The 56,240-nt window shown below is 69.8% G+C and carries 53 protein-coding genes, 2 pseudogenes and 1 riboswitch (2 of these 56 cut by a window edge); of the genes and pseudogenes, 30 read left to right on the forward strand and 25 right to left on the reverse strand.

Annotated elements, in window-relative coordinates:
* The 8 genes from ABZ404_RS06560 to def form a co-directional block, all read left to right on the forward strand.
* On the forward strand, positions 1–424 hold the 3' portion of the coding sequence (locus ABZ404_RS06560; protein WP_358832391.1) for an SOS response-associated peptidase. 398 nt of this gene lie to the left of the window's left edge; the window shows 424 of its 822 coding nt (coding positions 399–822); the start codon falls outside the window, past its left edge; its stop codon occupies positions 422–424.
* Between the two features lie 133 nt (positions 425–557).
* Positions 558–1,193, forward strand: coding sequence for an alpha/beta family hydrolase (locus tag ABZ404_RS06565; protein WP_358832390.1), 636 nt, complete (start codon positions 558–560; stop codon positions 1,191–1,193).
* Positions 1,194–1,267: 74 nt separating this feature from the next.
* Entirely contained in the window at positions 1,268–2,077 is an 810-nt protein-coding gene (locus ABZ404_RS06570) for a sigma-70 family RNA polymerase sigma factor (RefSeq protein ID WP_358832389.1), read from the forward strand.
* Complete coding sequence (gene rsrA, locus ABZ404_RS06575; protein WP_358832388.1) at positions 2,074–2,367, forward strand: mycothiol system anti-sigma-R factor; 294 nt, start codon at positions 2,074–2,076, stop codon at positions 2,365–2,367. The genes ABZ404_RS06570 and rsrA overlap by 4 nt, the downstream gene beginning before the upstream one ends.
* A 263-nt stretch (positions 2,368–2,630) precedes the next feature.
* Entirely contained in the window at positions 2,631–4,013 is a 1,383-nt protein-coding gene (locus ABZ404_RS06580) for an HD-GYP domain-containing protein (RefSeq protein WP_358832387.1), read from the forward strand.
* Entirely contained in the window at positions 4,010–5,317 is a 1,308-nt protein-coding gene (locus tag ABZ404_RS06585; RefSeq protein ID WP_358832414.1) for an HD domain-containing protein, read from the forward strand. The genes ABZ404_RS06580 and ABZ404_RS06585 overlap by 4 nt, the downstream gene beginning before the upstream one ends.
* Positions 5,318–5,430: 113 nt before the next feature.
* Positions 5,431–6,420, forward strand: a complete 990-nt coding sequence (locus ABZ404_RS06590) for a hypothetical protein (protein ID WP_358832386.1) — start codon at positions 5,431–5,433, stop codon at positions 6,418–6,420.
* 59 nt (positions 6,421–6,479) lie between these two features.
* Positions 6,480–7,112 carry a peptide deformylase gene (gene def, locus ABZ404_RS06595; RefSeq protein ID WP_358832385.1) on the forward strand — a complete coding sequence of 211 codons (633 nt, stop codon included), beginning with the start codon at positions 6,480–6,482 and terminating at the stop codon, positions 7,110–7,112.
* Between the two features lie 66 nt (positions 7,113–7,178).
* Here the strand turns inward: def and ABZ404_RS06600 are convergent, their stop codons facing one another.
* The 5 genes from ABZ404_RS06600 to ABZ404_RS06620 form a co-directional block, all read right to left on the reverse strand.
* Positions 7,179–8,192, reverse strand: a complete 1,014-nt coding sequence (locus tag ABZ404_RS06600) for a ribonucleotide-diphosphate reductase subunit beta (RefSeq protein WP_358832384.1) — start codon at positions 8,190–8,192, stop codon at positions 7,179–7,181.
* Positions 8,192–10,570: a ribonucleoside-diphosphate reductase subunit alpha gene (locus tag ABZ404_RS06605; RefSeq protein ID WP_358832383.1), complete on the reverse strand. Its 2,379-nt coding sequence runs from the start codon at positions 10,568–10,570 to the stop codon at positions 8,192–8,194. Before ABZ404_RS06605 ends, ABZ404_RS06600 begins: the two co-directional genes overlap by 1 nt.
* Positions 10,571–10,699: 129 nt before the next feature.
* A riboswitch (cobalamin riboswitch) is annotated at positions 10,700–10,840 on the reverse strand.
* 233 nt (positions 10,841–11,073) lie between these two features.
* Complete coding sequence (gene mctP / locus ABZ404_RS06610) at positions 11,074–12,705, reverse strand: monocarboxylate uptake permease MctP (protein ID WP_358832382.1); 1,632 nt, start codon at positions 12,703–12,705, stop codon at positions 11,074–11,076.
* A complete protein-coding gene (locus ABZ404_RS06615; RefSeq protein ID WP_358832381.1) occupies positions 12,702–12,956 on the reverse strand; it encodes a DUF3311 domain-containing protein in 255 nt (84 codons plus the stop codon). Before ABZ404_RS06615 ends, mctP begins: the two co-directional genes overlap by 4 nt.
* Before the next feature lie 130 nt (positions 12,957–13,086).
* The gene (locus ABZ404_RS06620; protein ID WP_358832380.1) at positions 13,087–13,851 is read right to left on the reverse strand and encodes a GntR family transcriptional regulator; all 765 of its coding nucleotides are present in this window, start codon (positions 13,849–13,851) and stop codon (positions 13,087–13,089) included.
* Positions 13,852–14,134: 283 nt separating this feature from the next.
* Here ABZ404_RS06620 and ABZ404_RS06625 point away from each other — a divergent pair, with 283 nt between their 5' ends.
* From ABZ404_RS06625 to ABZ404_RS06640, 4 genes are all read left to right on the forward strand, one after another.
* A complete protein-coding gene (locus tag ABZ404_RS06625) occupies positions 14,135–15,418 on the forward strand; it encodes an extracellular solute-binding protein (protein WP_358832379.1) in 1,284 nt (427 codons plus the stop codon).
* 81 nt (positions 15,419–15,499) lie between these two features.
* The gene (locus ABZ404_RS06630; protein WP_358832378.1) at positions 15,500–16,495 is read left to right on the forward strand and encodes a sugar ABC transporter permease; all 996 of its coding nucleotides are present in this window, start codon (positions 15,500–15,502) and stop codon (positions 16,493–16,495) included.
* Between the two features lie 4 nt (positions 16,496–16,499).
* Positions 16,500–17,357, forward strand: coding sequence for a carbohydrate ABC transporter permease (locus tag ABZ404_RS06635; RefSeq protein ID WP_358832377.1), 858 nt, complete (start codon positions 16,500–16,502; stop codon positions 17,355–17,357).
* A gap of 9 nt (positions 17,358–17,366) precedes the next feature.
* Positions 17,367–19,058 (forward strand): glycoside hydrolase family 3 protein, encoded by a 1,692-nt coding sequence (locus ABZ404_RS06640; RefSeq protein WP_358832376.1) that lies wholly within the window; start codon positions 17,367–17,369, stop codon positions 19,056–19,058.
* Positions 19,059–19,590: 532 nt separating this feature from the next.
* Here ABZ404_RS06640 and nagB read toward each other — a convergent pair.
* On the reverse strand, positions 19,591–20,376 hold the full coding sequence (gene nagB, locus ABZ404_RS06645) for a glucosamine-6-phosphate deaminase (protein WP_358833050.1): 786 nt from the start codon (positions 20,374–20,376) through the stop codon (positions 19,591–19,593).
* 204 nt (positions 20,377–20,580) lie between these two features.
* Between nagB and ABZ404_RS06650 the strand changes: the two genes are divergently transcribed.
* Together ABZ404_RS06650 and ABZ404_RS06655 are read left to right on the forward strand one after the other, a co-directional pair.
* The gene (locus ABZ404_RS06650; protein WP_358833051.1) at positions 20,581–21,654 is read left to right on the forward strand and encodes an SIS domain-containing protein; all 1,074 of its coding nucleotides are present in this window, start codon (positions 20,581–20,583) and stop codon (positions 21,652–21,654) included.
* Between the two features lie 330 nt (positions 21,655–21,984).
* Complete coding sequence (locus ABZ404_RS06655; RefSeq protein WP_358833079.1) at positions 21,985–23,451, forward strand: PAS domain-containing sensor histidine kinase; 1,467 nt, start codon at positions 21,985–21,987, stop codon at positions 23,449–23,451.
* Positions 23,452–23,604: 153 nt separating this feature from the next.
* Here ABZ404_RS06655 and ABZ404_RS06660 read toward each other — a convergent pair whose 3' ends face one another.
* Positions 23,605–23,862, reverse strand: coding sequence for a WhiB family transcriptional regulator (locus ABZ404_RS06660; RefSeq protein WP_004937597.1), 258 nt, complete (start codon positions 23,860–23,862; stop codon positions 23,605–23,607).
* Positions 23,863–24,178: 316 nt separating this feature from the next.
* Complete coding sequence (locus tag ABZ404_RS06665; protein ID WP_358833052.1) at positions 24,179–25,147, reverse strand: diacylglycerol kinase family protein; 969 nt, start codon at positions 25,145–25,147, stop codon at positions 24,179–24,181.
* A 104-nt stretch (positions 25,148–25,251) separates the two neighbouring features.
* Between ABZ404_RS06665 and ABZ404_RS06670 the strand changes: the two genes are divergently transcribed.
* Complete coding sequence (locus ABZ404_RS06670) at positions 25,252–25,707, forward strand: hypothetical protein (RefSeq protein WP_358833053.1); 456 nt, start codon at positions 25,252–25,254, stop codon at positions 25,705–25,707.
* Positions 25,708–25,915: 208 nt separating this feature from the next.
* Here ABZ404_RS06670 and ABZ404_RS06675 read toward each other — a convergent pair whose 3' ends face one another.
* From ABZ404_RS06675 to ABZ404_RS06685, 3 genes are all read right to left on the reverse strand, one after another.
* The gene (locus ABZ404_RS06675) at positions 25,916–26,863 is read right to left on the reverse strand and encodes an RNA polymerase sigma factor SigF (protein WP_358833054.1); all 948 of its coding nucleotides are present in this window, start codon (positions 26,861–26,863) and stop codon (positions 25,916–25,918) included.
* Positions 26,864–26,877: 14 nt separating this feature from the next.
* Positions 26,878–27,291, reverse strand: a complete 414-nt coding sequence (locus ABZ404_RS06680; RefSeq protein ID WP_067163834.1) for an anti-sigma regulatory factor — start codon at positions 27,289–27,291, stop codon at positions 26,878–26,880.
* A 303-nt stretch (positions 27,292–27,594) separates the two neighbouring features.
* Positions 27,595–27,855 (reverse strand): UBP-type zinc finger domain-containing protein, encoded by a 261-nt coding sequence (locus ABZ404_RS06685; RefSeq protein WP_358833055.1) that lies wholly within the window; start codon positions 27,853–27,855, stop codon positions 27,595–27,597.
* A gap of 40 nt (positions 27,856–27,895) precedes the next feature.
* On the opposite strand from ABZ404_RS06685, the gene ABZ404_RS06690 reads away from it, so the two are divergent.
* Positions 27,896–29,494, forward strand: a complete 1,599-nt coding sequence (locus ABZ404_RS06690) for a Na+/H+ antiporter (RefSeq protein WP_358833056.1) — start codon at positions 27,896–27,898, stop codon at positions 29,492–29,494.
* 15 nt (positions 29,495–29,509) lie between these two features.
* Here the strand turns inward: ABZ404_RS06690 and ABZ404_RS06695 are convergent, their stop codons facing one another.
* Both ABZ404_RS06695 and ABZ404_RS06700 read right to left on the reverse strand, forming a co-directional pair.
* Positions 29,510–30,418, reverse strand: coding sequence for a pyridoxal-phosphate dependent enzyme (locus tag ABZ404_RS06695; protein WP_358833057.1), 909 nt, complete (start codon positions 30,416–30,418; stop codon positions 29,510–29,512).
* 62 nt (positions 30,419–30,480) lie between these two features.
* Complete coding sequence (locus tag ABZ404_RS06700; RefSeq protein WP_358833058.1) at positions 30,481–31,071, reverse strand: N-acetylmuramoyl-L-alanine amidase; 591 nt, start codon at positions 31,069–31,071, stop codon at positions 30,481–30,483.
* A gap of 376 nt (positions 31,072–31,447) precedes the next feature.
* Here ABZ404_RS06700 and ABZ404_RS06705 point away from each other — a divergent pair, with 376 nt between their 5' ends.
* From ABZ404_RS06705 to ABZ404_RS06715, 3 genes are all read left to right on the forward strand, one after another.
* The gene (locus tag ABZ404_RS06705; protein ID WP_358833059.1) at positions 31,448–32,845 is read left to right on the forward strand and encodes a family 2B encapsulin nanocompartment shell protein; all 1,398 of its coding nucleotides are present in this window, start codon (positions 31,448–31,450) and stop codon (positions 32,843–32,845) included.
* A gap of 140 nt (positions 32,846–32,985) precedes the next feature.
* Entirely contained in the window at positions 32,986–34,017 is a 1,032-nt protein-coding gene (locus ABZ404_RS06710) for a family 2 encapsulin nanocompartment cargo protein polyprenyl transferase (protein WP_358833060.1), read from the forward strand.
* 137 nt (positions 34,018–34,154) lie between these two features.
* On the forward strand, positions 34,155–34,790 hold the full coding sequence (locus ABZ404_RS06715; RefSeq protein WP_358833061.1) for a GNAT family N-acetyltransferase: 636 nt from the start codon (positions 34,155–34,157) through the stop codon (positions 34,788–34,790).
* 29 nt (positions 34,791–34,819) lie between these two features.
* On the opposite strand, the gene ABZ404_RS06720 is transcribed toward ABZ404_RS06715, so the two are convergent.
* Positions 34,820–35,392 carry a TetR family transcriptional regulator gene (locus ABZ404_RS06720; RefSeq protein WP_358833062.1) on the reverse strand — a complete coding sequence of 191 codons (573 nt, stop codon included), beginning with the start codon at positions 35,390–35,392 and terminating at the stop codon, positions 34,820–34,822.
* 114 nt (positions 35,393–35,506) lie between these two features.
* Between ABZ404_RS06720 and ABZ404_RS06725 the strand changes: the two genes are divergently transcribed.
* Together ABZ404_RS06725 and ABZ404_RS06730 are read left to right on the forward strand one after the other, a co-directional pair.
* On the forward strand, positions 35,507–36,082 hold the full coding sequence (locus tag ABZ404_RS06725) for a dihydrofolate reductase family protein (RefSeq protein WP_358833063.1): 576 nt from the start codon (positions 35,507–35,509) through the stop codon (positions 36,080–36,082).
* A 58-nt stretch (positions 36,083–36,140) separates the two neighbouring features.
* Entirely contained in the window at positions 36,141–36,584 is a 444-nt protein-coding gene (locus ABZ404_RS06730; RefSeq protein WP_358833064.1) for a DUF6304 family protein, read from the forward strand.
* Between the two features lie 112 nt (positions 36,585–36,696).
* On the opposite strand, the gene ABZ404_RS06735 is transcribed toward ABZ404_RS06730, so the two are convergent.
* Both ABZ404_RS06735 and ABZ404_RS06740 read right to left on the reverse strand, forming a co-directional pair.
* Positions 36,697–37,104 carry a VOC family protein gene (locus ABZ404_RS06735; RefSeq protein WP_358833065.1) on the reverse strand — a complete coding sequence of 136 codons (408 nt, stop codon included), beginning with the start codon at positions 37,102–37,104 and terminating at the stop codon, positions 36,697–36,699.
* Between the two features lie 387 nt (positions 37,105–37,491).
* Positions 37,492–38,367 carry a nucleoside triphosphate pyrophosphohydrolase family protein gene (locus ABZ404_RS06740; protein ID WP_358833066.1) on the reverse strand — a complete coding sequence of 292 codons (876 nt, stop codon included), beginning with the start codon at positions 38,365–38,367 and terminating at the stop codon, positions 37,492–37,494.
* A 142-nt stretch (positions 38,368–38,509) separates the two neighbouring features.
* Here ABZ404_RS06740 and ABZ404_RS06745 point away from each other — a divergent pair, with 142 nt between their 5' ends.
* From ABZ404_RS06745 to ABZ404_RS06760, 4 genes are all read left to right on the forward strand, one after another.
* Positions 38,510–38,752 (forward strand): acyl carrier protein, encoded by a 243-nt coding sequence (locus ABZ404_RS06745; RefSeq protein WP_358833067.1) that lies wholly within the window; start codon positions 38,510–38,512, stop codon positions 38,750–38,752.
* Entirely contained in the window at positions 38,749–39,138 is a 390-nt protein-coding gene (locus tag ABZ404_RS06750) for a helix-turn-helix transcriptional regulator (protein ID WP_186285320.1), read from the forward strand. Before ABZ404_RS06745 ends, ABZ404_RS06750 begins: the two co-directional genes overlap by 4 nt.
* Positions 39,135–40,043, forward strand: coding sequence for an ImmA/IrrE family metallo-endopeptidase (locus ABZ404_RS06755; RefSeq protein WP_358833068.1), 909 nt, complete (start codon positions 39,135–39,137; stop codon positions 40,041–40,043). The genes ABZ404_RS06750 and ABZ404_RS06755 overlap by 4 nt, the downstream gene beginning before the upstream one ends.
* A 75-nt stretch (positions 40,044–40,118) precedes the next feature.
* On the forward strand, positions 40,119–40,952 hold the full coding sequence (locus ABZ404_RS06760; RefSeq protein WP_358833069.1) for a hypothetical protein: 834 nt from the start codon (positions 40,119–40,121) through the stop codon (positions 40,950–40,952).
* Positions 40,953–40,988: 36 nt separating this feature from the next.
* Here the strand turns inward: ABZ404_RS06760 and ABZ404_RS06765 are convergent, their stop codons facing one another.
* The 4 genes and pseudogenes from ABZ404_RS06765 to ABZ404_RS06780 form a co-directional block, all read right to left on the reverse strand.
* The gene (locus tag ABZ404_RS06765; RefSeq protein ID WP_358833070.1) at positions 40,989–42,209 is read right to left on the reverse strand and encodes a nucleotide kinase domain-containing protein; all 1,221 of its coding nucleotides are present in this window, start codon (positions 42,207–42,209) and stop codon (positions 40,989–40,991) included.
* Positions 42,210–42,672: 463 nt separating this feature from the next.
* Entirely contained in the window at positions 42,673–45,270 is a 2,598-nt protein-coding gene (locus ABZ404_RS06770; RefSeq protein WP_358833071.1) for a tetratricopeptide repeat protein, read from the reverse strand.
* A 754-nt stretch (positions 45,271–46,024) separates the two neighbouring features.
* Positions 46,025–46,525 (reverse strand): NUDIX domain-containing protein, encoded by a 501-nt coding sequence (locus ABZ404_RS06775; RefSeq protein WP_358833072.1) that lies wholly within the window; start codon positions 46,523–46,525, stop codon positions 46,025–46,027.
* A gap of 35 nt (positions 46,526–46,560) precedes the next feature.
* A pseudogene (locus ABZ404_RS06780) lies at positions 46,561–46,935 on the reverse strand (tetratricopeptide repeat protein); the annotation flags it as partial.
* Between the two features lies 1 nt (position 46,936).
* Here ABZ404_RS06780 and ABZ404_RS06785 point away from each other — a divergent pair.
* Positions 46,937–47,392, forward strand: a pseudogene (locus ABZ404_RS06785) (tyrosine-type recombinase/integrase); the annotation flags it as partial.
* A gap of 7 nt (positions 47,393–47,399) precedes the next feature.
* Here the strand turns inward: ABZ404_RS06785 and sodN are convergent.
* A complete protein-coding gene (gene sodN / locus ABZ404_RS06790) occupies positions 47,400–47,795 on the reverse strand; it encodes a superoxide dismutase, Ni (protein WP_067163856.1) in 396 nt (131 codons plus the stop codon).
* Positions 47,796–47,961: 166 nt separating this feature from the next.
* On the opposite strand from sodN, the gene sodX reads away from it, so the two are divergent.
* Entirely contained in the window at positions 47,962–48,387 is a 426-nt protein-coding gene (sodX, locus tag ABZ404_RS06795) for a nickel-type superoxide dismutase maturation protease (RefSeq protein WP_358833073.1), read from the forward strand.
* Here sodX and ABZ404_RS06800 read toward each other — a convergent pair.
* From ABZ404_RS06800 to ABZ404_RS06815, 4 genes are all read right to left on the reverse strand, one after another.
* Positions 48,291–48,920, reverse strand: coding sequence for a CGNR zinc finger domain-containing protein (locus ABZ404_RS06800; protein WP_358833074.1), 630 nt, complete (start codon positions 48,918–48,920; stop codon positions 48,291–48,293). The genes sodX and ABZ404_RS06800 overlap by 97 nt on opposite strands.
* 190 nt (positions 48,921–49,110) lie before the next feature.
* Complete coding sequence (locus ABZ404_RS06805) at positions 49,111–49,872, reverse strand: amino acid ABC transporter ATP-binding protein (protein WP_358833075.1); 762 nt, start codon at positions 49,870–49,872, stop codon at positions 49,111–49,113.
* On the reverse strand, positions 49,872–50,810 hold the full coding sequence (locus tag ABZ404_RS06810; protein WP_358833076.1) for an amino acid ABC transporter permease: 939 nt from the start codon (positions 50,808–50,810) through the stop codon (positions 49,872–49,874). Before ABZ404_RS06810 ends, ABZ404_RS06805 begins: the two co-directional genes overlap by 1 nt.
* A gap of 72 nt (positions 50,811–50,882) precedes the next feature.
* Positions 50,883–51,845, reverse strand: a complete 963-nt coding sequence (locus tag ABZ404_RS06815; protein ID WP_358833077.1) for an ABC transporter substrate-binding protein — start codon at positions 51,843–51,845, stop codon at positions 50,883–50,885.
* Positions 51,846–52,389: 544 nt separating this feature from the next.
* Here ABZ404_RS06815 and ABZ404_RS06820 point away from each other — a divergent pair.
* The 3 genes from ABZ404_RS06820 to ABZ404_RS06830 all read left to right on the forward strand — a co-directional run.
* Complete coding sequence (locus ABZ404_RS06820) at positions 52,390–53,604, forward strand: NADP-dependent malic enzyme (RefSeq protein WP_358833078.1); 1,215 nt, start codon at positions 52,390–52,392, stop codon at positions 53,602–53,604.
* Between the two features lie 618 nt (positions 53,605–54,222).
* A complete protein-coding gene (locus ABZ404_RS06825) occupies positions 54,223–55,188 on the forward strand; it encodes a zinc-binding dehydrogenase (RefSeq protein WP_358836630.1) in 966 nt (321 codons plus the stop codon).
* Between the two features lie 64 nt (positions 55,189–55,252).
* A protein-coding gene (locus tag ABZ404_RS06830; RefSeq protein WP_358836629.1) for a cellulase family glycosylhydrolase crosses the window boundary here: on the forward strand, positions 55,253–56,240 show its 5' portion. 374 nt of this gene lie beyond the right edge of the window; only the first 988 of its 1,362 coding nucleotides appear in the window; it begins with the start codon at positions 55,253–55,255; its stop codon lies beyond the right edge, outside the window.

A 56,240-nucleotide genomic window follows, 5' to 3' on the forward strand; every position in this document is an offset into this window, starting at 1 on the left:
GCGGCCGCGCAAGCAGCCGTACTTCATCTCCCCGGCGGACGGGTCGGTGTTCGCCATGGCCGGGCTCTACGAGTTCTGGCGGGACCGGTCGCTGCCGGAGGACCACCCGGGCGCGTGGTGGGCCACGTGTTCGGTGATCACGACGGAGGCGGAGAAGGGGCCGCTGGGGGTGGCCCCGCCAGAAGGGCCGTCCACCCTCTACGCGATCCATCCCCGGATGCCGCTGATGCTGCCGCCCTCGCGCTGGGACGCGTGGCTCGACCCGTCCACGACGTCCGTCGAGGAGCTCCGGGGGCTGCTGGCCCCTCCGCCGGAGGGGCTGATGCGGGCGTACGCGGTGTCGACGGCGGTCAGCAATGTGCGGAACAACGGGCCGGAGCTGCTGAAGGAGCTGGCGGGCCCGGAGGAGGGGACGCTGTTCTAGGGGGCCTCGCCCCTCCCCCGGGGAAGGGGTGTCGTGATCATCCGCAGGCCGTCCGCCGCCGGTCGTGGGATTGCCCGCGCTCCCGAGGGGCCGGGAACGCCGTAGAGGTTCCGGGTCCCGGCAGGATGGGGGCGTGACATCCACCGATCTTGTCGAGACACCCGCCGGGGACGCCCGGATCACCTGGCACCGCGCCCGTACCCCGCGGCTCCTCCTCGCCCTCGGCCACGGCGCGGGCGGCGGCATCGAGGCGCGGGACCTCGTCGCGCTCGCCGGTGCCCTGCCCCCGCTCGGCGTCAGCGTCGCCCTCGTGGAGCAGCCCTGGCGTGTCGCCGGGAAGAAGGTGGCGCCCGCGCCCAGGACCCTGGACACGGGGTGGCGGGCCGTGTGGCCCGCCCTCGCCGCCGCGGGGGTGCCCGTCGTCGCCGGAGGGCGCAGCGCCGGGGCGCGGGTCGCCTGCCGGACCGCGCGCGAGCTGGGCGCGCACGCCGTGCTCGCGCTCAGCTTCCCGCTGCACCCGCCCGGCCGCCCCGAGAAGTCCCGGGCCGAGGAGCTGCTCGGGGCCGGGGTGCCCACCCTCGTCGTCCAGGGCGGCAACGACCCCTTCGGGCGGCCGGAGGAGTTCCCCGAGGGCGCCTACGAGCGGGTGGAAGTGCCGTCCGGGGACCACGGGTTCGCCGTGCCCAAGCGGGGCGCCCTGACCCAGGAGGAGGCCCTCGGGATCATCACCGACGGCGTCGGGCGCTGGGTGGGCGCGCTGCGGGAATGACACGTACCGGCCCGCTGTTGTGACGGACGTAAACATCCGCAGGGCCGTTATTTCGTGGACAGGGAGTCCGTCGCATGGGTTCGACCATCTGCCCCAGCCGCTCACGCGCCGCTGACCTGGACTGGACGGTGCTGTCGGCGCCCAAGACCGCTCCTATTGGAGCGGCGGCCGGACCGGATCGTCGTCTATTCTCCGATTCGAGCGGGTCCGGTTTCGGACTCGTCACACCGTTCGAGGAGGTGGGTCCGGTCACAGGGACCGACGACGGCCACGTGGAAGAGTCGACCGCCGAGCGCAACGCGCGCTTCGAGCGGGATGCCCTCGGCTACCTCGACCAGATGTACTCGGCCGCGCTGCGCATGACGCGCAACCCCGCGGACGCCGAGGACCTGGTGCAGGAGACCTACGCCAAGGCATACGGCTCCTTCCACCAGTTCCGGGAGGGGACGAACCTCAAGGCTTGGCTCTACCGGATTCTCACCAACACCTTCATCAACTCGTACCGGAAGAAGCAGCGCGAACCCCAGCGCAGCGCCGCCGAGGAGATCGAGGACTGGCAGCTCGCGCGCGCGGAGTCGCACATGTCGACCGGACTGCGGTCGGCCGAGTCGCAGGCGCTGGACCACCTGCCCGACTCCGACGTGAAGGAAGCCCTCCAGGCGATCCCCGAGGAGTTCCGCATCGCCGTCTATCTGGCGGACGTGGAGGGCTTTGCGTACAAGGAGATCGCGGACATCATGGGTACACCCATCGGTACGGTGATGTCCCGGCTGCACCGGGGCCGCCGCCAACTGCGCGGAATGCTGGAGGACTACGCCCGTGACCGCGGGCTCGTCCCGGCCGGCGCCGGCGAGTCGGACGAAGCGAAAGGCTCGGGCTCATGAGCTGCGGAGAGCCGCACGAGACGGACTGCTCTGAGGTCCTGGACCATCTCTACGAGTTCCTCGACCACGAGATGCCCGACAGCGACTGCAACAAGTTCGAGGTGCACTTCGAGGAGTGCTCCCCGTGCCTGGAGAAGTACGGCCTCGAACAGGCCGTGAAGAAGCTGGTGAAGCGGTGCTGCGGGTCCGACGACGTCCCCGCCGACCTGCGCTCCAAGGTCATGGGCCGGATCGACCTGATCCGCTCCGGCCAGGCCGTGCCGGACCAGGACATCGTCACCGAAGGCTGAACCGGGAGCCGAACCGGGGCCGAACCGGGAAGCGTCCCCGGTTCCCTCGCGTTCCCCGGGCGAAGAAGGGCCGCTGCCACGGGCGCGGCCCTTTTTCCGTGCCGCGAGGTCCCGCGAGATCTCGTCCCACGAGATCCTTTCCGCACGCCTGTCACCCGAAGGTGCTAATCCACCGGGACCTGAACGGTTCAATCCGACAATGCGCCTACCCGCCGTCCCGCGCGGGCCTATCCTCCCGATCCGGAGCAGGAGGGAGGCGCGCCATGGACCGACCGCGGTGGCGGACCCTGCCCTGGGGGGCGCGTGCCGTTCTTCTGGGCGCGGTGGCGGGCGCGGGGGCGTGCGCCCTGCCCGTGGTGCGCGCGGATGTCCCCTGGGGCGCGCTGGGCCTGCTCGCCGGGCTGTACGCGCTGTGCGAATGGCCCGCGCGCTGCCCCTTCCGCGCGGGGCGCCTCACCGTCCCGACCGCCTCCGGCTGCTTCTTCCCCGTGCTGCTCGCCGCCGCGTTCCTGCTGCCGCCCGCCGCGGCCGCGCTGGCCGCCGTCCCCGGCGCGCTCCTCACCAGGGCCGAACAGGAGCCGCGCTCCCTGCGCCGCCTGTGGCGCGCCGCCCAGCTGGCGCTCGCCGTGGGCGCCGCCGCCGAGGCGCACGCACGGCTCGGCGGACGCGCCCTGCTCGGCGGCACCCCGGCCGCCCCGGCCCCCGACTTCCCGTACGTCCTGCTGCCCGCCGGGGCCGCCGCCCTGGTCTTCTGCGCGGTCCTGGCCGCCCTCGACGGGCTGATCCTGTGGACCGCCGAGCGGCTGCCCGCCCGGACCGCCTGGCGCGGGCTGCTGCTGCGCTCCCTGGGCCCGTACTGCGTCCACGGCCTCGCCGGGCTGATGATGGCGGTGCTCTGGCGCAGCCCGTACGGACCGCCCGCCGCCCTGCTGGTGCTGCTCCCGATGTACGTCTCCTGCTGGGTCTTCGCGCAGTACCACCGCGAGCACGCCGCCCACCAGGCCACCATCCGCGCCCTGGTGCAGGCCGTCGACATCAAGGACACCTACACGCGCGGCCACAGCGAGCGCGTCGGACTCGCCTCGGTGCTCATCGCCCGCGAGCTCGGCATGGACGAGAGCCGCCTGGAGGTGCTGCGGTTCGCCGGGATCCTGCACGACGTGGGCAAGCTGGGCGTGCCCACCCGGCTGCTGCGCAAGGACGGGCCGCTCACCCCGCAGGAGCGCGCGGTGATCGAGCTGCACCCCGAGTACGGGCACGAGATGGTGCGCGGGATCGGCTTCCTCGGGGAGGCGCGCGCCGCGATCCTGCACCACCACGAACGGCTCGACGGCAGCGGCTACCCCTACGGCCTCGCCGGACCGCAGATCCCCGAGTTCGCCCGGGTGGTCGCCGTCGCCGACGCCTTCGACGCGATGACCTCGACGCGCTCCTACAGCCGTGCCCGGCCGGTGCGGACGGCGGTCGAGGAACTCCAGCGGTGCGCCGGACGCCAGTTCGACCCGGCGATGGTGCGGGCCCTGGTGCGCGCCCTCGACCGGCACGGCTGGCACCCCGCGGTGACCGCGGACGAGCCGGACCGGGGCGCGGGAGGGGCGCGCGGAAACGTCTCGGCGTGCGACTCCGCCCCGGCCGGGCGCCCATGAGCCCGGGGCCGGCGCCCACGAGCCCGGCGCGGGCGCGCGCGGTGCCCTCCACCGTCGCCGGGGTGTACGGGGCCGCCGCGGCTCTTACCGCATGGGCGCTGGCCGCCACCTTCTGGTCCGGGGTCGAGGAACCGGGGGTCGCGCTCGCCTTCGGGGCCCTGGTCGCCGTCGGGGAGCTGGCCCGCTGGGGGGACGGGACGGACGGGGCCGACGGGGACACCGTCCGCGAGTGCGCGCCGCTGGGCTCGGCGGGCGCCCTCGCGTACGCCCTGCTCGGCCGGAACGCCGGGCACGCCACCCACCACGGCGTCCTTCAGGCCGTCGCCGTGGTGCTCGCCGCCGCCCTGGTCGGCGCGGTGCCGCACGTGGCGCTCGGCCGCGGCCCGAGCCTGGACCAGATGGCCCGGCGGGTGCTGACCGTCGCCTTCGCCGCCGCCTGCTTCCAGCCGCTGTACAACTCGGGCGCGCTGGAGCTGTGGGTCGGGCACGGCCCGTCCTACGCGCTCTTCCTGCTGCTCGTCCTGGTGCTCACCGCCCTGTGCGACGCGGTCCTCGCCGCCGCGCTGCTGCGGGCCCGCACCTCCTTCCCGTACGGCCCGCTGCTCCGCGACGAGCTGCGGGCGCTGCTCGGCGTCGGCTCGGCGGTCTGCGCCACCGGCGCCGTCATCGCCCTCGCGGTCGCCGTGGCGGGGCTGTGGGCGCTGCCGGTGTTCTGTGTGCCGCTGCTCCTGACCCAGCTGGCGTTCCGGCGGTACGCGGCGGTGCGCACCACCTACCGGCAGACCATCACCTCGCTCGCCCGCGCCACCGAGATCGCCGGCTACACCCAGCCCGGCCACGCCCGCCGGGTCGCGGTGCTCAGCCGGGCCGTCGGCCGCGAGCTGGGGCTGAGCGAGTCCGAGCTGACCGTCCTGGAGTACGCGGCGCTGATGCACGACATCGGCCAGCTCTCCCTGGTCGACCCGGTGCCCGCCGGGGCGACCGCGCCGCTGCCCGCCGCCGAACAGCGCCGGATAGCGCTGCTCGGCGGGGCCGTGGTGCGCCAGACCGGGGTGCCCGCCGAGGTCGCGGTGATCGTGGAGCGGCAGGCGGACCCCTACCGCGAGCAGCCGCTGCCCGCGAGGATCGTGCGCGCGGTCAACGCCTACGACGACCTCGCGGGCTCTCCCGGCGGCCCGGGCAGCTCCCTGAGCGCCCTGGAGCAGCTGCGGCTGGGCACCGGACGGGACTATCAGCCCGAGGTCGTCGAATCCCTCGCACGCGTCCTGGCCAGGGGCTGTCTGACCCTGGCGGCACCTGGGTAACCCAGGAGTAATGAGCGGCCTTCCGGCCGGGCATGGTTGGATGCGAAAGAACCCAGAAAACTGGGAGACCGAAGACCGGCTCGGAGGCAGGTCGGTCTGGGCAGGCGGGAATCGTGAGGATCTTCGGCAAGGGACGGCACCGGCCCTCCGCCTCGTGGCGGCAGGCCACGGACCGTGCGTTCACGCTGATCGGCGACGGCAGGTACGAGGACGCCGGCGCGCTGCTGACGCGCGCCGCGGACCTGGAACCGTGGCTCTCCGAGTCCTGGTTCAACCTGGCGCTGCTCCACAAGTTCCGGCACGACTGGGAGCAGGCGCGGGCCGCAGGCCTGCGGGCCGTGGCGCTGCTGGACAAGGAGACGGGCGCCCCCGACTGGTGGAACGTCGGGATCGCCGCCACGGCGCTCCAGGACTGGCCGCTGGCGCGGCGGGCCTGGCAGGCGTACGGACTGAAGGTGCGCGGCTACCAGGAGAGCGCCACCGGCACCGGTGAGCCGCTCGGAATGGAGCTGGGCAGCGCGGCCGTACGGCTCTCGCCCGAGGGCGAGGCCGAGGTGGTGTGGGGGCGCAGGCTGGACCCGGCGCGGATCGAGGTCCTGTCGATCCCGCTGCCGTCCTCCGGGCGGCGCTGGGGCGAGGTGGTCCTGCACGACGGGGTGCCGCACGGCGAGCGCACGGTCGCGGCCGGGCCCTCCTTCCCCGTCTTCGACGAGATCGAGCTGTGGGCGCCCTCGCCGGTGCCCACCTGGGTGGTGCTCCTGGAGGCCGCCACCGAGGCCGACCGGGACGCCCTGGAGCGCCTCGCGGCCGACGCGGGCTTCGCCGCCGAGGACTGGTCGTCGTCGGTGCGGCTGCTGTGCCGGGCCTGCTCGGAGTCGACGATGCCCAGCGACGAGGGCGACGGCGAGCACCTGGACCCGCACGACCACAGCGAGCCGGGCCACCCGGGCCCGCTGGGCCACCGCACGGCCGGCGACCTGTGGGTGCCCGAGCGCGAGTGCGGGATCGCGGCGCCGCCCGGACTGGTGCGCGGACTGCTCGACGGCTGGGTCGCGGACAGCCCCGACAGCCGCGAGTGGCGGGATCTGGAGGAAGTCTGCTGACCGCCCCCGTAGGCTGTACGGGTTCGGAATCGGGTTTTTGAGGAAGGCGTACGGCGGACATGTCGCAGCAGGAGACGGACCAGCAGGTCGGACACGACGGGTTCGTCGTCGACACGGAGGACTGCGAGGAGCGCGAGCAGGCGTACCGCGCCCGGGGCACGTCCCGGCCCATCACGGTCGTCGGCAACCCGGTGCTGCACAAGGAGTGCAAGGACGTCACCGCGTTCGACGACGAGCTCGCCGCGCTGATCGACGACATGTTCGCCAGCCAGCGCACCGCCGAGGGCGTGGGCCTGGCCGCCAACCAGATCGGCGTGGACCTGAAGGTCTTCGTCTACGACTGCATGGACGACGAGGGCGTGCGCCACGTCGGCGTCGTGTGCAACCCGGTCCTGGAGGAGCTCCCCGCCGACCGCCGGGTCCTGGACGAGTCCAACGAGGGCTGCCTCTCGGTCCCGACCGCCTACGCGGAGCTGGCCCGCCCCGACTACGCGGTGGTCCGCGGCCAGGACGCCCAGGGCAACCCGATCCGGGTGCGTGGCACCGGCTACTTCGCCCGCTGCCTCCAGCACGAGACGGACCACCTCTACGGCTACCTGTACATCGACCGCCTCTCCAAGCGCGACCGCAAGGACGCGCTGCGGCAGATGGCGGAGAACACCCCGCGCTACGAGGTCGTCCCGAACGACTAGCCGTTCGTACGTACAGCGAAGGGCCCCGCACCACGGACGGTGCGGGGCCCTTCGCCGTATCCGGACCTAGAACTCCTCGTCGAAGCCCACCGAGCCCTCGACCGCCACCTGGTAGGCGGACGGGCGGCGCTCGAAGAAGTTCGTGAGCTCCTGGACGCCCTGGAGCTCCATGAACGAGAACGGGTTGGCGGAGCCGTACACCGGCGCGAAGCCCAGGCGCGTCAGCCGCTGGTCGGCGACGCACTGGAGGTACTCGCGCATCGACTCGGTGTTCATGCCCGGCAGACCCTCGCCGCACAGGTCGCGCCCGAACTGGAGCTCCGCCTCGACGGCCTCCTTGATCATGTCGGTGACCTGCTGCTGGAGCGCGTCGTCGAAGAGCTCCGGCTCCTCCTTGCGGACGGTGTCCACGACCTCGAACGCGAAGTTCATGTGCATCGTCTCGTCACGGAACACCCAGTTGGTGCCGGTGGCGAGGCCGTGCAGCAGACCGCGCGAGCGGAACCAGTACACGTACGCGAAGGCTCCGTAGAAGAACAGGCCCTCGATGCACGCCGCGAAGCAGATCAGGTTCAGCAGGAAGCGGCGGCGGTCGGCCCGGTTCTCCAGACGCTCCAGCTTCTCGACCTCGTTGATCCACTTGAAGCAGAACTGGGCCTTCTCGCGGATGGAGGGGATGTTCTCCACCGCGTCGAACGCCGCCGCGCGGTCGTCCGGGTCGGGCAGATAGGTGTCGAGCAGCGTCAGATAGAACTGGACGTGCACGGCCTCCTCGAAGAGCTGGCGGCTCAGGTACAGCCGCGCCTCGGGGGAGTTGATGTGCTTGTACAGCGTCAGGACCAGGTTGTTCGCCACGATCGAGTCGCCCGTGGCGAAGAACGCCACCAGCCGGCCGATCATGTGCTGCTCGCCCGGCGAGAGCTTGGCGAGGTCGGCGACGTCGGAGTGGAGGTCGACCTCCTCCACCGTCCAGGTGTTCTTGATCGCGTCCCGGTAGCGCTCGTAGAAGTCTGGGTAGCGCATCGGACGCAGGGTCAGCTCGAAGCCCGGGTCGAGCAGGTTCTTCTCGGTGGAGCTCATTACTGGCAGGCCTCGCAGGACTCGGGGTTCTCAAGGGAGCAGGCGACCGCGTCGGCGTCGGGGGCGGCCTGCTGGACGGGGATGGGGGCGCTGGCCTGCGCGGCGCGGGCGATGCGCGTGGCCGGGCGCGAGCGCAGGTAGTACGTCGTCTTCAGCCCCTGCTTCCAGGCGTACGCGTACATCGACGACAGTTTGCCGATGGTGGGCGTCTCCAGGAACAGGTTCAGCGACTGCGACTGGTCCAGGAACGGGGTGCGGGCCGCGGCCATGTCGATCAGGCCGCGCTGCGGGATCTCCCACGCCGTGCGGTAGAGCGCGCGCACGTCGGCGGGGATCCAGCTGAAGTCCTGGACCGAGCCGCTCGCCTCGCGCAGCGCCTCGCGGGACTGCGCGTCCCACACGCCGAGCCGCTTCAGGTCCTCCACGAGGTAGCCGTTGACCTGGAGGAACTCACCCGAGAGCGTCTCGCGCTTGAAGAGGTTGGAGACCTGCGGCTCGATGCACTCGTACACACCGGCGATGGAGGCGATGGTCGCGGTCGGGGCGATCGCGAGGAGCAGCGAGTTGCGCATGCCCACCGCGGCGATCCGCTCGCGCAGCGCCGCCCAGCGCTCCGGCCAGTTCAGCTCGACGTCGTAGTGGTCGGGGTGCAGCACACCGCGGGCCGTCCGGGTCTTCTCCCAGGCCGGCAGCGGGCCCGAGCGCTCGGCGAGGTCGCAGGACGCCTCGTACGCCGTGAGCATGATCCGCTCGGCGAGCTTCGTCGACAGGGCCTTGGCCTCGGGGGAGTCGAAGGGCAGGCGCAGCTTGAAGAAGACGTCCTGGAGGCCCATCGCGCCCAGGCCCACCGGACGCCACTTGGCGTTGGAGCGGCCGGCCTGCTCGGTCGGGTAGAAGTTGATGTCGACGACGCGGTCGAGGAAGGTCACGGCGGTGCGGACGGTCTCGTCCAGCCGCTCCCAGTCGATCTCGCCGGAAGCCAGCACGAAGGCGCCGAGGTTGACCGAGCCGAGGTTGCAGACGGCCGTCTCGCCGTCGTCGGTGACCTCCAGGATCTCGGTGCAGAGGTTGGAGGAGTGGACCGTGTGGCCGGGCTCCGCCGTCTGGTTGGCGGTGCGGTTGGAGGCGTCCTTGAAGGTCATCCAGCCGTTGCCGGTCTGCGCAAGGGTGCGCATCATCCGGCCGTACAGGTCCCGCGCCGGCATCGTCTTCTGGGCCAGACCCGCGGCCTCGGCCCTGCGGTAGGCGGCGTCGAACTCCTCGCCCCACAGGTCGACCAGCTCGGGCACGTCGGCGGGGGAGAACAGCGACCAGGTGCCGTCCGCGTCCACCCGGCGCATGAACTCGTCCGGGATCCAGTGCGCCAGGTTCAGGTTGTGCGTGCGCCGGGCGTCCTCACCGGTGTTGTCGCGCAGCTCCAGGAACTCCTCGATGTCGGAGTGCCAGGTCTCCAGGTAGACCGCCGCCGCGCCCTTGCGCCGGCCGCCCTGGTTGACCGCCGCCACCGAGGCGTCCAGCGTCTTCAGGAACGGCACGATGCCGTTGGAGTGGCCGTTGGTGCCCCGGATGAGCGAGCCGCGCGAGCGGATGCGGGAGTACGACAGGCCGATGCCGCCGGCGTGCTTGGAGAGCCGCGCCACCTGGTGGTAACGGTCGTAGATCGAGTCCAGCTCGTCCAGCGGGGAGTCCAGCAGGTAGCAGCTGGACATCTGCGGGTGGCGGGTGCCGGAGTTGAAGAGCGTGGGGGAGGACGGCAGGTAGTCGAGCCGGCTCATCAGCCGGTACAGCGAGGCGACCTCGTCCAGCGCGCGCACCGAGTCGTCCTCGGCCAGGCCCGCCGCGACCCGGAGCATGAAGTACTGCGGGGTCTCGATGACCTGGCGGGTGATCGGATGGCGCAGCAGGTAGCGCGAGTAGAGCGTGCGCAGGCCGAAGTAGCCGAAGCGGTCGTCGGCGCCGTCCGCGAGGGAGGCCTGGACCAGCGCGTCGAGCCGGGCCGCGTGCAGCCGCACGAAGTCGGCGGTGCGGTCCGCGATCAGCCCCTCGCGGTGGCCGACCTCGACCGACTCGGAGAACGAGACCGAGCCCTGGCCCGCGGCCTCCTCGGCGATCGTGAGCGTCAGCAGCCGGGCGGCGAGGCGGGAGTACGCCGGGTCCTCGGAGATCAGACCCGCGGCGGCCTCGGTGGCGAGCCCACGCAGCTCCGCCTCGTCCGAGCGCGCGTTGCGGCCGCGCAGCGCGGCGGCGGCGACACGGCCGGGGTCGGTGTCCGGCAGGTCGGCGGTGAGGTCGGTCAGGGTCCGCAGCAGGGCGGTCCCGGGGGCATCGACCGACTCCTCGGCGATCGCTGAAGCGGGATCCGCAGGGGCGATGGTCACGTGGGGGCACTCCTCGCTCGGCACGGGGCCTCGGGGAAGTGCGCGGGCACACGGACACACCCCCTCGGGGGTACGCCGCGTCCACTGCCCATTCCGCGAGGCCCGGACGTCTCGGCGCCCGGACCGGACGGTCAGGGCGGGCTGTTCGGCAGGTCCTCGGACTGAACAAGTACGCAAACGCGTACGAGTACACCGTTGCGGGACAGTTCCGGATTTGCACCGGATTCCCCTGCGGCGACAGCGAGCACGAGCATACATCTTGTGCCGGGCGGTCGTGGCGCCCCCACATGTTGTGTCGCATCCGTACCGGAGTGTGTGTGCTGGGTAGTTGCTTCACCGCGGGCCGGTGGGGGCCTGTCACGCGGTTCCCCGCGCCCCCGAGGGGGCTGCGGATGCCGTAGGCCGGAACCGCGAGGCGGTCGTGGGCATTCCCCGGGGCATTTCCCGGAGCCACGAAAACGGGCCGCCGGGCTTCCCCGGCGGCCCGTCCCACGGTGGTCGGCTCAGTGCGCCGAGCCCGCCGTCGCCGGGGGCAGTTCGACCTCCACGCCCGGGTCGCCCGCGTCCGCCGTGTAGTCCCGCGGGGATGTCTCGTCGACCCCGTCGGGGGCCTTCACGGCCCGCAGGACGAGCGTGAGGACGACGGTGACGGCGACGTTGAAGACGAACGCGGTGAGGCCGATGTAGCCGATCTCACCGATGCCGGGGATGTTCTTGGAGCTGCCGCCGAAGTGCTTCTGGGTGGGGGAGGCGACCCCGTACGCGGCGAGCGTGCCGTACGCCATGCCGGCCGCCCAGCCCGCGAGCAGCGCCCAGCGGTGGAACCAGCGCGTGAACAGACCGCCCACCAGGGCGGGGAAGGTCTGGAGGATCCAGATGCCGCCGAGCAGCTGGAAGTTGATCGCGACCGTCTTGTCCATGGTCAGGACGAAGACCAGCGCGCCCACCTTCACCAGGAGCGAGACGATCTTGGAGACCTGCGCCTCCTGCTTGGGCGTGGCGTCCGGCTTGATGAAGTCCCGGTAGATGTTGCGGGTGAACAGGTTCGCGGCCGCGATCGACATGATGGCCGCGGGGACGAGCGCACCGATGCCGATCGCCGCGAAGGCCACGCCCGCGAACCAGTCCGGGAACATGTCCTCGAAGAGCTGCGGGATGGCCAGCTGGCCGTTCTTGACCTTGACCCCGGCGGCGATCGCCATGAAGCCGAGCAGCGCGAGCAGGCCCAGCATCAGCGAGTACAGCGGCAGGATCGTGGTGTTGCGGCGGATGACCTCGCGGCTGCGCGAGGAGAGGGTCGCCGTGATGGAGTGCGGGTACATGAACAGCGCGAGCGCCGAGCCGAGGGCGAGCGTGGCGTAGGTCCACTGGCCCGCGTCGCCGGGCACCAGCGCGCCGGTGGGCTTGCCGGCCGCGTTGGGCGTCTCGAACTTGTGCCGGGCCGCCGCGAAGATGTCGTCGAAGCCGCCGAGCTTGATCGGGATGTAGATGATCGCCACCAGGATGACGATGTAGATCAGCGTGTCCTTCACGAACGCGATCAGCGCGGGGGCGCGCAGCCCCGAGGAGTAGGTGTACGCGGCGAGCACCGCGAACGCGATCAGCAGCGGCAGGTCCTTGACGAACCAGTTGCCCGAGCCGCCGATGCCCATCACGTCGAGCACCGCCTGGATGCCGACGAGCTGGAGCGCGATGTACGGCATCGTGGCGAGGATGCCGGTGACCGCGACCGCGAGCGAGAGGCCCTTGGAGCCGAACCGGCCGCGGACGAAGTCCGAGGTCGTCACGTAGCCGTGCTTGTGCGAGACCGACCAGAGCCGCGGCAGGAAGGTGAAGATCAGCGGATAGACGAGGATCGTGTACGGCACCGCGAAGAACCCGGCCGCGCCCGCCGCGTACACGGCCGCCGGGACCGCGACGAAGGTGTACGCCGTGTAGAGGTCGCCGCCGAGCAGGAACCAGGTGACCCAGGTCCCGAAGGAGCGGCCGCCCAGGCCCCATTCGTCGAGGCTGTGCTCGTTCTCGGCGCGGCGCCAGCGGGCGGCCATGAAGCCGACGACCGTGACGGCGAGGAAGAAGAAGATGAAGACGCCGAGCGCGACGCCGTTCACCCCGTCCTTGGCTGCGAGCGTCACTTGCCCTCACCCGCCTTGCGGCCGTGCTGGTCGCGCTGCCACAGCTTGTACGCGAGCATCGTGAGCGCGGTCGAGATGACCACCCACAGCATCTGGTACCAGTAGAAGAAGGGGATCCCGGCCAGGGCCGGGTCGGCCTTCGCGTACGAACCGACCCACAGCATCGCCACGAAGGGCGCGATCAGGCAGAGCGCGATGACCACGCGCACCGGCGTGATCACCGCTCTCGGCGTTTGCGTTGTTTCCGGCATGGTGGCTCCGTCCCCTCGCTGTGCTCACCTGATGCAATGCGCACGAAATCTAGGGGACGGAATCCCGCCATGGAAGCCCTGTACCGGATACCGGACGTCATCCGGCGACCGGTTCAGCCCGTCGGCCGCCTCAGTCCGTCGGCCGCTTCAGCCTCGCCACGAACTTGTAGCGGTCGCCGCGGTAGACCGAGCGCACCCACTCCACCGGCTCGCCGTCGCCGTCCAGGGAGTGCCGGGAGAGCATCAGCATCGGCAGGCCCACGTCCGTGCCGAGCAGTCCGGCCTCGCGGGGGGTGGCCAGCGACGTCTCGATGGTCTCCTCGGCCTCGGCGAGCCGCACCCCGTACACCTCGTTGAGGGCGGTGTAGAGAGAGGTGTACTTGACGAGCGAGCGGCGCAGCGCGGGGAAGCGCTTGGCCGACAGGTGCGTGGTCTCGATCGCCATCGGCTCGCCGCTCGCCAGCCGCAGCCGCTCGATGCGCAGCACCCTGCCGCCCGCGGCGATGTCGAGCAGCCCGGCGAGCGTGTCGTCGGCCGTCACATAGCCGATGTCCAGGAGCTGCGAGGTGGGCTCCAGGCCCTGGGCGCGCATGTCCTCCGTGTACGACGTCAGTTGCAGGGCCTGGGAGACCTTGGGCTTGGCGACGAACGTCCCCTTGCCCTGGATGCGCTCCAGGCGCCCCTCGACCACCAGCTCCTGGAGGGCCTGGCGCACGGTGGTGCGGGAGGTGTCGAACTCGGCGGCCAGGGTGCGCTCGGGCGGCACCGGGGTCCCCGGCGGCAGGGTCTCCGTCATGTCGAGCAGGTGCCGCTTGAGGCGGTAGTACTTGGGCACGCGAGCGGTCCGGGCGCCGGGGCCCGCCTCTGTCTCCGTACCGCTCCCGTCGGTGGCCATGGCCCGCCTTCCCGAGTGCTGCGCTGCTGCCGTCACCGGCTCCTCCGTCTGTCGCGGCTCACATGGTGGCACGGACCGGTCACGGGTCGTCGCCCTCCCTCAGGTGTCGGTCCGATAACGGACGCGACAGCCCTTCTTATACACCCTTGACACCCCTAAAGGTCTAGGCCAAGCTCCGGGTACTGGTCTAAACCATTAAAGACCAGGTCCCAGCCCCACAGGCAGTACACGTCGTATGGCTTCGCGGTGGGCGGGGGGTTGCAGCATCCCTGAGGAGGGTGGCGTGAAGCGCAAGCTCATCGCGGCGATCGGCGTCGCGGGCATGTTGGTCAGCATCGCGGCGTGCGGCGACGACGACAAGAAGGACGACGGCGCCAAGGGCGGCGACGCCAAGTCGCTGACGGTCTGGCTGACGGTCGACGCGCAGAAGAACTGGCCCGACCTGGTCAAGGCGGCCGACGACGCGATCGTGGCCAAGCACCCCGGTCTGAAGATCAACCACGAGTACTACGGCTGGCCGGACAAGAACGCCAAGCTCGACGCCGTGCTCGCCACCGACAAGGCCCCCGACGTGGTCGAGATGGGCAACACCGAGATGCTCGCCTACTCGGTCAAGGGCGCCTTCGCGGAGATCGACCCGTCGAAGTTCGACAACTCCTCGGCCTGGCTCGACGGCCTCAAGGCCTCGGTCACCTACGACGGCAAGACCTACGGCGTCCCCTACTACGCCGGTGGCCGCACCGCCACCTGGCGCAAGGACATCGCCACCGAGGCCGGCGTCACCGCCGCCCCGAAGACGTACACCGAGCTGACCGCCGACCTGGACAAGATCCAGGCGAAGAAGGGCGACAAGTTCAGCGCCTGGTACCAGCCGAGCCGCGACTGGTACGCGGCCATGTCGTACGTGTACGACGCCGGCGGCTCCATCGCCAAGGAGGACGGCGGCCAGTTCAAGGCGAACCTGTCCTCGCCGGAGTCCCTCAAGGGCCTGAACGAGTACAAGAACATCCTCGGCAAGTACATGCACGGCGACAAGACGAAGGACGAGGCCGACCGCCCGATCGTCTACGGCCAGGGCAAGTCCGCGCTGATCTTCAGCGCCGCGTGGGAGGGCGGCAGCGCCGCGCTCCCCGAGAACGACAAGGTCGGCAAGCTCGCCGACAAGCTGGAGTCCTTCGTGATGCCCGGCCCGTCCGGCAAGGCCATGCCGGTCTTCCTCGGCGGCTCCGACCTCGCGGTCCCGGTCAAGTCCAAGGCGCAGGCGCTCGCCGCCGAGTGGATCAACGCGTTCACCGGCACCCAGGGCCAGAAGGGCCTGATCGCCAAGCAGAACCTGCCCAACAACAAGACGGCCCTCGCCCCGCTGAAGTCGGACCCGAAGACGGCCGTCCCGGCCACCGCGGCCGAGTCCAGCTGGTTCGTGCCCATGGCGCCGGGCTGGGGCCAGGTCGAGAAGGCCAAGGTCCTCCAGGACATGCTCCAGGCCATCGGTACCGGCAAGAAGTCGGTCGAGCAGGCCGCGAAGGACGCGGACGCCGCGATCGACAAGGTCATCAACACCAAGTGACCTGTGGGCGAGGGCCCCGTCGGAAGAGCGACGGGGCCCTCGCCCGGCCAGTGCCGAAAGAGGGACCGCTAGGAGCGCGCGATGAGTGCCGCAGAGACAACCACCGCCAAGGTGCCGCCGGCGCGGCGCGACCCACTACCGGGTGGGGGACCCGGAAAGCCGAAGAGGCCGGTCAGCAGACGCGGAGCGGGACAGGCGGCGGTGCCCTGGGCGCTGCTCGCCCCGTGCCTCCTGGCCCTCGCCCTGGTCCTCGGCTATCCGCTGGTACGCCTGGTCACCCTGTCGTTCCAGAAGTTCGGCCAGCCGCAGCTGTGGGGCTTCAAGGACCCGGAGTCGGTCGGCTTCGACAACTTCACCAAGGTCCTCGGCGACAGCGAGTTCTGGACCGTCGTCGTGCGGACCGTGCTGTTCGCCTTCACCGCGGTCGTCCTGACCATGGTGCTGGGCATGCTGATCGCCCTGCTGCTCCAGCGGGTCTCCGGCTGGGTCAAGACCCTGGTCAACATCGCCCTGGTGGCGAGCTGGGGCATGCCGATCGTCGTCGCCATCACCATCTTCAAGTGGATGTTCGACAGTGACTTCGGCGTACTGAACTGGCTGCTCAGCCAGGTGCCCGGGGTCGACATGATCGGCCACAACTGGTTCGCCAGCGGCACCCAGGGCCTCGCCGTGATCATGCTGCTCGTGGTCTGGGGGGCGGTGCCGTTCGTGGTCATCACCCTCAGCGCGGGCCTCACCCAGGTCCCCAAGGAGCTGGAGGAGGCCGCCCGGCTGGACGGCGCGGGCTCCTGGGGCGTGTTCCGGCACGTCACGCTGCCGATCCTCAAGCCCATCATCGTGATGCTGGCGACCCTGTCGGTCATCTGGGACATGGGGGTGTTCCCGCAGGTCTTCGTGATGCGCGGCAACCACCCCGAGCCGGAGTTCCAGTTGCTCACCACGTACTCGTACGACAAGGCGTTCGTGGTCAACGACTACTCGCAGGGCTCGGCGATCGCGCTGCTGACCGTTCTGCTGCTGCTCGGTGTGATCGCCGTGTACATGCGGCAGATGCTGAAGATCGGAGAGGTGGAGTAACAACATGGCTGCCTCCAACGCGCAGGCGCTCGCCCGCCCCCGCAAGAAGAAGTCCAAGCTCGGCTGGAACCTGCTCGGGCTGCTGGTCTTCGCCACCGCCGGCTTCCCGGTCTACTGGATGCTCAACACCGCGCTCAAGCCCGCCAAGGAAGCGATCGACCCGGACCCGCACTTCTTCCCCCGGACGCTCACCACCGAGAACTTCCGCCGGGCGCTGGACATCGGGGACTTCTGGGGTGCGATCGGCCGCTCGCTGATCGTCTCCGTCGTGGTCGTGGTGATCGGTATCGCGGTCGGCCTGCTGGCGGCGCTCGCCATCTCGCGGTTCGCGTTCCGGGGCCGGAAGATCGTGATCATCGGCATCCTGGCGGTCCAGATGGTCCCGCTGGTCGCGATGATCATCCCGGTCTTCCTGCTCCTCAACGACCTGGGCCAGTACGACAAGCTGTCCGGCCTGATCCTCACCTATCTGACCTTCATCCTCCCCTTCACGGTCTGGACGCTGCGCGGCTTCATCGTCAACGTCCCCAAGGAGCTGGAGGAGGCGGCGATGGTCGACGGGTGCAGCCGCACCGGCGCGTTCGTCCGCGTGGTCTTCCCGCTGCTGGCGCCCGGCATGGTGGCCACCTCGGTTTACGGCTTCATCCAGGCGTGGAACGAATACCTCTACGCCCTCATGCTGATGAGCCAGAACCACCAGACCGCCACCGTGTGGCTGTCGAACTTCACTACCCAGCACGGCACCGAGTTCGCCCCCATGATGGCCGGCTCCACCATGATGGCCGTCCCCATCGTGGCTCTCTTCCTCCTCGTCCAGCGCAAGATGGCCGCGGGTCTGACGGCCGGCGCAGTGAAGGGATAACGCCGCCCCATGACGACGATCGCACGCACCACCGACACACTCACGCGCGACGCCCTCACCGTCCTCCAGCCCGGCTTCGTCGGCACCACCGCCCCCGACTGGCTGCTGCGCCGGATCGGCGAAGGCCTCACCTCGGTGGGTCTGTTCGGCCGCAACATCGCCACGGCCGGACAACTGGCCGCCCTGACGTCCCAGTTGCGGTCCGAGCGGGACGACGTCCTGGTGGCCATCGACGAGGAGGGCGGCGACGTCACCCGTCTGGAGGTCCGTACGGGCTCGTCCTTCCCCGGCAACCTGGCGCTCGGGTCGGTCGACGACACGGACCTGACCCGGGCGGTGGCGCACGAGCTGGGCCGCCGACTGGCGGCCTGCGGGGTGGACCTCAACTGGGCCCCCTCCGCCGACGTCAACTCCAATCCGGGCAATCCGGTCATCGGAGTACGGTCGTTCGGCGCCGACCCGCACCTGGTGGCGCGGCACACCGCGGCGTACATCGAGGGGCTCCAGTCCGCCGGGGTCGCCGCCTGCACCAAGCACTTCCCCGGCCACGGGGACACGGCGGTCGACTCGCACCACGCGTTGCCGCGCATCGACGTGGACCTCGACACCCTGCACGCCCGTGAGCTGGTGCCGTTCCGCGCGGCGATCGCCGCGGGTTCCAAGTCGGTCATGAGTGCGCATATCCTGCTTCCCGCGCTCGACCCCACCCGGCCGGCGACGCTGAGCCCGCGTGTCCTGACCGGACTGCTGCGCGAGGAACTCGGCTACGACGGGCTGATCGTCACCGACGCCGTGGAGATGCAGGCCATCGCCTCGACGTACGGGATCGAGCGCGGCTCGGTCCTCGCGATCGCGGCCGGTGCCGACGCGCTGTGCGTCGGCGGCGGTCTGGCGGACGAGGACACCGTGCTGCGGCTGCGCGACGCCCTGGTCGCGGCGGTACGCGACGGGGAACTGCCCGAGTCACGCCTGGCCGACGCGGCCGAGCGGGTACGCGCGCTCGCGTCCTGGACGCGGCGGGCCAGGGGGGATGTGGCGGGGCCGGGCGCGGAGATCCAGGAGGGGACCGCGCCCGGCACCGCCATGGGTTCCGACGGGGGCGCCGCTTCCGGCTTCGGCTCGGGCATCGGCTCCGGAGCCGGCTTGGGCTCGGGCGCCGCTTCCGACACCGGCTTCGGCTCGGGCACCGACTCCGGCTCTGGGTCCGGCATCGGTACCGGCTCCGGCTCTGGCCCTGGTCCTGGTCCCGGCGCCGACATCGGGCTTGTCGCGGCGCGGCGTGCGCTGCGGGTCACCGGGGGCGCCCTGCCGCTGGCCGCGCCGCCCCATGTGGCCGCCTTCACCCCGGTCGCGAACATCGCGGTCGGGGACGAGACGCCGTGGGGGCTGGCTGCCGAGCTCGTGGCGCTGCTGCCGGGGACGTCGACGGGCACCTACGGCCCGTCCGTGGACCCGTCCTCGGTGCTGGCCGCGGCCGGGTCCCGCCGGATCGTGGCGGTCGTCCGGGACGAGCACCGGCATCCTTGGATGGGGGCGACCCTGGACGCGCTGCTGTCGGCGCGGCCGGACACGGTGGTGGTGGAGATGGGGGTGCCGCAGGCTGCTGTGCGGGGGGCGGTGCATATCGCTACGCACGGGGCGGCGAGGGTGTGCGGCCGGGCGGCGGCAGAGGTTTTGTCCCCCGCCCCGCCCCTCCCCTGAACCCCTCCGGCGGGGAGCCTTCCGAGCCGGGGGTTCGTCTGCGGGCCGGTGGGTGGCTGGTCGCGCAGTTCCCCGCGCCCCTTCAGGGCCCGGACTTCGGCTGTCGGTCGTGGGTGGCCGAGCGCGCAGTTCCCCGCGCCCCTAGGCACTCAGGGGCGCGGGGAACGGCGCGACCAGCCACCCACAGCCTGCGGACGAAAGCGGGTTTAGGGGCGCGGGGAACTGCGCGACCAGCCCTCCACGGTCCGCAGGCGAAAACGGGGGCAGGGGCGCGGGGAACTGCGCGACCAGCCCTCCACGGCCTGCGGACGAAAGCGGGTTTAGGGGCGCGGGGAACGGCGCGACCAGCCACCCACAGCCTGCGGACGAAAGCGGGTTCAGGGGCGCGGGGAACGGCGCGAGCAACCCTCCACGGTCCGCAGGCGAAAACGGGGGCAGGGGCGCGGGGAACTGCGCGGGCAGACCCGCTCGGCCGCCCGTCGGCGGGGACGGGGGCCGGGGGTGCGCGTACCCCCGGGGGGTGCGGTAGGGGCTACAAGCCCTGCCAAGTCGGCTTGTTCGCGTACGTGTGGCGGAAATAGTCCGCCAGCTTCAACTTCGACGCAGCCCCCTCATCCACCACCACCGTCGCATGCGGATGCAACTGAAGCGCCGACGCCGGCACCACGGCCGCCACCGGCCCCTCCACGGTCTGGGCCACCGCCTCCGCCTTGCCCTCGCCCGTGGCGAGCAGCACCAGGTGGCGCGCCTCCAGGATCGTGCCGATGCCCTGGGTGATGACGTGGTGCGGCACCTGCTCGATGTCGTCGTCGAAGAAGCGCGCGTTGTCCACCCGCGTCTGCTCCGTCAGCGTCTTGATCCGGGTGCGGGAGGCGATGGACGAGCAGGGCTCGTTGAAGCCGATGTGCCCGTCGGTGCCGATGCCGAGGATCTGGAGGTCCACGCCTCCGGCCGCCACCAGCGCCCGGTCGTAGGCGTCGCACGCGGCCTGGACGTCCGCCGCCGAGCCGTCCGGCCCGATGAACGAGTCCGGGCCGAGCCCGAGCGGCTCCACGACCTGGCGGATCACGGTTGCCCGGTAGGACTCGGGGTGCCCGGCCGGCAGCCCGACGTACTCGTCGAGCTGGCACACCCGCGCCCGCGAGACATCCACTTCGCCCGCCGCGACCTTCGCCGTCAGCGCGTCGTAGATGGGCAGCGGGGTCGAGCCGGTGGCCACGCCGAGCAGGGCGTCGGGCTTGCGGCGCCACAGCGCCGCGATGGTTTCCGCGATGAGCTCGCCGCCCGCCTTGGCGTCCGGGACGATGACAACTTCCACGTGGGCCTGCCGATCTGGAGAGGACGTAACTGACCAGGGTGGTATAGACCAATCTAGCAGAGCGGGCGCCGCTCCCGCTGGCGGTCGGTCGACCATGCGCCGGCCCAGCGGGCGCCGCCTCCGCTGGCGGTCGCACCGTCCGCCATGGTCGACTTGAGAGATTGCGGCACCGCGTACAGAGACCGCCCCTGGGAGGCATTCCGTATGGCGTCGACACAGACCGGAGCACCCCACAGCGAGCAGCCCGGCCGGATCATGCGCGGGGAGATGGCCGAGCAGCCGGCCGTCCTGCGGCGCATCCTCGCCGAGGGCGCCCCGCGCATCCGCGAGGTGGCCGTCGCGATCGCCGCCCGCGCCCCCCGCTTCGTCCTGCTGACCGCCCGCGGCACCTCCGACAACGCCGCCCTGTACGCCAAGTACCTGCTGGAGATCCGGCTCGGGATGCCGTGCGGGCTCACGTCGATGTCCACGACCACCGCGTACGGCGCCAGCCCCGACCTCAGCGACGTACTCGTCATCACCGTCAGCCAGTCCGGCGGCTCTCCCGACCTCGTCGACTCCACCCGGGCCGCCCGCCGCGCGGGCGCGATCACCCTGGCCGTCACCAACAACGCCGACTCACCGCTCGCCGCCGTCTCCGAGTACCACATCGACATCCTGGCGGGGCCGGAGAAGGCGCTGCCCGCGACCAAGACGTACACCGCCTCGCTGCTCGCCCTCTACCTCTTCGTGGAGGGGCTGCGCGGCGGCGACGTCTCGGCGGCCGAGGCGCTGCCCGGGCTCGCGGACCGGGTCCTGGCGCGCCAGAGCGAGGTGCGCCGGCTCGCCTCGCGCTACCGCTTCGCCGAGCGCATGGTCATCACCTCGCGCGGCTACGGCTACCCCACGGCCAAGGAGGCCGCCCTCAAGCTGATGGAGACCAGCTACATCCCGGCCCTGGCGTACTCCGGAGCCGATCTGCTGCACGGCCCGCTCGCCATGGTCGACAACATCTCGCCGGTGATCGCGGTGGTCACCGACGGCCGGGGCGGCCAGGCGCTCCAGCCGGTGCTCGACCGGCTGCGCGGCCGGGGCGCCGACCTCTTCGTGGTCGGCCCCCAGCCGCAGGTGGAGGCGGCCTCGGCCGGGTTCGTGCTGCCGGTCGAGGGCGTCCCCGAGGAGCTCCAGCCGGTCCTGGAGATCCTTCCGCTGCAACTCCTCGCGTACGAGGTGACCATCGCCCGCGGCCAGGACCCCGACGCCCCGCGCGCCCTGGCGAAGGTGACCGAGACCCGCTGACCGTCCGCGAAGAGGGCCGAGGAGTGGAACGGGCTAGGCGTAACGGCCCGCGCATGGCAGGCTCTACCCGCCTGGAGCAGGGCCGGCAAACGGATGGACAGCGATGAATGGTCTAGTCCACAATGGCCCAGCAGGCCCCCGGCCTCCCCGCACAGGAGGCCGGACCGAGGAACCCGGCGCTCTCTGCCCTGACAGCGCCGAGGACCTCCCGTAAGGCCGAGGGGCACCGCACACCCGTCGGCCGGCAGTTCCGGGCTGCGGTGCCGGACGGGCCGAGGGTCCCGCCCCGGCGCCGTAGCCCGCGCGGGTACCCTCGCTGACGTGCCCTCCATGAACGACCTCGTACGTCAGCACACCGCTCTCAGTGAATCCGACCTGGAGTGGCTCCATCTGCTGGTCTCGGAGTGGCAGCTGCTCTCCGACCTCTCCTTCGCCGACCTCGTGCTGTGGGTGCCCACCCTGGACGGCACCCGGTACGTCTCCGTGGCGCAGATGCGGCCCAACACCGGGCCCACCTCCTACCAGGACGACATGGTCGGCCACCTCGTCCCGCGCGGCCGGCGCCCGCTGCTCGACGCGGCCCTCGACGAGGGCCGGATCGTGCGCGAGGGCGACCCGGAGTGGCGCGAGGAGGTGCCGGTGCGGGTGGAGTCCATCCCCGTACGCCGCGAGGGCCGCGTGCTCGGGGTGATCGCCCGCAACACCAACCTGCTCACTGTGCGTACACCTTCGCGTCTGGAGCTCACCTACCTCCAGTCCGCCTCCGACCTCGCCCAGATGATCGCCGCCGGGTCCTTCCCCTTCCCCGGGCAGCAGGTCGACATGGACGCCTCCCCGCGCGCCGGGGACGGGCTGATCCGGCTGGACGCGGACGGCATCGTCCAGTACGCCTCGCCCAACGCGCTCTCCGCGTACCACCGCCTGGGGCTCGCCTCCGACCTGGTCGGCCAGCACCTGGGCGAGCTCACCGCTCAACTCGCCCCCTCGCGCGGCCCGGTGGACGAGGCCATCGCCAAGCTGGCCAGCGGGTACGCCCCGCGCGAGACCGAGGTGGAGGGCAGCGGCGGGGTCATCCAGCTGCGCGCCATCCCGCTCAAGCCCAAGGGCACCCGGATCGGTTCGCTGGTGCTGCTGCGGGACGTGACGGAACTGCGCCGCCGCGAGCGCGAGTTGATCACCAAGGACGCCACCATCCGGGAGATCCACCACCGGGTGAAGAACAACCTCCAGACGGTGGCGGCCCTGCTGCGCCTCCAGGCCCGGCGGATCGACTCCGCCCAGGGGCGCGAGGCGCTGAACGAGGCGGTACGGCGGGTCGGCTCCATCGCGATCGTGCACGAGACGCTCTCGCAGAACCTGGACGAGCGCGTCGAGTTCGACGAGATCGCCGACCGGGTGCTCGCGATGGTGGCGGAGATCTCTCCGGGCAAGGTCGCCTGCCGCCGGACGGGCCGCTTCGGCATCCTGGACGCCGAGGTCGCCACCCCGCTCGCCATGGTCCTCACCGAGATCCTCCAGAACGCCCTGGAACACGCCTTCGCCCAGGGGGAGCAGGGCACGGTGGAGGTCGCGGCGGTGCGCGGCGGCACCCGCGAGGACGCCCGGCTGCTGATCACCGTGCGCGACGACGGCCGGGGCCTGCCCGAGGGCTTCGACCCCCAGACGGCCGGGAACCTCGGCCTCCAGATCGTCCGCACCCTGGTCGAGGGCGAGCTCGGCGGATCGTTCGACATGGTGGCGGCGCCGGAGCGGGGCACCCAGGTGGTGCTCGACGTGCCGGTCCGGGCCGACAAGTAAGGCGCGGCCCGCGCCGTACAGAGCAGCGAGCCCCGGACCGCGAACGGTCCGGGGCTCGGATGCTGTGGGTTACTTCTGCTGCGCGCTGCGGCTCGGGGGGCGGTAAGTGCGTACTCGCTGTACGCGCCGCGCGGGCCTAGGCAGGAGGGGGGATCAGGCGGTCGCGTTGCGCGCCCGGTTGCGAGCGGCACGGCGCTTCATCGCGCGGCGCTCGTCCTCGCTGAGGCCACCCCAGACGCCGGAGTCCTGGCCGGACTCGAGCGCCCACTGCAGGCACTGCTCCATGACGGGGCAGCGGCGGCAGACGGCCTTGGCTTCCTCGATCTGCAGCAGCGCAGGACCGGTGTTGCCGATGGGGAAGAACAGCTCGGGGTCTTCCTCACGACAAACGGCGTTGTGACGCCAGTCCATGGCTGCTACCTCTCTTGGTGGTACGTATGGGTGCTTGTGAATGTGAACGCTTTCACGAATCCCCCCGCAAGGGAAGGGCCGACTTCCAGTTGGACTGGTTGTGGTCCGGAGTTTGAGGAGGGGTTCTGGCTTTCATGGAGGCTGGTGTTGCGGGCCGTCCCGATCGCCATGTAGAGATTCGCAAACCTCGGCGGCGGATACAACCCCTTCCGGAAAGTTTTTTTTGATTCCTCGGTGTCGACTGGGTCACAGTCGTACTTCTATGGGGTGGGGCCCAGCCCAAACGTTCGAGTTAAAGGACTTTCGGCCCTTCCACTCACACAATCACACGCAGTGCACGGCGTACGCCTGTGAACGTCACGCTCGTACGCAGACCCAGGTGGTCGCCGTCCATCTGGAAGGGCAGCGGGGCCTTGGAATGCAAGGTGAAGGCCGTGAGGTCATGCAGTGAAACCGCGTGTTTGCCGTGGGGACCCTTCTCGGGGGTCGAGGTCAGCAGCTGGGTGGCGTAGCGGGCCGCCGACGAGGTCGAGAGTCTGGAGAGCGAGAGCACGTCCAGGGCCGTCTCGAAAGATGCCTCCGGGGTGGCGTACACCGGGCGATTGCCCAGGTAGGTCCAGGGGGAGGTGTTGCAGACTATGGACATCACCAGGTCCTCGACCGGGTCCTGGCCGGGCCGTTCCAGGGTGATCGTGCCGTGCCGCCGGTGCCGCTCGGCGAGGAACTGCCGGGCCACCTGGCGCAGGTACAGACTGTGGGTGGAGCGTCTGCCGCGCTCGCGCTGCTGTTCGACCCGGCCGACGACCCCCGCGTCGAACCCCAGTCCGGCACAGAAAGTGAACCAGCGGTCCGGGACGCCCTCGTCCTCGGTGCCCGGAGTGCCGGCCGCCAGGCCCAGGCTCACCGTGCGGCCGCGCCCCTCGCGCAGAGCGTCCAGCAGTATGCCGGTCGCCTCCACGGGCTCGTTCGGCAGCCCGATCGCGCGGGCGAAGACATTGGTGGAGCCGCCGGGGACCGCCGCGAAGCTCGGCAGGTTCTCCGGGTCGGGTCCGTTGTGCAGCAGTCCGTTGACGACCTCGTTGACCGTGCCGTCCCCGCCGAGCGCCACGACCAGGTCGATGTCGCTGCTCTCCGCCGCCCGCCGCCCGAGGTCGCGGGCGTGCCCCCGGTACTCCGTGGTCACGGCCTCCAGCTTCATCTCACTGGCCAGCGCGTGGATGAGGACATCACGGGTGCGGGCACTGGTGGTGGTAGCCGCCGGGTTGACCACGAGAAGTGCACGCATGGTCGCCAGAGTACCTACCGGGCGGTACCGGGCACAGTCCAGCCCCTCGCCGCGGCCCCCCCGGGGCCGGGAGGCGGGAGGGCGGCGAGGGCTACCCTGCTGGGGTGAGTACTGAGCAGCACCCTGACAGCGAGACCGGCACCGGCGCCCCCGAGGGGCCGCGCCCCCGGCGGCTGACCGCGGCCGCCGCGATCGCCGCGATCGAGGGCCTGGCCCTGGTCGGCGGCGGCGTCTTCATGTTCGTGATGGGCCTCACGGGCAAGCCCGACCAGCCCCGGCAGGCCGTGACGGGCGGGGTGACGCTGATCGTCCTCGGGTTGATCCCGCTGATCGCCGCGCGCGGGCTGCTGCTGCGGCGGCGCTGGAGCCGGGGGCCCGCGCTGATCACCCAGATCCTGGCGCTTCCGGTGGCCTGGATGTTCCTGACCTCGAACGGCCCGGCGATCCCGGTGGGGATCGTCATGGCCGTGCTCGCGGTGACCGGCCTCGTCCAGCTCGTCAACCCGGCCACGGCCGAGGCACTCGGCGTGAGCGGGGCGGGCGGGACGCGGCAGCCGTAGGGGCCGCCGCCCGCTGGGTTGCCGGCGCCGCCGGGAGCACCGACTGCGAGCTGTGGGCGCCGGCCGGGAGCGGACCGCGGGCTGCGGCCGGGAGTACCGACCGCGGGCTCGGGCGCCCGCAAGGAGCACCGTAGGCGCCGGCCGGGTCCTCGGGGGCCCGGCTCCTCGGCCGGACGCCGGGCGCGCGCCCCGGGGCGGGTCCGGCCGCCTACTCCTCCACCAGCAGCTTCTCCCGCAGCTGTGCCAGCGTCCTGGCCAGCAGCCGCGAGACGTGCATCTGCGAGATGCCGACCTCCTGCGCGATCTGCGACTGGGTCATGTTCCCGAAGAAGCGCAGCAGCAGGATCCGCTTCTCGCGCGGCGGCAGGTCCTCCAGGAGCGGCTTGAGCGACTCCCGGTACTCCACGCCCTCCAGCGCCTCGTCCTCCGCGCCCAGGGTGTCCGCGACGGCCGGCGACTCGTCGTCGGTGTCCGGGACGTCCAGGGAGAGCGTCGAGTAGGCGTTGGCCGACTCCAGGCCCTCCAGGACCTCCTCCTCGGAGATGCCCAGGCGCTCCGCCAGCTCGTGCACCGTGGGCGAGCGGCCGTGCTGCTGGGAGAGCTCGGCCGTGGCCGTGGTGAGCGCGAGGCGGAGCTCCTGGAGGCGGCGCGGCACCCGGACCGCCCAGCCCTTGTCGCGGAAGTGCCGCTTGATCTCGCCGACGACCGTGGGCGTCGCGTACGTCGAGAACTCGACGCCCCGCTCCGGATCGAACCGGTCGACCGACTTGATCAGGCCGATGGTGGCGACCTGGGTCAGGTCGTCCAGCGGCTCGCCGCGGTTGCGGAACCGCCGGGCCAGGTGCTCGACCAGCGGCAGGTGCATCCGGACGAGCCGGTTGCGCAGCTCGGCCTTCTCCGGCGAACCGTCGGGGAGCTTGCGCAGCTCGATGAACATCGCCCGCGCCCCGCTGCGGTCCTGCGGATCGTGCTGGTGGTGCGTGTGCTCGATGTGCTCGCTCATGTGGGCCGCCCGCTCTGCCTGCCGCGTCTGCTCCGCCACGGCCTCAAGGCCGTCAAGTCCGTCCACCGGGTGCGGCCGGGCCTGCTGCTCCGGGATACCGATGGAGAGCGGCTCCTCCGGGTGCGACTCGGGGATGCGCCTGTCGTCCCGCACCGGACCGTCCCCGCTCACGCCGGTCCGGGTCCCGCGCCGCGCTGTTTGTACAGGCTGATGGAGACCGTACGGTCGTCGGCGACCGAGGAGTCGACCTTGCCGGCGAGCGCGGAGAGCACCGTCCAGGCGAAGGTGTCGCGCTCGGGCGCCCGGCCGTCCGTGGTCGGGGCCGAGACCGTGACCTCCAGGGAGTCGTCGACGAGACGGAAGACACAGCTCAGCACGGAGCCGGGGACGGCCTGCTGGAGCAGGATCGCGCAGGCCTCGTCGACCGCGATGCGCAGATCCTCGATCTCGTCGAGGGTGAAGTCCAAACGTGCCGCGAGACCGGCCGTGGCCGTACGCAGCACCGACAGGTAGGCACCCGCGGCCGGCAGCCGGACTTCCACGAAGTCCTGGTTCCCGGGCTCGCCTGCGATCTGGGACACCCTCACCTCCAAGGTGCACAAGCTCTCTCGGGCCCCGGCGGAGGGGACGCCTCCGGGGCCATGCGGTACGAAATGCGGTGATCGTGCGTCGTCCACGCGATCGTGGTGCTCGGAAGGGCGACGCTATCGCGATCCATGGTGCCGTGTCGCCGGGACCCCTCCCGGCAGCTGTCACTCATGGTAAGCATATGGGCACGGACAGTGGCTAGAGGTGTGCGGTGCCCAATTGCTGTGAACCGGCGCCGGGTTGACGTACCCAGCCCGAAGGGTGCCGAACCGTCCGGATTCCCCCGGCTTCCCTCCTCACACCAGCGCGTTGTCCACGAAGCACCAGCGCCAGTCCTCGCCCGGCTCCAGCGTGCGCATCACCGGGTGCCCGGTGGCGAGGTGGTGGGCGGTCGCGTGCCGCATCGGCGAGGAGTCGCAGCAGCCCACATAGCCGCACACCAGACAGAGCCGCAGCTGTACGTGATGGGTGCCCGCGGCCAGGCACTGCGGGCAGGTGTCCGTCAGCGCGGGGGGCTCGGGGCGCGGCAGTTCGGCAACGTGGGGGCACTCGCTCATGATTGCCAGGTTACGACGCTTGGGTTGTGAGGTGGCTGGGATGGACGCGTTGCCGCTGGTGGCACTGGTCGCGGGGAGCGCCGTGGTGGCCGGGGCCGCCCGCCGCACCCCGGTGCCGGCCCCTCTGCTGCTGGTCGCGGCGGGGCTCGCCGCCGCCTATGTGCCGGGCGTCCCGGACTACACGCTCGACCCGCACATCGTGCTGCCCCTGCTGCTCCCGCCGCTGCTGTACACGGCCGCCGTCGACAGCTCGTACCTGGATCTGCGGGCCAATCTGCGGCCCGTCGCGCTGCTCTCGGTGGGGTACGTCCTGTTCGCGACGGTGGCCGTCGGCTGGCTCGCCTATCTGCTCGTGCCCGATCTGCCGCTCACGGCCGCCCTGGTGCTCGGCGCGGTGGTCGCGCCGCCGGACGCGGTCGCGGCCACCGCCATCGCCCGGCGCCTGGGCCTGCCGAGCCGCATCACCACCATCCTCCAGGGCGAGTCCCTGGTGAACGACGCGACCGCCATCACCGCCTACAAGGTGGCGCTTGCGGCCGCGGTGGGGGAGGGGGCTACCTGGGCCGGGGGAATCGGGGAGTTCGCGCTGGCCTCGCTCGGCGGGGTCGGGATCGGGCTCGTGCTGATGGTGCCGATCCACTGGCTGCGCACCCGCCTGACGGAGGCGCTGCTCCAGAACACCCTCTCGCTGCTCATCCCCTTCGTGGCGTACGCGGCGGCCGAGGAGGTCGGGGCCTCCGGGGTGCTCGCCGTGGTGGTCGTCGCGCTCCACCTGGGCCACCGCTCCTGGCAGGTGGACTTCGCCACCCGGCTCCAGGAGGCGGCGGTCTGGAAGATGGTCGCCTTCGTCCTGGAGTCGTCGGTGTTCGCGCTGATCGGGCTCCAGCTGCCGGTGGTGCTGCGGGGGCTCGGGGAGTACCGGGTGGGGGAGGCGGTGCTGTACGCCACCGGGGTCTTCGCCGCGGTCGTCGCGATGCGGTTCGTCTGGGTCTTCCCCGCGACCTTCCTGCCGCGCGTCCTGTCGGAGCGGATCCGCACCCGCGAGGCGGACACGGACTGGACGGCTCCGGTGATCGTGGGATGGGCCGGGATGCGCGGGGTGGTCTCGCTCGCCATCGCCTTCTCCATCCCGCTCACCACGCACGACGGCGACCCCTTCCCGGCCCGCAACCTCGTGCTGTTCCTGACCTTCACCACGGTCATCGCCACCCTGGTGGTACAGGGCCTGACGCTGCCGCCGCTGATCCGGGCGCTGAAGCTGCCCGGGCGCGACGCGCGGGCCGCGACGCTGGCAGAGGCACAGGCCCAGAGCGACGCCTCGCTGGCCGCCGAGCGCCGCCTCGAGGAGCTGCTCGCGGACGAGGCGAACGCGCTGCCGCAGCCGCTGGTCGACCGGCTGCGCACGGTCCTGGAGCGGCGCCGCAACTCCCCGTGGGAGCGGCTCGGCGGGGTGAACGCGGTGACCGGCGAGTCGGCCGACACCACCTACCGCAGGCTGTCGCGCGAGATGATCGGCGCCGAGCGCGAGGTGTTCGTCCAGCTGCGGGACGCGCGCCGGATCGACGACGAGATGCTGCGCACCCTGCTGCGCCGGCTCGACCTGGAGGAGGCGGCGGCGTACCGCGAGAGCGAGTCCTGAGCGCCCCCGGCGGCCCTACGGCCGGAGCGGCGGCCCGGTGACGACGGCGGCGACCGAGCTCCCCTCGGGGAACGCGCCCTCCTCGGCGAGCGTCACCAGCCCGTACAGCATCTTGGCGACATACAGCCGCTCCAGCGGCAGACCGTGGCGGGCCTCGAAGTCGTCGGCGAAGGCGTCGAGCGCGGGGGTGGTACGGGCGTAACCGCCGCAGTGGAAGCGCTCGTCCAGCGACCAGTTGTCCCCGGCCGCGCCGAAGGCCTCCTCCTGCGAGCGCCGTATCTCGCGCGCGAGGAAGCCGCCGCGCAGCACCGGGAACCCGAGCGCGCGCCGGCCGCCCGTGAGTCCGGCGGCGAGTCCGGCCAGGGTGCCCCCGGTCCCGCAGGCCACCGCCACCACGTCGGCGCGGCCGTCCAGCTCGCGCCCCAGCGCCGCGCAGCCCCGCACGGCCAGGGCGTTGCTGCCGCCCTCGGGGACGGCGTAGGCGCCGGGGCCGAAGCGCTCGCGCAGCGCGGCCAGCACCTCCGGCTCGGCCTTGCGGCGGTAGGTCGCGCGGTCCAGGAAGTGCAGCCGCATGCCGTCCGCCGCGCACCGGGCGAGCGAGGGGTTCAGGGGCCGGTGGGCGAGCTCGTCGCCGCGGACCACGCCGATGGTGGGAAAGCCCAGGAGCCGGCCGGCCGCGGCGGTGGCGCGCAGATGGTTGGAGTAGGCGCCGCCGAACGTCAGCACCGGGCGCCCGGCGGCCTCGCGCAGGTTCAGCGCGAGTTTGCGCCACTTGTTGCCCGGCAGGGCCGGGTGGATCAGATCGTCGCGCTTGAGCAGCAGCCGGACGCCGTGGCGGGCGAAGCGCTCGTCCTCGACCGGTTGCAGAGGCGAAGGGATACGCGGCCGCAGGGCGGTGGTGAGGTCGAGCGCTTCTTCGGTCACCTGTCCATTGTGACCGGGGCCGTCACGTCGGCCCTCTCTTCGGCCGCTTCACTTCGGCCGCTTCACTTCAGCCGCTCGTGGACCCGCTCCCGCAGCCAGTCCATGCCGAAGCCGCGCGGGTCGACCTTGCCGGGCTGCCACTCGCGGTGGCCGATCACCGACCGCTCGGTCCAGCCGTAGTGCCGGCAGACGGCCGCGGCGGCCTTCTCGATCGCCAGGAGCTGGGCCGGTGGCCAGGGGTCCTCGCCGTCGCCGAGGTTCTCGCACTCGAACCCGTAGAAGCGCGGGTTGCCGTCGGTGTCCGCCTTCTGGCACAGCGGCAGGCGTTTCTCCGCGATGACCGCGCGCAGCACGTCTCCGTCGCCCGCGCCGGCGTGGTTGGCGCGGCCGTTGCCGACCATGTGGACGGTGCCGTCCTTGGTGATCACGCCGTGGCAGAGCGGACCGGGCAGACTGTCGTAACCGTCGTAGCAGATGCGAACGGTTGCGTCCGCGCCCCGGGTGACGGTGTGGTGGATCATCACCCCGTTGAGGGGCCCCCAGGCGCCGTGCCCGGCCCGGTTGTGGGTGCGCCAGCCGTCGACCTCGACGACATGGAGTCCTTCGGCGCGCAGCGCGGAGAGGATCTGGTCAGCCGACATGGGTGGGGCCATGGCCGACTCCTTCGATGAGCGGTACCCCGGTTTGCGGTACCTGGTGCGGTTGAGCCGGAATGTGCTCTACCCGCTTCTACCGGAACTTCCCACTATGGGCGATCTGTTCGGGCCGCGTGCGAGCCGATCCGGACAGACCGCCCGATGACGGCCAGTCCTGCGCGAGCCAGAGGTCGGGGCCGAACACCTCGTACACGCAGGGGTGTCGGCGGGCGCGACGCCCCCGGCGAGGAGCCGGGTGCCGCGCGGGAGAGCGCAACCTGCCCCGCCGGGCGGGGTTCTAGTCCCACTCATTTGTGTAATGGCGCACACACCGTCCGTGCTGGAAGGCTTCTCGCGCAGGTCAGCTCATGATCGGAAGATCGAGGGGAAACACATGTCGGTCGAGGCAGGGCCCGAGAACCGCGCGCAGCAGAGTCTTGGCACCGCCGCCGCGCGGAATCTGGCGACCACCACCAAGTCCGCCCCGCAGATGCAGGAGATCACCTCCCGGTGGCTGCTGCGCATGCTGCCGTGGGTGCAGGTGAAGGGTGGTACGTACCGGGTCAACCGGCGACTGAGCTACTCGGTGGGCGACGGCAGGATCACCTTCGTCCAGACCGGCCAGCGGGTCGCCGTGATCCCCGCCGAGCTGGGCGAACTGCCCGCGCTGCGCGGCTTCGACGACGAGTCGGCGCTGACCGAGCTGGCGAACCGCTGCGAGCAGCGCGAGTACGCGGCGGGAGAGGTCCTTGCCACCGCCGGGGACCCGGTGGACACGGTCTATCTGATCGCCCACGGCCGCGTCGAGCGCATCGGCACCGGACCCTACGGCGACGAGGCGGTGCTCGGCGTCCTCGCCGACGGGGCGCACCTGGGCGAGCAGGCGCTCGTGTCCGGCGACGCCACCTGGGACGACACCGCCCGCGCCGCCACCGCCTGCACCGTCCTGACCCTCAGGCGCGCGGACGTGCTCAACCTCGCCGAGCGCGCCACCTCCCTGGACGAGCACCTCACCGCCTTCGCGGCGATCCCGGAGCAGCGGACCAACAAGTACGGCGAGGCGGCCATCGACCTGGCCGCAGGCCATGTCGGCGAGGCGGTCATCCCGCACACGTACGTGGACTACGAGGGAGCGCCGCGCGAGTACGAACTCTCGGTCGCGCAGACGGTGTTGAAGGTCCACAGCCGGGTCGCGGACCTGTACAACCAGCCGATGAACCAGACCGAGCAGCAGTTGCGGCTCACCGTCGAGGCGCTGCGCGAGCGCCAGGAGGACGAGCTCGTCAACAACCGCGAGTTCGGGCTCCTCGCCAACTGCGACTACGGCCAGCGCCTCCAGCCCCACGACGGCGTGCCCAGCCCCGACGACATGGACGAACTGCTCGCCCGCCGGCGCGGCAGCAAGCTGTTCCTCGCCCACCCGCGCGCCATCGCCGCCTTCGGCCGCGAGTGCAACAAACGCGGCCTGGTCCCCGAGAGCATCGACGTCGCCGGCACCCGCGTTTCGACCTGGCGCGGGGTGCCCATCTTCCCCTGCAACAAGATCCCGGTCAGCGACGCCCGTACGACCTCGATCCTCTGCATGCGTACCGGCGAGGACGAGCAGGGCGTCATCGGCCTCCAGCAGAGCGGCATCCCCGACGAGATCGAGCCGAGCCTGTCGGTGCGGTTCATGGGGATCGACGAGCAGGCGATCATCTCGTACCTGGTCACCGCCTACTACTCCGCCGCGATCCTCGTCCCGGACGCCCTCGGTGTCCTGGAGAACGTGGAAGTCAGCCGCTGGCGCTGACCCCCGGCCCCGGGCGGGCGGTCGGCGGTCGGGGAGGTCCCCCGGCCGCCCGTCCGGAAAGACCCCCACCTGCGCGCGGCGGGCCACGACGCGGGAGGGGCCGCGCAGTCGGACACGGCGAGAGGAGTGACGAGTTGGTCATGGGGGAAGCCGTCGAGGGACGCGAGGCCGTGGACCTGCTGGAACGGACCCGGGCGGCGGTGAACCCGATGCTGCGGGACACCGTGGAGTCGCTGCCCGGCTCGATACGGCGGGTCGCGATGTACCACTTCGGCTGGGAGCACGCCGACGGCACCCCGGCCGCGGGACAGGCGGGCAAGGCGATCCGGCCCGCGCTCGTCCTCGCGGCCACCGCGGCGCTGGGCGGCGACCCGGGGCGGGCGCTGCGGGCCGCCGCGGCCGTCGAGCTCGTCCACAACTTCACCCTGCTGCACGACGACGTGATCGACGAGGACGCCACCCGGCACCACCGGTTCACCGCCTGGACCGTGTTCGGCACCCCGGACGCGATCGTCGTCGGGGACGCGCTGCTCGCGCTGGCGCTGCGGCTGCTCGCCGAGGACCCCCACCCGGCGGCCCCGGCCGCCTCCGCCCGGCTCGCCTCGCGCGTCATCGAACTCTGCGCCGGACAGCAGGCCGACTGCGCCTTCGAGCAGCGCGGCCCCCAGGAGGTCTCCCTGGAGGAGTGCCTGGACATGGCGATGGCCAAGACCGGGGCGCTGCTGGGCTGCGCCTGCTCACTGGGCGCGCTGTACGCGGGCAGCGGGCCCGACGAGGTGTCCGCGCTGGACGCGTTCGGCCGCGAGGCGGGGCTGGCCTTCCAGCTCATCGACGATCTGATCGGCATCTGGGGCGACCCCGGCCGTACCGGCAAACCCGCCGGGGCCGACCTCGCCTCGCACAAGAAGTCGCTGCCGGTGGTGGCCGCCCTGACCTCGGCCACCCCGGCGGCGGCCGAACTCGCCGAGCTGTACCGGGGCCCGATGGGGGCGGCCGCGGTGCGGCGGGCGGCGGGGGCGGTGGACCGGGCGGGCGGCCGTGACTGGGCGCAGATCCACGCGGCCGACCGGATGGCCCGGGCGGTCGGCGAGCTGTCCCGGGCGGTCCCGGACCTCGCCGCGGCGGGCGACCTGCTGGCCCTGGCGGAGTACGTGACCCGGCGCTCCCACTGACAGCGGCCCGAGGGGGGCGGGCGCCGAGGGGTCCCGGGGCTGCCACCCGGGACCCCTCGCGCCCCGACTCGGGGAGAGCCAACCCTAGGATCGTCGCGGTCAGTTGAGGATCGACGGAACGCGACAAGGGTGGCGACATGGGCGGCGGCATGGGTACGGGACCGGGCACGGGCATACGGCGGGTCGCGCGCGACGACGAGAAGGCGGTGGAGGCGGCGGTGCGCCTGCTCGACGAGGCGTTCCAGGACGACCCGGTGAGCAGCTGGGTCTTCCCGGACCCGGTACACCGCCGCGAGAGGCACCCCCACCTGATGCGCGCCTTCCTGGAGATCGCGCTCGACGAGGGGCATGCCGACCTCGCCGAGGACGGCACGGCGACCGCCCTGTGGCTCGACGTCCCCGCGGAGGCGGAGGAGGACCCGGAGGACGAGGAGGAGGGCCCGGCGCAGCTGCGGGCGGCCGTCGACCCGGAGAACGAGCGGGTGGAGCTGATCGGCCGGCTCACCGCGTCCGTCCACCCGCACGGCCGGGCGCACCGGTACCTGCTGCTGATCGCGGTCGCCCCGGACCGCCAGGGGCAGGGGGCGGGGGCCGCGCTCATCGCTCCCGTCCTGGCGGAGTGCGACCGCGAGGGCGTGCCCGCCTATCTGGAGGCCAGCAGCGCGCGCAGCGCCGTGCTGTACGAACGGCTCGGCTTCACGCACCTCGGTGAGCCGCTGCGGCTGCCGGACGGGCCCCTGATGTACCCGATGTGGCGCGAGCCGCGCGGCTGAGCGGCCGCGCCGCCGTACGGGACCGGGGCTCAGCCGCCGAGCACCCGGTCCACCATCAGCCCCACCAGCCGCTCCGCGGTGTCCTCGCCGAGCAGGTCCGGCAGGGTGAGGTGGTCGACCAGCAGGCCGGTCATGGCGAAGTAGAGCAGCCGTACCGTGTCCGCGTCGCCCGGGAGTCCCGCGTCCAGATGGAACGCGATGTTCGCCTCCAGCTCGGCGCGGACGGCCTCCGTCAGCGCCTCCCGGAGCTCCGGCCTGCGGGTGGCCTCCAGCCGGAGCTCCAGCATCGCGAGGTAGCCGGTGCGCTCCCCGGCGACGCGCCGCAGCAGCCAGCGCATCAGCGAGGCCACCAGTTCCCGCGAGGGCGCGGCCCGCATCGCCTCGCCGACCTCGGCCGGATCCGGTGTCATCCGTACGTGGATGTGCCGTCCGGCCTGAGTGAGCAGGTCGTCCCTGCTGGTGAAGTAGTTGGACGCGGTGCCGGGCGGCACCTTGGCCTCGGTGTCCACCGCGCGGAAGGTCAGCCCGCGCGCCCCCTCCCGCGCCAGCACCTCGATCGCCGCGTCCACGAGAGCGGTTCTGCGTTCCGGGTTCCTGACCATCCGCGTCCCTCTTTCCGTGAAGGCCGTCAAGGCCTTGCGCAACCACTACACACGAAGTACTTTACCTGAAGTGGTTGATAGCCCGACCACCCCCCAACTTCAGAAGAGGCCGGCTTGCGCAAGCTCTCGTACTACATCGCCCTCACCCTCGACGGCTTCATCGCCGCCCCGGACGGGTCGTTCGACTTCTATCCGCTGAGCGAGGAGCTCGTCGGCTTCCTGGCGGGCGAGTTCCCCGACACCCTCCCCACCGCCGCCCGGCGGGCCCTCGGTGTCGACGAGGCGCCCCCCTCGCGGTACGACACGGTGCTGATGGGCCGCGGGGCGTACGAGCCCGCCCTCGAGGAGGGCATCACCAGCCCCTACGCCCATCTGCGCCAGATCGTCTTCTCGCGCGGCCTCGGCGACTCCCCGGACCCGGCCGTCGAGGTCGTCTCCGGCGACCCGGTGGCGTACGTGCGCGACCTCAAGCGCGAGGACGGCCTGGACGTCTATCTGTGCGGCGGCGCCGACCTCGCCGGACAGCTCATCGACGAGATCGACGAGCTCGTCATCAAGAGCTATCCGATCGTGGCGGGGACCGGAATCCCCCTGTTCCGGGCGGAGTTCGGCCCTCGCTCGTTCGTGCCGACGGACAGCCGTTCCTTCGAAAACGGTACAGTCGTCACCACTTACACAAGGAAGCGCTAACTCCCATTTCGGTCACGCCCTGTGACGAACGGCAGGCCGCGCCGCTAATCTCCCGCCCATGACCACACAGTCCTGGGCGGGCTGGTACCGAGACCGCCATGGATCCGAAGCGCTGACGATCACCGCCGACGGGACCCAACTGCACACCCGCATCAGGGGAGTCGACTTCGCCGGGACGGGGTTCGACTCGCTCGGCCCGGTACCGGGGATACCGCCGGAGGGCTCGTTCGTGCTCGACGGCGGCACCCTCCGCGACTTCGTCCTGGAATGGGACATGCCGGTACCGGTCGCCTCCCCCGACGGCGCCCTCCACCAGGCGACGCTGAGCTGCCTGCTCTCCCTCAAGCCGCCCGAGCCCGACCTGGGCCTCGCCCTGCACCTGGGGGGAGCGGTGTACGCCTCGGGCCGCGCCGAACTGGACTTCGCCTCGGTGCTGGACGACATCCGCCGCCAACTCCCGCACGGGGCCGAGCTCCAGCCGTCCGTCCTCGAAAACATCTGACCCCGGGCGCGGCCGTCCACGACGGCCGCGCCCCCTTCCGTATCCGGGCGGCCGGCGAACCCTGAACAGGGTGAGCCGCGACCGTCCGCACCGGCCTGTTTTCCGAGCCGGTTCAGTACGTCTGCAACTCCACCAGGTTGCCGTCCGGGTCGTGCAGATGGGCGGCCCGCATCGTCGGACCCCACTGCGGTCGGTCCTGGGCCGGGGCGATCACCGTGGCGCCGGCGGACGCGCAGAGGTCGACGGCGGCGTCCAGCGCCTCGGGCCCGTCCACCCGGATGACGACGGAGGCCCCCACGGGCACGTTCTCCTCCCCGACGGCCGCGGTCATCGCGGCCCGCGAGAACACCGCGAACGCGGTGCGCCCCTCGCAGTCGTCCCAGCTGGCGTACCCCGACGCCTCGGTACCGCGCGCCAGCGAGCACCCGGTCAGCTTGGGCAGGACGGCCGTGTAGAAACGGAAGGCCGGCTCGTAACGCTCCACCAGGAGCCGTGTGTAAGGGGGTTCGAGAGGTGACATGCCGCGAATCTACCGCGCGGCCTCGACGCGACCGACCGACGTATGCGGCCTCGCGGCCCGGGACGGGAAGAGGCCCGGCCGGGGATCCCGGTCGGGCCTCTTCTCCGACACCGGCCCGCACGGGCGAACCCACGCGAACCGTCGTGAAAGCCTGATTCAGGCCTTCTTCGTCTCCCAGTAATGGGCCGGGTCGGTGACCTGCGGGGATCACCCCTGTGGGGCGCTGACCTGGCCTTTTGGTGATTGGTGGCGATGGGGTGCGACGGACTTTAGCGGGTGTCTTGCGGACTGTGTGCGGACCGGGCACAGGGGGCAATCGACAATCGAGTGATCGATCCCCATGAGGTAGTGGTAGGTCTCCGCGCCGGGACCCGGCAGCGCCTTGTGCTACGACTCGACCGTCAGGGTCTGCTCGTCGAGATCCAGGTGTACGGTTCCGCCGCCTTGGGCACGGAGCTTCCGCCAGGCGTCGTAGCCCGTCATGATCGCCTGCTCCCAGTCGGCGGAACGCAGAACGCTGACTTCAAGGTGGGAGGTCATGGAGGCGATGGTCTTGATGAGTTCGTGGTCGATGTGGCGGACGTTCTCGAAGAACCCGTGGCGGGCCGCGTAGGAGAAGACGAGGGCCGAGATGCCCTCCTCGATGGCGATGGCACGGCCGCCGTCCTCGGCCTCGTCGGTCTTGGGGTCGCTCTTGCGCTTGCAGCGCAGCAGGAAGCGGGAGACGGGTGACCAGCCCAGGGCGGTGGCGTGGGCGAGATGGAAGATGTCGTGGAATCGGTAGTCGTCGTTGATGTGCGATGCGTCGGTCAGCGGGTCTCCGCAGGGGACGCCGTCGTGGGTCAGGACGGCGACGGTACGCCCGTCGCGGTCGCGCTGCTGGAGGGTGAAGGTGAGGGTGGCCTGCCGTGGGAGCCGCTCGGCCTCGGGGAAGTGGGCGTCGAAGGTGATGCGATCGGCGGCAGGGGTGGTGCGCCACCGGTCGCTGATCTTGACGAGGTTGGCGGCGGCGACATCTTCGAGGTCGAGGTCGAAGCGGTGGGCGAGAGCGGCGACGTACCACAGGACGTCGCCAAGTTCTTCGCGCAGGTGCTGCTTCCCTGAGGCGAGGCCGGGCCCGTCACGCAGGTGCTTCTTGTAGGCGGTGGCGAGGGAGCCGACCTCGCCAGTGAGGCCGAGCAGGGGCACCACGACGGGGTCAGTCCCTGGCGCGGGCTCTTGGAGGGTCTTGATGGCGGCTTGCTGGTAGCGGTTGAGGTCCACAACTTCCTCCTGTCGGAAAACCCAGCATGCGAGTCGGGAATCCCGACCCCGTGTCGTATAGTAGAGCAGCGATGCTGGAAAATCAGACAGACGGGAGAGTCTCCTGAACGCGATCGAGCCGTCCCTGGAGGACATCGTCACCGTGGTCGTGGAGTTCCTGGCCGAACTACAGGACCGAGAACCCGATGAGCTGCGGATGGAACTGGAGGAGGCCGGCGAGGAGCTGCCCGTCGACTCCATCCTCATCGTCGAGATCCTGACCCGCGTCGAGGAGCGCTACGGCATCAGCGTCCCCGCCGACGAGGAGGCGGCTCGCTCCACCCGGTCGGTGCGCACCTTCGCCACCACCATCTTGAACGTGATCAACGAGAGGCGAAAGTCATGACCCCCGAACCTGCCGCACTCCGCGGCCGCGACCCAGAGCTCGAACTGCTTGGAGAGCGCCTTCGCAACACCCGCGACTACCTGGGCATGTCGCAGCAGCACGTCTCCGACATGACCGGCATCCCCCGATCGGCGGTCAGTGACATCGAGCGCGGCTCACGCCGGGTAGACAGCCTTGAGCTGAAGAAGCTCGCACGCCTGTACATGCGGCCGGTGTCCTACTTCCTCGCCAAGGAGGAGGAGGCAGACCTGGGGGAGCACGCCCTGGCCGGGCTGCCGCGGGCCCTGGTCGGCTTGACCGACGGCGACTGGGAGGAAGTGCTCAGCTTCGCCGAATTCTTGAAGTTCCGGCGGGCTGGCGAGCAGGAGCAGGAGCGCGGGGAGTGAACTGGGACGTCGCTCACAAGGTCGCCGCGATGGAGGCGGTGAAAGCACACCGCGACCTGGCTGTCGACCGCAACGGGTACGTGGACGTGTACGGCGCACTCCGGCGTGCCGACGTGGTTGGGATGGCGCGCCCCATGCCACGACTGTTCGGGGTGTATGCGGCGCCTCGGGACAACGGGCCCGCCGTGCTGCTCAACGCCAACCTGGACATCGTGGCCCAGCGGCACACCGCAGCACACGAGTTGGGGCACCACAGGGCCGGGCACGGCACGGCGCTGGACGAGGAGCTGGACCGTGCCCGCATGTGGGGGGATGGGTCCTGGCCGGACGAAGAGAAGGTGGCGGAGGCGTTCGCGGCCTGGTTCCTGATGCCACTGCCTGCTGTCCAGGCCGCGCTGGCCCAGATCGGGGTGCGCCGTCCGCTGGTCCCTGAGCACGCCTATCGGATCGCCCGCATCCTGGGTACCTCCTACGCCGGGACGGTGAACCACCTCCACCGGCTGCGGCTGCTGGCACGGGCACAGAAGACGGAATGGCTGCGGGTCAAGCCCGCCTCCATCAAAGCGGACCTCGCGGGCGGCACGGTGCCCGGGAAGACCCACGTTCACCTGATCAACACCGGCACACACGGCACCACCGTCCGCGTCGATGCCGGCGACCTGCTGATCCTTGGCAACACCGGGGCGAGATTCGAGTCCCTGCCGCTCGCGCTGCAGGTCTCCGAAGATGCGCCTGGGCAGCTCTCCCTGGGCGATGCCCCGGCTGCTGGATCTGCTGATGTCACCGATGCGTTCACCGGAAGCGCCTCGGTCACCGTGCACATCCCCGGAGCCGACGAACTGCTGGCCTTCACCCTGGAGCGCCAGGCCCCACGCGTCGGGGTCCAGAGCCTGTGGCCCGCCTGATCTGCGGCTCCTGTTCGAGTCGTTCTCCTTCGCACAGCTCCCCCCTGGTACACCTCTAACGTCAGGAGCACGGAGATGTCCCTCTTTATCGTTGACAAGGCGAACACGTCGCTGGCCTGGCAAGAGGCATGCCGGAAACTCGACGTACCCGGCAATCCGAAGCGAGACGCCCTGCACACCCTGGTTCGCATCGGTAACGCTGCGGCCGAGGATCCGCAGGTGCGAGCCGAGTTCGACCAAATGCGCAAGGAGCGGGGCTACACGCTGATCGAAACGGTGGCCAACACTCTCTTCCCCGCCGAGCTCGCGGCCGTCTCCCGCACCCCGGAAGAGTTGGTGCGCCGGTACCGGGCTATGTATCCGAGGCTGTGCCGCATCGACCGTGGAAATGCGACCGGCACCTACTTCGGACGCATCGTGGCCTACCCAGGGGAGCATGGTCCTGTGGACCAACTGACCGCGCTCATCGACCGGATACGCCGCCAGGCTGCGGGCAGGGGACCGATGACTGCGGCGTACGAGATGGACATCGCTCATCCCGACGACCCGGCGGCTTCCGACCTCACAGGCGGCGACCACGATGTCGACGCGGACACAGACACTTGGGCCGCGCCGGTACACGCCGCCGGGAAGGACAACGGGTTGCGCGGCTTTCCGTGTCTGAGCCACTGCTCGTTCCAACTGGACCGCAACCGGGTCCTGCACGCCGTAGCCCTCTACCGCAGCCACTACATGGTGGCCCGCGCCTACGGTAACTACCTGGGTCTGGGGCGGCTTCTGGCCTACCTGGCAGAGCACGCCGAGGTGCGCCCCGGCGCGCTGACGGTAATCGCCGGGCACGCCCAGATCGAGGGCGACATCACGGCCCTGCGGCCGGTACTGCGAGGCCAGGCCCGCCTGGCCGCCTGAACGGTACGGGCATATCCGTCAACTGACCTGAAAGACTTACGGGTTGAGGCCCCACTTGGGCGGGAACCAGGCGGTCAGTGGGGCGCTGTCGGGACGGTACAGCTGCTTGATGCGGCTGCGGCCGCTGATGCCCGCGATGTCCGGGTGGACGACGCGTGCGTACTTGTCAACCTCGCAGAACAGGTTCTGACAGTCAATCAGCTGCAAGGGGCGCCCGCGCAGTCCCGTGAAGGTGAGGCCGAGGCGAGTGAAGTGCTCCTCCTGGCTGTCCGCCATGTAGCGGATGACCTCTGCCTCGATGCCGCTAGCGTTGGCGCCAAAGCACTTCCGGATGCCATCGCGAGCACCCGGTCCGGGGACGACGAAGTCCATCTCGGAGAAGGACAGCCCGGCCGCGTAGTTGAGGTCGATCAGATACTGGTAGGCAAGGAACGGGCCGAGCGCCGGAAAGCCCAACAGCACCTCGTATGCCTCGCGCATCGAGGCAGCCTCTTGCACCTGCTCGGGCGCCCCCTGTTTCATCATCATTTCGACCAGGCGCAGGTGATTGCGATGCTTGCGCTGCTCCCCTAGATGCGGCGGCGGTGTGATGTATGCGGCGGAATACAGGCGTGCACCCGACGTGAACGCCCGTGACAGCACCTCGTTCACGGCCCCGTAGTCGTAGCCTTGCCACGTGATCTCACCCAGGTGCTCTTCGAGCAACTGCCAGGTCTGAACCTTGTTGAAGACCTTGAACAACAACGTGCGGAAGAACACTTCCCGCCACGTTTGGTCGCCGCGATATGACACCTGGCCGATCAGGTACTGGCTGACCCGATCAGCGGCCCGGAAGCAATTGGTGAACCTGTGCTGGACGAGCACGGGGTCCGATACCGCCGACGCCGAGACCTCCCCCAGGCGCGCCAGATACACCTGGTGCCGTGCAGCCGCGAACCGCCAATAAGTGTCGAACACCGGCGTGGGCTTCAGCACGCGCCCGGCGATCCGCACGGTGGCAGGCGGATCGCAGTCTTCCGCCTGGCGGATCTGTGGTCGGGCTTGCAATGTAGTGACCATGGGCACAATATATATTGAATCTAGATGAGCCGCCAGAGAGGGTGCAGGATGGAACTGCTGTGGCGCGCGGAACGCCGCAATACCCTCATCGCATGGCCGGATGCCGTCAACGACCGCCTTGACCAACTGGTTGCAGCAGGACTCGCCGCTGGCGAGAACGTCAACCGCTCTCACCTGCTCGCGGCCCTCGTGGTCCATGCCGATCTGTCACCCGAGTTCGTCGCCGGCGTCATGCGGGCCTACCGCACGCAAGGCAGCGATTCCCTGGACGAGGCCAATCGCGCTGCAGCTGAGCGGTGGCCCACAGTCCGGCGTACTGGACCTCGGCGAGGCTCTAGTCGTGGCGGGGGCCCTAGCCCTCTACGCGGTGAGGGATCCGGTGTCACTAACGACGCGGATCAAACCCTGGACACGGCCGCGGAGGAACGTCGCCCATAGAAGCGACCTCAATGGTGCTCTGCGAGCCTTCGTGCGGGTTCACCCCGCTCGTCGGGGCAAGGTGAACCGGCCGGGTTCAGGTTGGTTGACGCTACAGGCACGCCTGCACGCGCTGACGTAGATTATCGAGCGCCTAATACTGAGCGGGACTGGTGAAGTCCCACACAGTATTGGCCCAAGAGGGCATCTGAGAATGCGGCGCTATGGGGCCATTCCGGCAGTCCTATTCTGCCGCTTCATCGCCAATCGAATCGTTGGGGACATCCCACCCTTCGCCCTCGTATTCTTTCCGGAGATGCGACATCATCTGGGGGTACTTATTAGCGATTGCGCGCAACTCGGTTACATATCTTGCGACGAGGTCAGGTCGGTTCGAATCTTCGCATATGATCATTGCTGTGAGGTATGAAGTCCCTTGAAGATACGGAGATACAACGCCATCTCCGATTCGCAAAGCCTCTTCCGCATGAAAAAGAGCTCGATCGCTTTCGCCTGTTTCCTTAAATGCGAGTGCCAGGCCCTCGTGGGCACTGACGGCGTCTCTGACTTCTCCATGCTTGAGGAATACCTCGATTGCCTTGTTGGCCCCATTTAAGGCAAGGTCTACCTTTCCTCCCTTGAAGAGCATTGGTACTTGCCCCAGCAGAGTACGAGCAAGTCGGAGTTCATCCCCCAGGGCGCTGAGCACCGAAACGGCCTGCTCGAACAGTCGCTCAGCCTCCTCGTCTCTGTCGAGCTCCACCATAAGAACTGCCGCGTTTGCTTTCGCGAGAGCTTCCCCGGATACATTTCCGGATGCGCAAGATCGCTCGATGTCCTCCAGGTGGAGGCTCAGCGCGTCTTGCACCTTACCTTGATGCCTCAGGCTAATAGCAAGGTCATTACAAACCATGCTCACCTTGTGAGGATTCCCGATACCCTCAAATATCTTCAGCGCTTCACGCTGGTACCTCTCAGATTTGGAAAATTCACCAATCTCCATGTGGGTTAACGCAAGCGTATTCATCGTTTCGGCCGCACCGGACATATCGTCAGCCTCGATGCATATTTCTAGATCCTGTTTAAAGTGTACAATTGCCTCGTGAGCGTGCCCAGAAGCTCGATGTACCGTCCCCAAGTTATAGAGGGCTTTTCCGATTTCATGGTTCAGTCCAAGTTCCCTATTCAGGGACAGGCTCTCTTCTAGGAGCGGCAGTGCACCTGCTGCATCCCCCACGTCCATACGCAGACAGCCGAGGAGTTTTGCGGCGTTAGCGACGAGCATCTTGTTTTGCGCCTCTTGCGCCCTGGGATAGATCCTACATGCCAAATTCAGGGCTGGCTGAAACTCTCGTCGATAGCGCAGAAGATTCGCCTTAGAGCTAAGTATAGAAACATCGAATAGTGGGTCAGGGTGCGATTCCGTGATGGGGATTGCTCGATTTACCACGTCCTCCCATGCCTGCCAATCCCCAACGACTTCACATGCGAGAGAGAGTTGGGTGGCAAGGGCCTTCGCTCTGTCTGGATCGCTGGATTTGAGTAGTAAATCGATTGTCGCTGAGGCGTTTGCAGCCTCGTCTGCAATCCAGGCAGCCGCCTCCTCGATTGAACTAATCTCGGCCACAGGTACGGAAGGGAATTCAAATCTTCCGATCTGTCCATTCAGCGTAAGGTTGGCCTTCAGTGCCGAGTAGGACAACCAGTCAAGCATTCGAGAAGATGCAGCCGCGGTCTTCTTGTGTGAGTCAGCCTCGAACTGCTCTTGGGCATAGAGCCTGATTAGGTCGTGAAACCGATATCGGCCTGCGCGCGGGGATGCCTCAATCAAATTCGCTTCAGATAGCTTCCGGAGTACACTTCTTGCGCTTCGCTCGTCTGAGTCATTCAATGCGGCGCACAGGGAAGTGCCGAAGTCTCCTCCTGGTACCAATGAAAGTCGCTTCAGTGAGTTTCGGGCAATCTTTCCTAGATTGCGAAAAGACAGATTGAAGGCCGCACGAATCGCAAGGTCGCCCGCTTCCAGGGCACCTAGTCGGCTTCGCTGATCAGCGAGCTCCTCCACTAATTCGGTCATTGTTGCTGTTCGTAACCGATTTCCTGCGATCCGGAGAGCGAGCGGCAAATGGCCACACATGGCCCCAACCGTGCGCGCACCAGAAATATCCCGATCTACAACACCAGCCCCGACGGTATTACGGAGGAAAGTCAGAGACGAATCGTCATCGAAAACATCAAGGAAGAGGTGATGAACGGCCTCCAGTCCACTCAGATTAGACCTGCTGGTGACTAGTACAAGGGCTTCACCCCCTGGAGGGATTAGAGGGCGCACCTGAGCTTCGCTGCCAGCGTTGTCCAGGATTATTACTACTCTGCGACTGGCGAACTCGCGCCTATATCGGTCCAGCCTTGCATCATTACTTGCCGGGATCTCGTCTTCGGCGACCCCCACTCCTGCGAGAAACCGACCCATAATTTCCTCGGGAAGTGCTGGATTACTGTCGATCCCTCGGAGGTCCGCATAGAGCGCGCCGTCCTCGTACTGAGCGGCCACCTTGTAAACCACGTGTAGGGCTAGGGACGTCTTTCCGACACCTGGCTTACCCGTCACCAGTATGGCCATTCGATTTATTGAGGAGATTCCGATCTCTATCTCGGAGATCTCTCGATGGCGAGCTGTAAAGTCGGGAATTTCGGGTGGTAGGGAATGAGGTAAATTCCATCCTCTTCTGTGGTCGGCCCCATTCTGAAAAGTGACTGGTCCGGTAAAAATATAGCCGTTGTTATCATTGCCGACAGCTGCGGCTCCGGTGGCGCTCGCTATTGTCTTTGAGGTGCGCATCGGTCACTGTCCCTGTGCTTGTTTATGCATCAGTTTCGATAGAGGATTCATTGTCTCCTCCAATGGCAACGGACCCTGGGCCCTGTGCAATAATTCCATTACTCGGCGTACTAGAGGGTGATGCAGTGCCACTCGACTGGGTTTTTATCTTCCCTCGCGATGACCCACCGATTGCCACCGATGCGGGACCCTGTGCTGCCACGGGCGCTGGTCCATCCTGGTTCGGTCGCAGGGTTAGATATATCTGAAGCCCAGCCCCTACCACCACGAGCACCACGAGTGCTATGCACCAACCCCAAGTGGGCTTGCTCGTTGCTGCGTTGGTCGCGACCCCGCTTGCAGCAGCTACCACGACGCTAAGTGCTGCAGCGCCTCCTCGCTTGGCTGAGTTCGACACGCACATCCCCTAGTCCGATCACTACAAGTCTCAACCGCACGTGTCTACCGCATAGCTCGCTGCCCTGCGAACGCTTTCTGGAACTTGTCCGCATCGCATGCATTCCGGATCGAGGGTGTCTGAAAGGTCCGCAGGCTCTCGCGGCTCGGTGCAGCAGGAACATGACTGTGGCCAGGTAGATCACGTTGTCCTGGCTGGCGGCAAGGTAGTCACAGCCGTTGGAGAGCCGTCGGCACCCCGCGAGTGATGCCTTCCTCCGTAGGGTGAGGGCATCATCAACGGCCCGACTTGGCTGTTGAGTACGGGTAGGGAGTAGGAGAGCGCGCTCTGGTAACGGGTCGAGCCGCGTCGACGCCTCTATCCCCAGCCCTCGAGGGAGACTTCCGGACCGCCTGCGAGGTAGCGGTGGAGGGCACTGGCGGTGGTGTCCACGAACTCCGCGGGGATGGCGTTGGCGTCGACCCAGCGGACCTGGGCGTGCTTGCGGGGTTCGCGGTTTTCGGGTTCGCCGGACCACTCGTGGGCGGTAAAGACGACGGTGAGGAAGCCGTTGGGGGCTTCGACGCCCCAGGCGCCGTGGATGATGTGGGCGACCTTCAGGGACTCGGGCTTCACGGTCAGTCCTGTCTCCTCGTACAGCTCCCGCACTGCCGTCTCTGTGATGGGCTCGCCGGGTTCGCTCTTGCCGACGGGGAGGTCCCACATGCCCTGGGCGAACTTGGCGTTCTGACTGCGTTGGAGGAGTACGACGCGGTTGGTGGCCTTGTCGTGGACGATGACGGCGGCGACCAGCAGGGTCATGGATTCGAGGGCGGGCGGCAGGGCTTTGGGCTGGTCGTCGGTGGTCCGCTGAGCCACGGCTGGTGTCCCTTCGTCGGCCGGTTGGTGGCAGCTTAGGCCAGTGCTTCGCGTGCGCGGCGGGCGAGTTCGGCGGCTCCGGGCACTTTGCGGCGCTGGTAGATGGAGAGGGTGGAGCGGAGCGAGGTGATGGCCCTGCGGGTCCGGTCGGAGGTCATGCCCTCCATCAGGGTCAGGGCCTGGGACCAGGCAGCGACGGCCTCGTCGGCGCGGGCCTGGGCGGCAAGGCTGTCGCCCAGGTCGGCGTGGGTGAGGGCGTGGACGCGCCTGTACTTCTCGGGATCCCAGCGCACCAGGGCGTCGCGATGCTGTTGCTCGGTGCCGACGTGGTCGGCGAGGTCGGTCAGGGTGCGGGCGGTGTGGCTGGCGACGGTGCCGGCGGCCGGGCCGCTGACGCGGGAGTAGCTGGGTACGGTCCCGGTCGGCGAGGTCGTCACCGACGCACTCCTCACGCACCTTGCCGCACGACCCTCCAAGGAGTGGCTGTTCACGATGGAGGAGGGGGAACCGCTCAACTACCGCCGTTGGAAGACCGAATGGAACTGCGCTCATAAGGAGCTGCAGAAGGCGGAGAACGAGGCGGCCGCGCGCGAGGGCCGCAAGCCCGTCGAGCTGTCCCACATGGTGGCCCACGACCTGCGCAACTTCTTCGCCTCCGCGCTCATCGCCGGCGGCGCGAGCGTCAAGCAGGTGCAGCTCGTCCTCGGGTACGCGTCCGCCGTCATCACGCTGCGGATCTACGCGCACCTGTGGCCGGGCGAAGAAGACCGCACCCGGTCCGTCATGGACGCCGTGCTCGGCGGCCTGCGGACCGGGTGCGGACCGGAAGACCAAGGGGTCAAGGAAACCGCAGGTCAAACGGCATGATCGAAGATCAAGCCTTCTTCGTCTCCCAGAAGATCCGGTCGATCTCGGCGATGAGCTCCAGCGCCTTCTCGCCCGTCTTCGGGTCCGTCGACGCCTTGGCGGCCGAGAGGGCCTTCAGGGTGTCGTTGACCAGCTGGTGCAGCTGGGGGTACTTCTCGAAGTGCGGGGGCTTGAAGTAGTCGCTCCAGAGCACCGAGACGTGGTGCTTGGCGAGCTCCGCGCGCTGCTCCTTGATGACCACGGCACGCGCACGGAAGTGCGGGTCCTCGTTGGCCTGGAACTTCTCCTGCACGGCCTTGACCGACTCGGCCTCGATACGGGCCTGGGCCGGGTCGTACACGCCGCAGGGGAGGTCGCAGTGGGCGCTGACCTTCACCTTGGGGGCAAACAGGCGGGAAAGCATTCAGCTGTCCTTCCTCGTGATCGTCTTCTCAGGTGGGACATTACTCGGTGGAAGACGCGATTTCGCGAGTGCCCCCGGGGGCTTAGGACAAAAGTCCAGGGTCACCATGGGACTCGTGGCGGAACGTACCGTGGGAGTGCACCGGGTACCGGGAGGTGGGTGGCGGATGACGGATCAGGGGCGGGAGCCGAGGGTGCCGTTGGGGATCGCGGAGGTGACCGGGACCTCCATGGTGCCGACGCTGCTCCACGGGGATCAGCTGCTCGTGCACTACGGGAGCGAGTTCCGGGCGGGGGACATCGCGGTGCTGCGGCATCCGCTCCAGCAGGATCTGCTCATCGTCAAACGGCTGATCGAGCTGCGCGAGGGCGGCTGGTGGGTGCTCGGGGACAACCCGGACGACGAGGTCGTCGACAGCCGGGCCTTCGGCGCCGTCCCCGGCGAGCTGGTGCTCGGGCGGGTGCGCGCCCGCTACCGGCCGCTGACGCGCGGGCGTCAGCGCTCGGTCGGGGTGCTGCTGTCCTGGGCGGTCTCGGCGCTGCGGCCGGTGTTCGCGGACCGGTCGGTCTCCAGGCGCTTGCGCGCCCGGTAGGCGGCCACGTTCGCCCGGGTCGCGCACCGGTCGGAGCAGTAGCGACGGGAGCGGTTGGTGGAGGTGTCGAGGTAGGCGTTGCGGCACGGGGCCGCCTGGCACAGGCCGAGGCGGTCGACCCCGTACTCCGTCAGATGGAACGCCAGGCCCATGGAGGCCAGCGCCGCGTAGCCCGCAGTGGCGTTCGAGGTGTGGTCCGCGAGGTGCATGTGCCACAGCGGGCTGCCGTCCTCGTCCCGGTGGTCGTGCCCAGAGATCTGCGGGCTGACCGGGAACTCCAGGAGGAGGGAGTTGAGCAGGTCCACCGCCTGGACCTCCTCGCCCGCGTCCGCCGCCTCGAAGACCGCGCGCAGCCGCGCCCGGACCGCCCGCAGGCGCGGTACGTCCGCCTCCGTCGCCCGGCGGGCCGTCGTCGACTCCGAGGTGAAGAGCTCGCGGATCACCTCGACGGACGTCAGGGAGTCCTTGCCCCGGGCCGGCTCCTCGGTGTTGACCAGGCGCACGGCGTAGTCCGAGTAATAGGCCAGTTCCACGTGTGATCCTTACAGCGGCAGTTGCGGCATCAGTAACGGCTGGGCGCGCTTCGAGGGTATTACGTGGACGTCTCCGGCGGGTACGAGGCGGGTGCGCGGCCGGTACGAAGTCGGCCAATGGCGAAAGGGGCGGTACGGGCCGACTCGACCCGTACCGCCCCTTTCGTGACTACTCCTGGCTTGTCGGCCTCTACAGCACCTTCGACAGGAACGACTTCGTCCGGTCGTGCTGCGGGTTGGTCAGGACGTCACGCGGGTTGCCGGACTCGACCACCACACCGCCGTCCATGAACACCAGCGAGTCGCCGACCTCGCGGGCGAAGCCCATCTCGTGGGTCACCACGATCATGGTCATGCCGTCCTCGGCCAGGCCCCGCATGACGTCCAGGACGTCACCGACCAGCTCCGGGTCGAGCGCGGACGTCGGCTCGTCGAAGAGCATCAGCTTCGGCTCCATGGCCAGCGCGCGGGCGATCGCCACACGCTGCTGCTGGCCGCCGGAGAGCTGCGAGGGGTAGTTGCGCGCCTTGTCGGCCAGGCCGACGCGGTCGAGCAGCTTCTCGGCGCGCTCGCGCACCACCGCCTTGGCCTCGCCCCTGACCTGGATCGGCGCCTCCATGACGTTCTCCAGCGCCGTCATGTGCGGGAACAGGTTGAAGCGCTGGAAGACCATGCCGATGTCACGGCGCTTGAGCGCGACCTCGCTGTCCTTCAGCTCGTAGAGCTTGTCGCCCTTCTGGCGGTAGCCGACGAGCTCGCCGTCGACGGACAGCCGCCCGGCGTTGATCTTCTCCAGGTGGTTGATGCACCGCAGGAAGGTCGACTTGCCGGAGCCGGACGGGCCGATCAGGCAGAACACCTCGCCCTCGGCCACCTCCAGGTCGATGCCCTTGAGGACCTCGACGGCGCCGTAGGACTTGTGCACGCCTTCGGACTTCACCATGGCGGTCATCAGCTCACCACCTTGGGGGTGCTGCGGAGCGAGGTCAGGGTGGCCTGGACCCGCTGGAACGGAGTGGGCGGCAGCGCACGCGTGGAACCGCGCGCGTAGTACCGCTCCAGGTAGTACTGGCCGATCGAGAACACCGTGGTCAGGATCAGGTACCAGGTGGCGGCCAGGAACAGCATCTCGACCGAGGCGCCGGAGGTCTGGCCGATGTCCTGGGCCTGCCGCAGCAGCTCGTAGAACTGCACCGCCGAGACCAGCGAGGTGGTCTTCAGCATGTTGATGACCTCGTTGCCCGTCGGCGGCACGATCACGCGCATCGCCTGCGGGATCACGATCCGGCGCAGCGTCTTGCCGTGGCTCATGCCCAGCGCGTGGGCGGCCTCGGTCTGGCCCTCGTCGACCGCGAGCAGACCGGCGCGGCAGATCTCCGCCATGTACGCGGCCTCGTTCAGGCCGAGCCCGAGCAGCGCCGTGAGCAGCGGCGTCATGAACGAGGACCAGTAGTCCTTGTAGATCGGCCCGAGGTTGATGTACTCGAAGACCAGGCCCAGGTTGAACCAGACCATCAGCTGGACCAGGACCGGGGTGCCCCGGAAGAACCAGATGTAGAACCAGGCGATGGAGGACGTCACCGGGTTCTTCGACAGGCGCATCACCGCGAGCATGATGCCGCCGACGATGCCGATCGCCATGGACAGGACGGTCAGCAGCAGGGTCTGGCCGACACCGTCGATGATGCGGTCGTCGAAGAAGTAGTCCGGGATGGCGCCCCAGTTGATCTTGCCCTGGGCGAACGCGTAGATGATCGCGGCGAGCAGGGCGATCGCGATCACGGCGGAGACGTACCGGCCGTAATGGCGGACCGGGATCGCCTTGATGCTCTCCGGAGCGGCGGGAGGCGGGGTGTCCGCCGGCTCCGTCTTGTTGACGTCAACAGTCACGGGTGTTGCCTTTCAGAAGCCTTCAGGCCCTCCGCCCGGGGACGGGGCGGAGCGCGCCTGGAGCGGGGAGGTTCAGACGCCGCCGTTGATCTTGGCTTCCTTCACGGCGCCGGCCTCGACGCCCCACTTCGCGATGACCTTGTCGTAGTCGCCGCTCTTGATGATCGCGTCGAGCGCCTCCTTGAGGGCGTCGCGCAGCTGGGTGTTGTCCTTGGCGACCGCGATGCCGTACGGAGCGGCCTCGACCTGCTCGCCGACGATCTGGAAGTCCTTGCCGCCGCCCGAGGTCTTCACCGCGTACGCGGCGACCGGGAAGTCGGAGGAGCCGGCGTCGGCGCCGCCGGAGCGCAGCCGGGTCTGGGCCTGCTGGTCGGTGTCGAAGGCCTCGATCGAGATCTTGCCCTTGTCGCCGCACTTCTCGGACTGCTTCTTGGCGAGGTCCTCGGAGACCGTGCCGCGCTGCACCACGATCTTCTTGCCACAGAGGTCGTCCCAGGTCTTGATGCCCTGGTCCTTGCCCTTCGCAGTGTAGATCGACACACCGGCGGTGAAGTAGTCCACGAAGTCGGCGCCCTCGCCGACCTTCTTCTTCGTCTCCGAGTCGACGCCGTTCTGGCGGTCCTTGGTGTCCGTCATGGCCGACATGGCCATGTCGTACCGCTTGGCGCGCAGACCGGTGACCAGGGTGTCGAAGGTGCCGTTCTCGAACTGGAACTTCACGCCCAGCTGCTTGCCCATGGCGTCGGCGAGATCCGGGTCGATACCGGCGGTCTTGCCGTCCTTGTCCTTGAATTCGACCGGCGCGTACGCGATGTCCGAGCCGACCTTGATGACGCCCTTGTCCTGAATGGTCTTGGGCAGCTTCGAGAAGAGCGGGGCCTTGCTGGTACCCGCGGAGCTGGCACCGCCGCTGTCCTTGCTCTTCGTCTGGTCTCCGCAGCCGGTGAGCAGAAGGGCGCCGGCGACCGCGATCGCGCCGACCGCGGCAATCCGGGACGAGGCGGCGGTCGTACGACGGGTGGTGCTTGCGGTCATGGTCGGGTTCCTCCGGCGGGTGATGGAGTGGCCAGTGAGTGAACAGTGGGCCGCGGTGCCCGTCCTTGGGCGACACGACCGTGTTGTGTCGGCATCTTGCCATTCGGACCTGCGGATTCAGGGGGGCGCGCATGTCAAAATCGGATAACGGGTCACCCCCGAACCCGAACGGGCCGGTCCACCAAGGCCGGACCATGTGCGGATTTCCCTTCCGGCGGCCGGAAAATCTGCGGTTCATCTCGCGTTGTGGACACGTTTCAGGCCGCATAGCTCACTTGTCCCGACATGCCGCTATGAGTCGTGTCACCACGGCGTTCCGCAGTCGAAATGGACTACTCGGCGCACCCCTCCGTCCGGTAAGAAGGATCCTTACACCCCTCATCCGGGGCTCAGGGCGCGTTGTGCGGCGTGCCCGCGCGTACGTACCTCCTCCCCGTGGGGCGGGCCAACCGCTTCCGCGGGGCACGTACGTGGTGCCCACCCACCCCTCCTCAACAAGGAGTGGCCACCCTCAACTGATGAAGACTTAAGGGGTCAAATCAACATGGCAGCGGAGATCGTCAATCCTCGCAGCGACAGCAGTACCGACGGAGCCTCCTCGGAGGAGCCCTTCGATCCGGCCTTCGCCCTGCACCGGGGCGGCAAGATGGCCGTGCAGGCCACCGTGCCCATCCGGGACCGGGACGACCTGTCCCTGGCCTACACGCCCGGCGTCGCGAAGGTGTGCACCGCGATCGCTGAGAACCCGGAACTGGTCCACGACTACACCTGGAAGTCCCAGGTCGTCGCCGTGGTCACGGACGGTACGGCCGTGCTCGGGCTGGGTGACATCGGCCCCGAGGCGTCCCTCCCCGTGATGGAGGGCAAAGCCATCCTCTTCAAGCAGTTCGGCGGGGTCGACGCGGTGCCCATCGCGCTCGCGACCACCGACACGGACGAGATCATCGAGACGGTCGTGCGCCTGGCGCCGTCCTTCGGCGGAGTGAACCTCGAGGACATCTCCGCGCCGCGCTGCTTCGAGATCGAGCGGCGGCTCCAGGAAGCCCTGGACATCCCGGTCTTCCACGACGACCAGCACGGCACCGCCGTGGTCACCCTCGCGGCGCTGCGCAACGCGGCGAAGCTCACCGGGCGCACGCTCGGCGAGCTGCGCGGCGTGATCTCGGGCGCCGGGGCGGCGGGCGTGGCCATCGCCAAGTTCCTCCTGGAGGCGGGGCTCGGCGACGTGGCGGTCGCGGACCGCAAGGGCATCGTCAGCCGGGACCGTACGGACCTGACCGACGTCAAGCGCGAGCTCGCGTCGATCACCAACAAGGCGGGTCTTTCCGGCTCCCTGGAGACCGCGCTGGCCGGGGCGGACGTCTTCATCGGCGTCTCCGGCGGTACGGTCCCGGAGGCCGCGGTGGCCTCGATGGCGCCGGGCGCGTTCGTGTTCGCCATGGCCAACCCGAACCCGGAGGTCCACCCGGACATCGCGCACAAGTACGCGTCGGTGGTCGCCACGGGCCGTTCGGACTACCCGAACCAGATCAACAACGTGCTGGCGTTCCCGGGGATCTTCGCGGGCGCCCTCCAGGTGCGGGCCTCCCGGATCACCGAGGGGATGAAGATCGCGGCGGCGAACGCGCTGGCGGATGTGGTCGGGGACGACCTGGCCGCGGACTACGTGATCCCGTCGCCGTTCGACGAGCGGGTCGCGCCGGCCGTCACCGCGGCGGTCGCGGCGGCGGCGCGGGTGGAGGGTGTGGCTCGGCGGTGACGGTACGGGGGTGCTGCCGCGCCACCGCAACCCGCAGCAGCACCCCCCGCCGGGCAGCACCCCCCGCCGGGCTGCGCCCCGCCCTGCCGGGCCACGCCCCACCCCGGGCTGCGCCCTCGCCCCACCGGGCTGCGCCCCGCCTTCGGTCCCGGCTCTGCCGGTCGGCCTGCGTCTGCGGACCGTGGGTGGCTGGTCGCGCAGTTCCCCGCGCCCCTAAAAGCCCGTGCCCGAGGCAACCGCCCCGGCGACGACGCGCCCCCCAGGGGCGCGGGGAACTGCGCGACCAGCCCACCGCGGTCTGCAGACGGGTACGCACCTAGGGGCGCGGGGAACTGCGTGAGTAACCCACGACGGTCCGCAGACGGGTACGCACCCAGGGGCGCGGGGAACTGCGTGAGTAACCCTCCACGGTCCGCAGGCAGGTACGCACCCAGGGGCGCGGGGAACTGCGTGAGTAACCCTCCACGGTCCGCAGGCAGGTACGCAGCCCCGTCCGCAGTCGCACAGCCCCCCGGGGCGCGGGCAACCCCCGGGATTCGCCGGGCGCAGGGCAAGGTGCGGCGTGTCACACCCGGGGGCGGTTCCGGGCGGGGCGCGGGCGCCCCTATCGTCGGGGCCATGTTCGCCGCCTACGCCGCACGCATCGACCGTGACCAGCCGCTCTCCGGTCTGGAGTTGGGGGAGCGCCCCGCTCCCGAGGTACGCCCGGGCTGGTCCCTCATCGACGTCCGGGCGGCCTCGCTCAACCACCACGACCTGTGGTCGCTGCGCGGGGTCGGCCTGGGCGAGGACAAGCTGCCGATGATCCTGGGCTGCGACGCGGCCGGCGTCGACAGCGACGGCAACGAGGTCGTCCTGCACTCTGTCATCGGCCAGACCGGTCACGGCGTGGGCCCCGCCGAGGGCCGCTCCATCCTCACCGAGAAGTACCAGGGCACCTTCGCCGAGCAGGTCGCCGTGCCGACCTGGAACGTACTGCCCAAGCCCAAGGAGCTGAGCTTCGCCGAGGCCGCCTGTCTGCCGACCGCCTGGCTCACCGCGTACCGCATGCTCTTCGCCAACGCGGGCGTCCGCCCCGGCGACTCCGTTCTCGTGCAGGGTGCGGGCGGAGGCGTCGCGACCGCCGCGATCGTGCTCGGCAAGGCCGCCGGGCTGCGGGTCTTCGCGACCAGCCGGGACGAGGCCAAGCGCGAGCGGGCCGTGGAGCTGGGCGCCCTGGAGGCGTACGAGCCGGGCGCGCGGCTGCCGCAGCGGGTGGACGCGGTGATCGAGACCGTCGGCGCCGCCACCTGGTCGCACTCGGTCAAGTCACTGAAGCCCGGCGGCACCCTGGTGATCTCGGGCGCCACCAGCGGCGACCGGCCCGCGCACGCCGAGCTGACCCGGATCTTCTTCCTGGAGCTGAAGGTGGTCGGCTCGACCATGGGCACCAAGGAGGAGCTGGAGGACCTGCTGGCGTTCTGCGCGGCCACCGGGGTGCGGCCCGTGATCGACGAGGTGCTGCCGCTCGACCGGGCGCGCGAGGGCTTCGAGAAGATCGCCTCGGGGGACCTCTTCGGGAAGATCGTGCTGACGACCTCTTGATGGTTCGTCAGAATCCCTGATCTGATCTCCGGCATGTTCACCGACGACATGCCGGAGGTGTTCCATGCGTACGAGCAAGTCCCTGGCGGCCGTGGGGTGTTGCGCGGTCCTCGTGGCCGGCGCGACCGCGGCCCCCGCCGCCCGCGCCCGTGACACGTCCGCCCCGCCCCGCCTCACCGACGAGCGGGGGCGCACGCTCACCCTGCGCGGCTGGAACGTGGAGGACAAGACGCACCGGGGCGACCAGGCGCTCTCCGCGATCACCGAGCGCACCTTCCGCGACCTGCGCGCCCACGGCTTCGGCTTCGCCCGGCTGCTGGTCTTCTGGGACGACCTGGAGCCGGTGCGCGGACAGTACAGCCAGGCGTACCTCCGCACGATCGAACGGATCCTGGACTGGGCGCACCGCTACGACGTCCGGGTGCTCATCGACGCCCATCAGGACGTCTTCGGCCCCGCGTTCGGGCACCGGGGCATCCCCGCGTGGGCGACGCGGACGGACGGGCTGCCCTTCACCCCGCACCCGGACGACTGGTTCTCCGAGTACTACGAGCCCGCCGTGCAGCGGGCCTTCACCCATCTGTACGAGGACGGGGACCTGCGGCGGGCGCAGGCGGGGATGTGGCGGGGGCTCGCCGGGCGGTTCGCCCGCCATCCGGCGGTCTTCGGCTACGACCTGATCAACGAGCCGATGGGCGAGTTCCGGCCGGGCGAGGACCCGGCGACGGCGGCACGCCGTATCGAGGCCGAACAGCTCACCCCGATGTACAACCGCCTCGCGCGGGCCGTGCGGGCGGCGGACCGGCGGCACTGGGTGTTCGTGGAGCCGACCCCGGCGGTGGGGGAGGGCGTGCCGACGGGTCTGGGCCGGATCAAGGACCCCCGGACGGTGTACGCGCCGCACTTCTACAACACCGCGATGGAGGCGGGCGCGGACTACGACCCCTCGGCGGGGTGGATCGAGGCGTACGAGTCGGCCGTGACCGCGTATCCGAAGAAGTACCGGGTGCCGGTGGTCGTCGGCGAGTGGGGGCCGCTCAACGGCGAACTGC

Origin of the sequence: Streptomyces sp. NPDC005878 (assembly GCF_040629815.1) — a bacterium.
In the GTDB taxonomy this organism is placed as follows: Bacteria; Actinomycetota; Actinomycetes; order Streptomycetales; family Streptomycetaceae; genus Streptomyces.

Excerpts from the sequence above, each read along its gene's own strand:
- ABZ404_RS06730 (WP_358833064.1), top strand. The coding sequence starts at position 36,141 with ATGACCACACAGTCCTGGGCGGGCTGGTACCGAGACCGCCATGGATCC.
- ABZ404_RS06765 (WP_358833070.1), bottom strand. The coding sequence starts at position 42,209 with ATGGACCACGAGGGCCGCGAGCAGGTGAGAGCGGTTGACGTTCTCGCC.
- ABZ404_RS06690 (WP_358833056.1), top strand. The coding sequence starts at position 27,896 with ATGGACGCGTTGCCGCTGGTGGCACTGGTCGCGGGGAGCGCCGTGGTG.
- ABZ404_RS06660 (WP_004937597.1), bottom strand. The coding sequence starts at position 23,862 with ATGGACTGGCGTCACAACGCCGTTTGTCGTGAGGAAGACCCCGAGCTG.
- ABZ404_RS06715 (WP_358833061.1), top strand. The coding sequence starts at position 34,155 with ATGGGCGGCGGCATGGGTACGGGACCGGGCACGGGCATACGGCGGGTC.
- sodX (WP_358833073.1), top strand. The coding sequence starts at position 47,962 with ATGACGGATCAGGGGCGGGAGCCGAGGGTGCCGTTGGGGATCGCGGAG.
- ABZ404_RS06750 (WP_186285320.1), top strand. The coding sequence starts at position 38,749 with ATGACCCCCGAACCTGCCGCACTCCGCGGCCGCGACCCAGAGCTCGAA.
- ABZ404_RS06820 (WP_358833078.1), top strand. The coding sequence starts at position 52,390 with ATGGCAGCGGAGATCGTCAATCCTCGCAGCGACAGCAGTACCGACGGA.
- ABZ404_RS06735 (WP_358833065.1), bottom strand. The coding sequence starts at position 37,104 with ATGTCACCTCTCGAACCCCCTTACACACGGCTCCTGGTGGAGCGTTAC.
- ABZ404_RS06615 (WP_358832381.1), bottom strand. The coding sequence starts at position 12,956 with ATGCCGGAAACAACGCAAACGCCGAGAGCGGTGATCACGCCGGTGCGC.
- ABZ404_RS06600 (WP_358832384.1), bottom strand. The coding sequence starts at position 8,192 with ATGAGCTCCACCGAGAAGAACCTGCTCGACCCGGGCTTCGAGCTGACC.
- ABZ404_RS06805 (WP_358833075.1), bottom strand. The coding sequence starts at position 49,872 with ATGACCGCCATGGTGAAGTCCGAAGGCGTGCACAAGTCCTACGGCGCC.
- ABZ404_RS06710 (WP_358833060.1), top strand. The coding sequence starts at position 32,986 with ATGGGGGAAGCCGTCGAGGGACGCGAGGCCGTGGACCTGCTGGAACGG.
- ABZ404_RS06585 (WP_358832414.1), top strand. The coding sequence starts at position 4,010 with ATGAGCCCGGGGCCGGCGCCCACGAGCCCGGCGCGGGCGCGCGCGGTG.
- ABZ404_RS06655 (WP_358833079.1), top strand. The coding sequence starts at position 21,985 with ATGAACGACCTCGTACGTCAGCACACCGCTCTCAGTGAATCCGACCTG.
- ABZ404_RS06630 (WP_358832378.1), top strand. The coding sequence starts at position 15,500 with ATGAGTGCCGCAGAGACAACCACCGCCAAGGTGCCGCCGGCGCGGCGC.
- ABZ404_RS06650 (WP_358833051.1), top strand. The coding sequence starts at position 20,581 with ATGGCGTCGACACAGACCGGAGCACCCCACAGCGAGCAGCCCGGCCGG.
- ABZ404_RS06665 (WP_358833052.1), bottom strand. The coding sequence starts at position 25,147 with ATGCGTGCACTTCTCGTGGTCAACCCGGCGGCTACCACCACCAGTGCC.
- ABZ404_RS06580 (WP_358832387.1), top strand. The coding sequence starts at position 2,631 with ATGGACCGACCGCGGTGGCGGACCCTGCCCTGGGGGGCGCGTGCCGTT.
- def (WP_358832385.1), top strand. The coding sequence starts at position 6,480 with ATGTCGCAGCAGGAGACGGACCAGCAGGTCGGACACGACGGGTTCGTC.
- ABZ404_RS06700 (WP_358833058.1), bottom strand. The coding sequence starts at position 31,071 with ATGGCCCCACCCATGTCGGCTGACCAGATCCTCTCCGCGCTGCGCGCC.
- ABZ404_RS06720 (WP_358833062.1), bottom strand. The coding sequence starts at position 35,392 with ATGGTCAGGAACCCGGAACGCAGAACCGCTCTCGTGGACGCGGCGATC.
- rsrA (WP_358832388.1), top strand. The coding sequence starts at position 2,074 with ATGAGCTGCGGAGAGCCGCACGAGACGGACTGCTCTGAGGTCCTGGAC.
- ABZ404_RS06760 (WP_358833069.1), top strand. The coding sequence starts at position 40,119 with ATGTCCCTCTTTATCGTTGACAAGGCGAACACGTCGCTGGCCTGGCAA.
- ABZ404_RS06705 (WP_358833059.1), top strand. The coding sequence starts at position 31,448 with ATGTCGGTCGAGGCAGGGCCCGAGAACCGCGCGCAGCAGAGTCTTGGC.
- ABZ404_RS06640 (WP_358832376.1), top strand. The coding sequence starts at position 17,367 with ATGACGACGATCGCACGCACCACCGACACACTCACGCGCGACGCCCTC.
- ABZ404_RS06570 (WP_358832389.1), top strand. The coding sequence starts at position 1,268 with ATGGGTTCGACCATCTGCCCCAGCCGCTCACGCGCCGCTGACCTGGAC.
- ABZ404_RS06635 (WP_358832377.1), top strand. The coding sequence starts at position 16,500 with ATGGCTGCCTCCAACGCGCAGGCGCTCGCCCGCCCCCGCAAGAAGAAG.
- ABZ404_RS06825 (WP_358836630.1), top strand. The coding sequence starts at position 54,223 with ATGTTCGCCGCCTACGCCGCACGCATCGACCGTGACCAGCCGCTCTCC.
- sodN (WP_067163856.1), bottom strand. The coding sequence starts at position 47,795 with ATGCTTTCCCGCCTGTTTGCCCCCAAGGTGAAGGTCAGCGCCCACTGC.
- ABZ404_RS06815 (WP_358833077.1), bottom strand. The coding sequence starts at position 51,845 with ATGACCGCAAGCACCACCCGTCGTACGACCGCCGCCTCGTCCCGGATT.
- ABZ404_RS06620 (WP_358832380.1), bottom strand. The coding sequence starts at position 13,851 with ATGGCCACCGACGGGAGCGGTACGGAGACAGAGGCGGGCCCCGGCGCC.
- ABZ404_RS06685 (WP_358833055.1), bottom strand. The coding sequence starts at position 27,855 with ATGAGCGAGTGCCCCCACGTTGCCGAACTGCCGCGCCCCGAGCCCCCC.
- ABZ404_RS06770 (WP_358833071.1), bottom strand. The coding sequence starts at position 45,270 with ATGCGCACCTCAAAGACAATAGCGAGCGCCACCGGAGCCGCAGCTGTC.